Annotated in this window: 49 protein-coding genes, 3 tRNA genes and 1 pseudogene (1 of these 53 running past the window's edge); 17 read left to right on the forward strand and 36 right to left on the reverse strand. The window is 56.9% G+C overall.

The annotated features are described in order from the left end of the window. The coding region (locus tag KP702_RS12810) for a hypothetical protein (protein WP_215768686.1) at window positions 1-228 on the forward strand (228 nt) is incomplete at its 5' end. A gap of 108 nt (window positions 229-336) precedes the next feature. Here the strand turns inward: KP702_RS12810 and KP702_RS12815 are convergent. From KP702_RS12815 to KP702_RS12845, 7 genes are all read right to left on the reverse strand, one after another. Continuing rightward, window positions 337-6,348 carry a DUF4011 domain-containing protein gene (locus tag KP702_RS12815; RefSeq protein WP_215769136.1) on the reverse strand — a complete coding sequence of 2,004 codons (6,012 nt, stop codon included), beginning with the start codon at window positions 6,346-6,348 and terminating at the stop codon, window positions 337-339. Between the two features lie 125 nt (window positions 6,349-6,473). Then, on the reverse strand, window positions 6,474-6,890 hold the full coding sequence (atpC, locus tag KP702_RS12820; protein WP_046900215.1) for an ATP synthase F1 subunit epsilon: 417 nt from the start codon (window positions 6,888-6,890) through the stop codon (window positions 6,474-6,476). Window positions 6,891-6,895: 5 nt separating this feature from the next. After that, the gene (atpD, locus tag KP702_RS12825) at window positions 6,896-8,359 is read right to left on the reverse strand and encodes a F0F1 ATP synthase subunit beta (protein WP_099213283.1); all 1,464 of its coding nucleotides are present in this window, start codon (window positions 8,357-8,359) and stop codon (window positions 6,896-6,898) included. Between the two features lie 21 nt (window positions 8,360-8,380). After that, complete coding sequence (locus tag KP702_RS12830; RefSeq protein ID WP_046900217.1) at window positions 8,381-9,268, reverse strand: F0F1 ATP synthase subunit gamma; 888 nt, start codon at window positions 9,266-9,268, stop codon at window positions 8,381-8,383. 9 nt (window positions 9,269-9,277) lie between these two features. Beyond that, on the reverse strand, window positions 9,278-10,813 hold the full coding sequence (gene atpA / locus KP702_RS12835; protein WP_046900218.1) for a F0F1 ATP synthase subunit alpha: 1,536 nt from the start codon (window positions 10,811-10,813) through the stop codon (window positions 9,278-9,280). After that, window positions 10,813-11,385 (reverse strand): ATP synthase F1 subunit delta, encoded by a 573-nt coding sequence (gene atpH / locus KP702_RS12840; RefSeq protein WP_064274294.1) that lies wholly within the window; start codon window positions 11,383-11,385, stop codon window positions 10,813-10,815. The genes atpA and atpH overlap by 1 nt, the downstream gene beginning before the upstream one ends. Window positions 11,386-11,890: 505 nt before the next feature. Next, window positions 11,891-11,964: transfer RNA gene (locus KP702_RS12845), tRNA-Gly, on the reverse strand. A gap of 174 nt (window positions 11,965-12,138) precedes the next feature. Here KP702_RS12845 and KP702_RS12850 point away from each other — a divergent pair. The 3 genes from KP702_RS12850 (at window position 12,139) to nusG (ending at window position 13,072) form a co-directional block, all read left to right on the forward strand. After that, a tRNA-Trp gene (locus KP702_RS12850) sits at window positions 12,139-12,215 on the forward strand. 62 nt (window positions 12,216-12,277) lie between these two features. Next, the gene (secE, locus tag KP702_RS12855) at window positions 12,278-12,532 is read left to right on the forward strand and encodes a preprotein translocase subunit SecE (RefSeq protein WP_232309136.1); all 255 of its coding nucleotides are present in this window, start codon (window positions 12,278-12,280) and stop codon (window positions 12,530-12,532) included. A 9-nt stretch (window positions 12,533-12,541) separates the two neighbouring features. Next, window positions 12,542-13,072, forward strand: coding sequence for a transcription termination/antitermination protein NusG (nusG, locus tag KP702_RS12860; RefSeq protein ID WP_046900219.1), 531 nt, complete (start codon window positions 12,542-12,544; stop codon window positions 13,070-13,072). Between the two features lie 79 nt (window positions 13,073-13,151). Here nusG and KP702_RS12865 read toward each other — a convergent pair whose 3' ends face one another. From KP702_RS12865 to KP702_RS12880, 4 genes are all read right to left on the reverse strand, one after another. Then, on the reverse strand, window positions 13,152-13,766 hold the full coding sequence (locus tag KP702_RS12865) for a membrane integrity-associated transporter subunit PqiC (protein WP_202208115.1): 615 nt from the start codon (window positions 13,764-13,766) through the stop codon (window positions 13,152-13,154). A gap of 4 nt (window positions 13,767-13,770) precedes the next feature. Continuing rightward, window positions 13,771-15,441, reverse strand: coding sequence for an MlaD family protein (locus tag KP702_RS12870; RefSeq protein ID WP_215751035.1), 1,671 nt, complete (start codon window positions 15,439-15,441; stop codon window positions 13,771-13,773). Further along, window positions 15,438-16,916 (reverse strand): paraquat-inducible protein A, encoded by a 1,479-nt coding sequence (locus KP702_RS12875; protein ID WP_202208113.1) that lies wholly within the window; start codon window positions 16,914-16,916, stop codon window positions 15,438-15,440. The genes KP702_RS12870 and KP702_RS12875 overlap by 4 nt, the downstream gene beginning before the upstream one ends. Before the next feature lie 231 nt (window positions 16,917-17,147). Next, window positions 17,148-17,223 (reverse strand) — tRNA-Thr (locus KP702_RS12880). A 175-nt stretch (window positions 17,224-17,398) separates the two neighbouring features. Between KP702_RS12880 and KP702_RS12885 the strand changes: the two are divergent. After that, window positions 17,399-17,566: pseudogene (locus KP702_RS12885) on the forward strand (plasmid stabilization protein); the annotation flags it as partial. Between the two features lie 49 nt (window positions 17,567-17,615). Here KP702_RS12885 and KP702_RS12890 read toward each other — a convergent pair. Beyond that, the gene (locus tag KP702_RS12890) at window positions 17,616-18,842 is read right to left on the reverse strand and encodes an alanine--glyoxylate aminotransferase family protein (protein ID WP_215769137.1); all 1,227 of its coding nucleotides are present in this window, start codon (window positions 18,840-18,842) and stop codon (window positions 17,616-17,618) included. After that, window positions 18,839-20,074, reverse strand: coding sequence for an allantoate amidohydrolase (locus tag KP702_RS12895; protein ID WP_202208110.1), 1,236 nt, complete (start codon window positions 20,072-20,074; stop codon window positions 18,839-18,841). The genes KP702_RS12890 and KP702_RS12895 overlap by 4 nt, the downstream gene beginning before the upstream one ends. 101 nt (window positions 20,075-20,175) lie before the next feature. On the opposite strand from KP702_RS12895, the gene KP702_RS12900 reads away from it, so the two are divergent. Both KP702_RS12900 and KP702_RS12905 read left to right on the forward strand, forming a co-directional pair. Next, window positions 20,176-21,057 (forward strand): LysR family transcriptional regulator, encoded by an 882-nt coding sequence (locus tag KP702_RS12900; RefSeq protein ID WP_202208109.1) that lies wholly within the window; start codon window positions 20,176-20,178, stop codon window positions 21,055-21,057. Between the two features lie 39 nt (window positions 21,058-21,096). Further along, window positions 21,097-22,662 (forward strand): gamma-glutamyltransferase family protein, encoded by a 1,566-nt coding sequence (locus KP702_RS12905; RefSeq protein WP_306795949.1) that lies wholly within the window; start codon window positions 21,097-21,099, stop codon window positions 22,660-22,662. A 46-nt stretch (window positions 22,663-22,708) separates the two neighbouring features. On the opposite strand, the gene KP702_RS12910 is transcribed toward KP702_RS12905, so the two are convergent. The 4 genes from KP702_RS12910 to KP702_RS12925 are packed head-to-tail and all read right to left on the reverse strand — an operon-like array spanning window position 22,709 to window position 25,415. After that, entirely contained in the window at window positions 22,709-24,043 is a 1,335-nt protein-coding gene (locus tag KP702_RS12910; RefSeq protein ID WP_215769139.1) for an AtzE family amidohydrolase, read from the reverse strand. After that, the gene (locus KP702_RS12915; RefSeq protein ID WP_202208106.1) at window positions 24,040-24,219 is read right to left on the reverse strand and encodes a DUF4089 domain-containing protein; all 180 of its coding nucleotides are present in this window, start codon (window positions 24,217-24,219) and stop codon (window positions 24,040-24,042) included. Before KP702_RS12915 ends, KP702_RS12910 begins: the two co-directional genes overlap by 4 nt. Before the next feature lie 31 nt (window positions 24,220-24,250). Continuing rightward, the gene (gene hpxZ, locus KP702_RS12920; protein WP_202208105.1) at window positions 24,251-24,631 is read right to left on the reverse strand and encodes an oxalurate catabolism protein HpxZ; all 381 of its coding nucleotides are present in this window, start codon (window positions 24,629-24,631) and stop codon (window positions 24,251-24,253) included. 1 nt (window position 24,632) lies between these two features. Beyond that, on the reverse strand, window positions 24,633-25,415 hold the full coding sequence (locus KP702_RS12925) for a DeoR/GlpR family DNA-binding transcription regulator (protein ID WP_202208104.1): 783 nt from the start codon (window positions 25,413-25,415) through the stop codon (window positions 24,633-24,635). Window positions 25,416-25,593: 178 nt separating this feature from the next. On the opposite strand from KP702_RS12925, the gene KP702_RS12930 reads away from it, so the two are divergent. From KP702_RS12930 to nagA, 5 genes are read left to right on the forward strand one after another with little or no spacing between them, the layout of a single operon-like run. Next, complete coding sequence (locus tag KP702_RS12930; protein WP_237390030.1) at window positions 25,594-26,553, forward strand: N-acetylglucosamine kinase; 960 nt, start codon at window positions 25,594-25,596, stop codon at window positions 26,551-26,553. Window positions 26,554-26,564: 11 nt separating this feature from the next. Then, window positions 26,565-27,518: an SIS domain-containing protein gene (locus KP702_RS12935; RefSeq protein ID WP_202208103.1), complete on the forward strand. Its 954-nt coding sequence runs from the start codon at window positions 26,565-26,567 to the stop codon at window positions 27,516-27,518. 3 nt (window positions 27,519-27,521) lie between these two features. After that, window positions 27,522-28,808, forward strand: a complete 1,287-nt coding sequence (locus tag KP702_RS12940) for a D-tagatose-bisphosphate aldolase, class II, non-catalytic subunit (RefSeq protein WP_202208102.1) — start codon at window positions 27,522-27,524, stop codon at window positions 28,806-28,808. Further along, the gene (gene gluP, locus KP702_RS12945) at window positions 28,805-30,085 is read left to right on the forward strand and encodes a glucose/galactose MFS transporter (RefSeq protein ID WP_202208101.1); all 1,281 of its coding nucleotides are present in this window, start codon (window positions 28,805-28,807) and stop codon (window positions 30,083-30,085) included. The genes KP702_RS12940 and gluP overlap by 4 nt, the downstream gene beginning before the upstream one ends. Then, window positions 30,082-31,191: an N-acetylglucosamine-6-phosphate deacetylase gene (gene nagA, locus KP702_RS12950; protein WP_215769140.1), complete on the forward strand. Its 1,110-nt coding sequence runs from the start codon at window positions 30,082-30,084 to the stop codon at window positions 31,189-31,191. Before gluP ends, nagA begins: the two co-directional genes overlap by 4 nt. A 26-nt stretch (window positions 31,192-31,217) precedes the next feature. Here the strand turns inward: nagA and KP702_RS12955 are convergent, their stop codons facing one another. Beyond that, window positions 31,218-32,963, reverse strand: a complete 1,746-nt coding sequence (locus KP702_RS12955; RefSeq protein WP_202208099.1) for an alpha-glucosidase — start codon at window positions 32,961-32,963, stop codon at window positions 31,218-31,220. Window positions 32,964-33,170: 207 nt separating this feature from the next. On the opposite strand from KP702_RS12955, the gene KP702_RS12960 reads away from it, so the two are divergent. Then, entirely contained in the window at window positions 33,171-33,815 is a 645-nt protein-coding gene (locus KP702_RS12960; RefSeq protein ID WP_202208098.1) for a D-sedoheptulose 7-phosphate isomerase, read from the forward strand. 76 nt (window positions 33,816-33,891) lie between these two features. On the opposite strand, the gene KP702_RS12965 is transcribed toward KP702_RS12960, so the two are convergent. From KP702_RS12965 to KP702_RS12975, 3 genes are all read right to left on the reverse strand, one after another. Continuing rightward, window positions 33,892-34,797 (reverse strand): NAD(P)-dependent oxidoreductase, encoded by a 906-nt coding sequence (locus tag KP702_RS12965; RefSeq protein WP_202208097.1) that lies wholly within the window; start codon window positions 34,795-34,797, stop codon window positions 33,892-33,894. Between the two features lie 205 nt (window positions 34,798-35,002). Then, window positions 35,003-35,170, reverse strand: coding sequence for a hypothetical protein (locus KP702_RS12970; RefSeq protein ID WP_167386170.1), 168 nt, complete (start codon window positions 35,168-35,170; stop codon window positions 35,003-35,005). Between the two features lie 78 nt (window positions 35,171-35,248). Continuing rightward, entirely contained in the window at window positions 35,249-36,808 is a 1,560-nt protein-coding gene (locus KP702_RS12975) for a carbohydrate porin (protein WP_237390029.1), read from the reverse strand. A gap of 246 nt (window positions 36,809-37,054) precedes the next feature. Between KP702_RS12975 and flgH the strand changes: the two genes are divergently transcribed. Further along, the gene (gene flgH / locus KP702_RS12980; protein WP_202208096.1) at window positions 37,055-37,801 is read left to right on the forward strand and encodes a flagellar basal body L-ring protein FlgH; all 747 of its coding nucleotides are present in this window, start codon (window positions 37,055-37,057) and stop codon (window positions 37,799-37,801) included. A gap of 60 nt (window positions 37,802-37,861) precedes the next feature. Here the strand turns inward: flgH and KP702_RS12985 are convergent, their stop codons facing one another. The 9 genes from KP702_RS12985 to hrcA all read right to left on the reverse strand — a co-directional run bounded on the left by KP702_RS12985 (window position 37,862) and on the right by hrcA (window position 48,235). Next, window positions 37,862-39,109: a hypothetical protein gene (locus tag KP702_RS12985; protein ID WP_215769141.1), complete on the reverse strand. Its 1,248-nt coding sequence runs from the start codon at window positions 39,107-39,109 to the stop codon at window positions 37,862-37,864. A gap of 3 nt (window positions 39,110-39,112) precedes the next feature. Further along, the gene (locus KP702_RS12990) at window positions 39,113-39,547 is read right to left on the reverse strand and encodes a biopolymer transporter ExbD (protein WP_202208094.1); all 435 of its coding nucleotides are present in this window, start codon (window positions 39,545-39,547) and stop codon (window positions 39,113-39,115) included. A 73-nt stretch (window positions 39,548-39,620) separates the two neighbouring features. Then, complete coding sequence (locus tag KP702_RS12995; protein WP_202208093.1) at window positions 39,621-40,046, reverse strand: biopolymer transporter ExbD; 426 nt, start codon at window positions 40,044-40,046, stop codon at window positions 39,621-39,623. A 4-nt stretch (window positions 40,047-40,050) separates the two neighbouring features. Then, on the reverse strand, window positions 40,051-41,130 hold the full coding sequence (locus KP702_RS13000; protein ID WP_080951457.1) for a MotA/TolQ/ExbB proton channel family protein: 1,080 nt from the start codon (window positions 41,128-41,130) through the stop codon (window positions 40,051-40,053). A 142-nt stretch (window positions 41,131-41,272) separates the two neighbouring features. Further along, a complete protein-coding gene (locus KP702_RS13005; RefSeq protein WP_046900242.1) occupies window positions 41,273-41,938 on the reverse strand; it encodes an energy transducer TonB in 666 nt (221 codons plus the stop codon). A 397-nt stretch (window positions 41,939-42,335) separates the two neighbouring features. Beyond that, a protein-coding gene (prfB, locus tag KP702_RS13010; protein WP_099213300.1) for a peptide chain release factor 2 occupies window positions 42,336-43,467 on the reverse strand; the annotation gives its coding sequence in 2 pieces (ribosomal slippage) (window positions 42,336-43,397 and window positions 43,399-43,467; 1,131 coding nt in all). 40 nt (window positions 43,468-43,507) lie between these two features. Next, the gene (locus tag KP702_RS13015; RefSeq protein ID WP_202208092.1) at window positions 43,508-46,126 is read right to left on the reverse strand and encodes a penicillin-binding protein 1A; all 2,619 of its coding nucleotides are present in this window, start codon (window positions 46,124-46,126) and stop codon (window positions 43,508-43,510) included. A gap of 85 nt (window positions 46,127-46,211) precedes the next feature. Then, window positions 46,212-47,102: an aldo/keto reductase gene (locus KP702_RS13020; RefSeq protein ID WP_202208091.1), complete on the reverse strand. Its 891-nt coding sequence runs from the start codon at window positions 47,100-47,102 to the stop codon at window positions 46,212-46,214. A gap of 62 nt (window positions 47,103-47,164) precedes the next feature. Then, on the reverse strand, window positions 47,165-48,235 hold the full coding sequence (hrcA, locus tag KP702_RS13025; protein WP_202208090.1) for a heat-inducible transcriptional repressor HrcA: 1,071 nt from the start codon (window positions 48,233-48,235) through the stop codon (window positions 47,165-47,167). An 83-nt stretch (window positions 48,236-48,318) separates the two neighbouring features. Between hrcA and rph the strand changes: the two genes are divergently transcribed. Together rph and rdgB are read left to right on the forward strand one after the other, a co-directional pair. After that, on the forward strand, window positions 48,319-49,029 hold the full coding sequence (gene rph, locus KP702_RS13030; RefSeq protein ID WP_202208089.1) for a ribonuclease PH: 711 nt from the start codon (window positions 48,319-48,321) through the stop codon (window positions 49,027-49,029). After that, entirely contained in the window at window positions 49,029-49,628 is a 600-nt protein-coding gene (rdgB, locus tag KP702_RS13035) for an RdgB/HAM1 family non-canonical purine NTP pyrophosphatase (protein ID WP_215769142.1), read from the forward strand. Before rph ends, rdgB begins: the two co-directional genes overlap by 1 nt. Here rdgB and KP702_RS13040 read toward each other — a convergent pair. From KP702_RS13040 to KP702_RS13050, 3 genes are all read right to left on the reverse strand, one after another. Then, window positions 49,606-50,067 (reverse strand): hypothetical protein, encoded by a 462-nt coding sequence (locus KP702_RS13040; protein ID WP_202208087.1) that lies wholly within the window; start codon window positions 50,065-50,067, stop codon window positions 49,606-49,608. The genes rdgB and KP702_RS13040 overlap by 23 nt on opposite strands. A gap of 237 nt (window positions 50,068-50,304) precedes the next feature. Beyond that, entirely contained in the window at window positions 50,305-51,690 is a 1,386-nt protein-coding gene (locus tag KP702_RS13045) for an amidohydrolase family protein (protein ID WP_215769143.1), read from the reverse strand. Window positions 51,691-51,790: 100 nt separating this feature from the next. Then, complete coding sequence (locus KP702_RS13050) at window positions 51,791-53,629, reverse strand: ABC transporter ATP-binding protein (protein WP_215769144.1); 1,839 nt, start codon at window positions 53,627-53,629, stop codon at window positions 51,791-51,793. 121 nt (window positions 53,630-53,750) lie between these two features. On the opposite strand from KP702_RS13050, the gene nth reads away from it, so the two are divergent. Beyond that, a complete protein-coding gene (gene nth, locus KP702_RS13055; RefSeq protein ID WP_215769145.1) occupies window positions 53,751-54,431 on the forward strand; it encodes an endonuclease III in 681 nt (226 codons plus the stop codon). A 6-nt stretch (window positions 54,432-54,437) separates the two neighbouring features. Here nth and KP702_RS13060 read toward each other — a convergent pair whose 3' ends face one another. The 3 genes from KP702_RS13060 to KP702_RS13070 form a co-directional block, all read right to left on the reverse strand. After that, window positions 54,438-56,519: a ComEC/Rec2 family competence protein gene (locus KP702_RS13060; protein ID WP_215769164.1), complete on the reverse strand. Its 2,082-nt coding sequence runs from the start codon at window positions 56,517-56,519 to the stop codon at window positions 54,438-54,440. 163 nt (window positions 56,520-56,682) lie between these two features. Beyond that, window positions 56,683-57,408: an NADPH-dependent F420 reductase gene (locus KP702_RS13065; protein ID WP_202208083.1), complete on the reverse strand. Its 726-nt coding sequence runs from the start codon at window positions 57,406-57,408 to the stop codon at window positions 56,683-56,685. Next, a protein-coding gene (locus KP702_RS13070) for a cupin (protein WP_215769146.1) crosses the window boundary here: on the reverse strand, window positions 57,405-57,671 show its 3' end. It continues 321 nt past the right edge of the window; 267 of the gene's 588 nt are visible here — the last part of the coding sequence; its start codon lies off the right edge, out of view; the stop codon is at window positions 57,405-57,407. The genes KP702_RS13065 and KP702_RS13070 overlap by 4 nt, the downstream gene beginning before the upstream one ends.

Genomic DNA, 57,671 nt, shown 5'->3' on the forward strand with positions numbered 1-57,671 from the left:
TCTAAACGTTCGACACTCAGGTCTCAGGAAAATAATCCCAAAACCAGCAGCACCAAAACGCCGCCAACATATCCCTTCCAATTCCATATTCAATTTTCAAAGATCATCATCTCAAACCGCCCCGGCCAAGCCCTCGAAGAAGGCCCCGCCGCGTCGGTGAACGGGCTTATACGGCCACCACCCAACACTGTCAAACAATCATCATACGATACTTATCCACACAACTAACCCACAGATTTCCTACACTTTCCCCCCTTACACACACTTTCCATTCACAAAACAAAACTAAAAAAATCAAAAAAAACGCCAGAAAAATCATCTGGCGTCCCTTTTTCCTTAGTTTTCTATGTTTGCCGCCGCAGAAAGCCATGCGTCGTGGAAACGCAGCCTGCTCGCCGCCCCGACACGCCCTAATCCGCAGGCTTTTCGCATCTCTCCGATACCCTCTTCTTCTCCAAGCCCTTTGTCCTGCTGCTCCTTGGCCAAGGCCATTAGAACCGACATCGGAACCTGAGCAGGATCAACACTCTCTCCAGAGTCTCGCTTCAAGACGCTCTCAGGATCGCAGACAACGTCTTCTGTTTGCCAAAAGAAGGTTCCAGCGTCTTCGGTAGTTTTTCCCACGCCATCAGGGATGGCTGTGAGAACTCGCTCCCGGATCTGTCGTCCCGCCCGCGCGAAACCATGTTGTCTCGCGATTTTCTGGATCAGGGCCGTTTCATGCAGAACCCCCTTCTCACAAAGAGCCTGCTGAATCAGAGACTGCAGAACCGGCAGATAGTCATCATCTGTGAAACGCGCCGCATCGGGCTGTGCCGATAATGCCTCTTCACTATCGTCCTCCGGAATATAGGGAGCAGGCACAGCAGCGCTCGTGTCATGAGGGACAAACCCCGCGTAGAGAGATGGCTCTTCTACGAAAGCGCTTTCAGTCTCCGGCACTTCCTGGACCTCAGTATCTGGCTCCTCGACCGGAAGACTAAGTCGGCTTTCTCGTACGGCTTCCAATCTCAGCTTTAGGACTTGATCCAGACGTTCCACCTCGCGGTTCGCATTCAGCCACCAGTCAGTCGACCAAACACGGAAAATCACCCAGCCAAGATTTTCCAGAACGGCCTGACGCAGTCTGTCGCGATCACGCGCGGTGGCACTGCGATGGTAAGTCGCGCCATCGCACTCGACGCCCGCAAGAAAGCTTCCGGGCATGTCCGGGTCCACCACGCCCAGATCAATCCGAAAGCGGGAGACACCTATCTGGGGACGAACATCCCATCCGCGCTGACGCAACAACGCCGAGACTTCGAGTTCAAAGCGGCTTTCTTCTTCTCCGACTGACCCTTGATGCAAACCAGCAAGTGCACCTGCACCGTGCTCTGCAAAAGTCAGGAACTTCCGAAGATGCAGTACACCTTCTGCAGAGCTTCTGGACGGATCGATCTGTTCAGCGCGCAGGGAACCAAAAACAACCAGTTTTTCACGCGCCCGCGTCACAGCGACGTTGAGGCGTCTTTCACCGCCCGCACGATTCAACGGCCCAAACGAAACGTAAGGCGCCCCTTTTAGCTCCGGCGCATAGGTGAGGGAAAAGAACATCACGTCCCGCTCTTCGCCCTGCACATTTTCCAAATTCCGAATCAGGACAGGTTCCGGGCACTCTTCGCTAAAGAACGGCACCAGCGAGGAATCCTCCATCTGGGCCTTTTCCAGCAGATCAGTAATCAGTGTCTGCTGCTCTCCGTTGAACGTTACGACGCCAACGGATTTCTCTCCGGCAGTCTTCAAATGCCTTACAACAGCATCCGCAACAGCTCTGGCTTCTGCGGGATTGGTTCTGCTGCCACCTCTCTGGTAGTTGCCACCCTCCACAAACTGGAAAGAAACAGCTCGATCCTGCGTCACGTTCGAGGGGAACGTGATGAGATCGCCGCCATAATACTGACTGTTGGAAAACGCGATCAGGCTCTCGTGCCTACTGCGATAGTGCCATTTCAGCGTGATTTCCGGCACACCAGCCGCACGACACTCATCGAGAATGGACTCCATATCGCAGAGTTCGCCGTCTTCGTCCTCATTCTCACTTCGTGCAAAGAAGCTGGTCGGCGGTAGCTGCTTGGGGTCTCCGACCACGATCACCTGTCGGCCACGTCCGATGGCCCCGATGGCGTCCCATGTCGGGATTTGCGAGGCTTCATCGAAAATGACCAGATCGAACGGCTCACTGTCCGGGGGGAGATATTGCGCTACGGAAAGAGGGCTCATCATGAAGCAGGGCGTAAGCGCTCTCACCGCCCGGGGTGCAGCAGCAGCCAACTGACGAATCGGCATATGCCGGGCTTTCTTCTGCGCTTCACGATGAATCATCACATACTGTGAGTCCTGCCGCCGAACGTCCTGAGCAGGAATATTACCTGAGAGCCTTGCCCGGATCAGACGCCCTGCCAGACTGGCAGCATCACCATCCCACGTCTTGAAGCGCTCGATCTGTTCTTCATGCGCTGCAGCAACAAAACCGCGCAGTCGTGGCTGCTCATCAACGGCTGCTGCCAACCACCATCGGGCATAAGCGGCAGTCAGAACGGATTGAAGCTCTTTCGGAGCCACGCGCTCTGCCACAAGCGCCTCTACTAACGGACCCAGTCCCAGACGCTCAGATGTGTGACAGGCCTTTCGCCACGCACACCAGTCCCGCAGATTCTTACCCTGCTCAAGCCAGCCAGTCAGATGTTGAGACAAACGCAGCAGCCAGTCTTCGCCATCTGGCTCGATTGCAAGAAGAGGACTTCCCGCCAGGTCAGCCAAAAGGCTCAGGCTTTCCTCAGCAGCCAAAAGTGCCTTCCTGAACCCCGCAATTTTCAGACCTACCGGACCACTCTCTGCAAGAAGATCACGCCCTTCTGTCAGCAGCTCCCGGATTTGCCGTCTCACAGAGAGCAATCCTGCGAGATCCGGGACGCAGCTTGCCAATGCGGCGCGAATCTCAGCTCCCCAGAGCAGAGCGGCTTCGATCTTGCCAAAATCGGTCGTCACATCACTCCAGAGAGAACCGACAAACTCCCTATGAGGGGCTCCCTTCAGGTCGCGTTCCAGCGCAGACAGCTCCAGAAGCCGGGACAGCTCATCACTCAAGTCGTCCGGCAAGACGCCTTTCGCACTCGCTTCAAGTCGGCGGCGTACAGCTTTCTGAGCACTCCTGCGCGAAAGAAGCCATTTGTCTTCGGAGTCCTTCCACTCACGATGCAAGTCTTCCAACGGGAGTGTTTTCGCATCACTCCAACGCACAGCCAGCCCCTGCTCCAGAGTGTAATGACGTGCAATCCGTTCTTTTTCTGCAAGAACAACCTGAGCCTTGTCCTGCGCATCTTCGGAAAGGGACCATGCTCCCCAGGCCGCTTCCGGTCGATACAACAGAGCACAGAACGACTGGAGTCGATGGAGCTGGGCCAATGATCGGTCAGTTCCAGTCAAACCCAGTACGCGGCACAGATCATCCGTTGCTTGAGACAGCACATCGATCTGCCCTCTCAAGGCCTGACTCTGCTGAAGGATCTGATCCTGCCAGCGAGACGTCCACTCTTCCTGCTCTATTCCCGACAACTGAGGCGACAGGGCATCCCGCCCGAAGCGCTCATAGAGTCCCGCCAACAGACTGGCCGCATTCTTAAGCGACTCCCAGTCTGCTTCAGCATGGGCGTCTGCAGCTGACCATTTCAGAGCAAGCGGATAAGTGCCGTTACGATCAGCCTCCAGAACCACGCCTATGGCCTGATAGGGAGTCCATCCGTTGCTCCACCGCTTATGCAGATCCTGCACATAGGCATTCAGATCCTGGCGGACTGCCATCAGACGGCTTTGGGCCGAGGTCCATTCTGCTGTTGAAAACTCTTCCCTGACCAGTTGAACCTGCTGAAACTGTTCCAGCACTGCGCCGCGCCCAGCCTGAGGCGAAAACAGATCCAGGCAGAACTCACTCAGCCCTACAGAACGCAGACGATTCCGTACGACTTCCAGCGCAGTTCTTTTTTCTGCGACGAACAGGACCGTCTTACCCCGTCCCAGCGTATCAGCGATGATATTGGCAATCGTCTGGCTTTTGCCGGTTCCCGGCGGACCGATCAGGACAAAGTTTTCACCCGCCGCCGCCCGGGCAACGGCGGTCAATTGGGACGAGTCAGCTTCCATGGGACAAAGCAGGGAAGCCTCATCCAGAGCGTTATCCAGCGATTTTTGCTCCTCGAACAAGGCCGTGGAGAAGCCAGTTCCGGTGCTATCAGCTTCTAAAACCCCATCCAGCAGACGACTGGCAACCGGGTTAATACGCAACGCGTCCCGTCTTTCCTGCAAATCCTTCCACATGAGGAACTTGGCGAAAGAGAGGGTGGTCAGGCTGACACGTTCCTGCACTTCCCATTGCGGGAGCTGGCGGATTTTTGCACGGAAAATGTCAAAGATGCGCGCAACGTCCAAGCCAGCCTCATCCTGAGGAAGCTCTCCTTCCAGTTCAGGAAACCGCATGGCGAAATCCTGCCGAAGAACTTCCAGAAGACTGCCATTCACCCGACTTTCGTCTGTATGGGCGCGCAAGCGGAATGGAGCGTTAATGCTGCTACGTTCCAGAATAACGGGGACCAGAATCAATGGGGCTCTCGTCTTGCGATCCCGCCCACGAGGTTCCCACACAAGTTCTCCCAGAGTCAGGAAAAGTGTGTTTGCCCCTCCTTCCTGCGCAGCCGCACGCGCCTTGCGATAGATTTCTGTAAGAGCGGACTGTAAGCCAGCTTCATCCCGGGCAACCAGCAGTTCACCGTGCTCCAGAGCCTCTGCGGCAATAGCCCTGTGCTGATCGTCATGATGACGCTGCTGATGGAGCACAGCACTCCTCGGGTCAGACCCATCCATCAGTTCGGGACGAGCTCGAAGCCTGAGCGCTGGTTTCCGTTCCCCTCCCCGCATTTCTGCCAGACGGTCTTCCAACCTTCCCGGATCTGCACAGCAGATCTCGATGATCTGCTTTTCAGAGCGTGGCAGGTTCAGAAGGCGGCTTCGGCCTGAAATATCCAGTAGCCGCTTACACCAGCGATCCAAACGGGATTCCGGTGTCTCTTCGTTTTCATGGTCTCCGAGTTCTTCCCGGAGATCAGGCGCTGCTTTCAACTGAGGCGTGGCAGAAGTCTCTACATCATCGCTCTCGGCCGGATCAGTATTAGGCAAAAGCGATGACAACGGCCGAATGCGGCGCAGTCGGGCACGGTGGACGTCTATGACCTCTTCAAATTTCGAGGCTTCACCATCATCCTGAAGCTGGGCAAGCCCACGCTCACATGCCTTTGCGAAATCCGGGCAAGACGCTGCCGTTACAAGCGTTGTCTCGAACACACAGACATCATCAAGGGCTACCCTGTTCCGCAGTCCAGGCAGATCCTGAATGACTGAGGTTCCAGACTGCTCTCGAGATAGCCATAGACCAGCAAACGCGTGGCCTTTGAGCATGATCAGTAATGGCCGCAAGCCAACGGCTTCTAGGCAGGACGCAAACAGTAAGGCTGTATCCAGACAAGTCGCCAGTCGGTCTTCCACAATCTGAGTGGGAAGACGCACCCTTTGGCCAGCCTCCACAAAAGAGGCCGGGGGACTGACATACGTAATGTTTAAGCCAGCGATTGCGCACCAGATCGCCTGTGCCTGTTCCCACGCCCGCTTTCGACCGCCTTGGTATCCTTCCAATGAGCCACTGTGGCCGGCCTGCTGTAGAAGAAGAGAAGCTGAACGGAGAATTTTTGCGACAGCAGGATCATTCGGTAGAACGAAGGCAGCAAGCAGATCGGGCAGCCCCTGTAATCCGCCCCATTCGCTCCGGCAGCGGACAGTCAGAGGAAGAACGCGTTCGAGAAGCGTTGCCCGCGCACCATGGGGCTGTACCTCCGAGACTGTAAAATGAACTTCAGCGCGCGCTGCTTCACTCAGCGAGGCGAGATAGGCGCCATCCAGTTCCACATCGAGGCGCTCTAACGCCCGAAACTGTCCCATTCCGAGAGACTGAATTCGCCAGGAGGTTGTTCGGAGCACACTGGGCTTGGAATGCAGCGTAATCTCAACATCTGAGAGATCCCGATCTGCAAGATTACGAACCGCAAGCTCAAGCAAAACTGGGACGCTGTTTTCCCAGAGAGCACTACTGACGCTCTCCCGGACGACAACCGTCAGCTCGACGATATCTTCTGCAATTGGTTCAGATGTCGCGCCTTCTTCCCGCTCTGCATCTATTACATCCCCTGCACATTCGATTGCCTCTACAGGGGCGAGATCAACGCCCTCGGACATAATTTCTGTGTCAGGAGAAGAGTCCGTCATTACGCGCCACCATCACTTGGTAAAGTCTGGACGGCAGCATACAGGAAGCTTGCGGACAAAGAAAAACCCACCCAGTCAACTGACCGGGTGGGTTCTTCCTGTTTTCATAGATGCTGCGTTCAGCCTCAGACTGAAGCAGGACCTTCAACAGCTTCCAGTTCAGCGCGAACGCTCTGGATTTCACGGCTGAGACGGTCATGCGCATCAGTATCGTTCGGCTCGATCTGGGCCCATGTGGTTTCCAGATCCCGCAGACGATCACGGGCATCATCCGCAGACAGCTCGCTCATGAGCTGAGCAGAATCTGCCAGAATGGTGCAGTGCTCTGCGCCCATATCTGCGAAACCACCGCCCACGAAATAACGGTCGACGATCTTGTCGCCTTCATACAGGGCCACGACGCCACCACGCAGCTGAAGCATCAGCGGTGCACGGTCCGGCATGGCTGCAATATCGCCCTCCATGCCCGGGACCACCGCCATGTCGACCTGACGGTCAACAAGGCGCTTTTCCGGGCTGACGATCTCGATGCGTAGGGGCATCAGGATCAGGCCTCCTGCTTCATCTTCTCGGCCTTGGCGATGGCCTCGTCAATGTCGCCAACCATGTAGAACGCGCCTTCTGGCAGGTGATCGTATTCACCGTTTACAACGGCCTTGAAGGAACGAATCGTGTCTTCCAGAGCAACCAGCTTGCCAGGTGCGCCCGTGAACACTTCAGCCACATGGAACGGCTGGGACAGGAAGCGCTGGATGCGACGTGCACGGCCAACGATCTTCTTGTCTTCTTCAGACAGCTCATCCATGCCCAGGATCGCGATGATGTCCTGCAGACCCTTGTAGGTCTGAAGCGTCTGCTGAACCTTACGAGCGATGTCGTAGTGTTCCTGACCGACGATCTTCGGGTCAAGCGAGCGGGACGTGGAGTCCAGCGGGTCAACAGCCGGGTAGATGCCCATTTCTGCGATCGAACGGTTCAGCACCGTCGTGGCATCAAGGTGAGCAAAGGTCGCAGCAGGCGCCGGATCGGTCAGATCGTCAGCAGGAACATACACGGCCTGAACGGACGTGATGGAGCCCTTCTTGGTGGACGTGATGCGCTCCTGAAGGGCACCCATTTCCGTTGCCAGCGTCGGCTGATAGCCCACGGCGGAAGGAATACGGCCCAGCAGAGCGGACACTTCCGAACCAGCCTGCGTGAAGCGGAAGATGTTGTCCACGAAGAACAGAACGTCCTGACCTTCTTCGTCACGGAAGTATTCTGCGAGTGACAGACCCGTCAGAGCAACGCGGGCACGTGCTCCCGGCGGCTCGTTCATCTGGCCATAGACCAGAGCAACCTTGGAGCCTTCCGTGGAACCGTCTTCAGCGATCTTGATAACGCCAGCGTCCTGCATTTCGAAATACAGGTCGTTACCTTCACGGGTACGCTCACCCACACCTGCGAACACGGACACGCCACCGTGTGCCTTCGCGATGTTATTGATGAGTTCCTGAATAATAACGGTCTTGCCAACGCCTGCGCCACCGAACAGGCCAATCTTGCCGCCCTTCAGGTACGGGCAAAGAAGGTCAACGACCTTGATGCCTGTTACGAGAATTTCGGACGCAGCAGCCTGCTCCTCGAAGGACGGAGCCTTGCGATGGATCGGGAAATACTTGTCGCTAACGATCGGACCACGTTCGTCAATGGCTTCGCCAATGACGTTCAGGATACGACCAAGTGTAGCCGGGCCAACCGGAACCATGATCTGCTTGCCAGTGTCACGGACTTCAGCGCCACGGCTCAGGCCGTCCGTCGTGTCCATGGCAATGCAGCGGACCTGACGCTCACCGATTTCCTGTGCAACTTCCAGAACAAGCGTGTGATCGCCGTTCTGAACATGAAGGGCGTTCAGGATAAACGGAAGATCGCCTTCGAACTGCACGTCAACAACCGGGCCACGCACCTGCGTGACACGGCCGACGACGTTATTTGCAGCCGGGGCAGAAGGGTTAAGAGTCTCAGACATCGGTTCGTCTCCTGCGTGATCTCAAACGGCTTCTGCGCCGGAGATGATCTCGATCAGTTCATTGGTAATGTTGGCCTGGCGCGTACGGTTGTACTTCTGGGACAGACGGTCGATTGCCTTGCTGGCATTCCGGCTCGCGTTGTCCATAGCCGTCATCCGTGCACCTTGCTCACCTGCTGCACTCTCCAGCAGGGCAGAGAAAATCTGCACCTGAAGATTGCGTGGCAGAAGATTGGCCAGGAGCGTAGCCTCATCGGGCTCGAATTCGTATTGGGCAGCCTCGGCAGGCGCCGCATTGTCATTTTCCGCGACGGACAGAGGCACCAGCGGGAGCTGGATGGCAATCTGCGTCATCGCGTTGACGAAGCGGTTGTAGATCAGCGTGCAGCGATCAATCTCGCCGGCTTCAAGCATGGCGACAATCTTCTTGCCCACATACTCAGCCTTGTCGAAACCGACGTCACGGCCTTCCGTCCCTGCCACGCGCTCAACCACCAGATCCGGATATTCCTTTGCAAGAATATCAGCACCCTTACGGCCAACCGGCAGAAGACGCACTGTCCGGCCCTCATCCCGCAGTGTGCGGATCAGCTGACGCGCACTCCGAACGATGTTGGCGTTAAAGCCACCCGCCAGACCACGATCCGAAGTCAGGACCACAACAAGATGGACCTGATCCTTACCCGTACCGCCCAGCAGCGTCGGCAGGCTGGACGCGTCAGCGCCGCGGCTTGCCGCTGCCAGTTCCGCCATCATGCGGCCCATGGCCTCGGCGTAGGGACGAGCCGCCTCAGCCTGGGACTGGGCGCGTCGCAGCTTGGATGCTGCGACCATTTTCATGGCGTTCGTGATCTTGCGCGTCGATTTGACGCCCGTGATCCGACCGCGCAGTTCCTTCAGCGAAGCCATGGACTATCCTCAGGCTGCAAAGCGCTTACCGAAAGCTTCGAGCAGCTCCTTGAGCTTGCCTTCCGTCTCCGGCTTGATCTGGCGATCGTTGCGGATGGCCGTCAGAATACCGGCGCCAGCGCCACGCATTTCCGTCAGCAGTGCAGCCTCGTAGGCCACAACCTTATCCACGGCGATCGGATCAACATATCCACGGGTACCAGCGAAAAGAACAACAACCTGTTCTTCAACCGGAAGCGGGGACGTCTCAGGCTGCTTCAGCAGCTCGACCAGACGTGCACCACGATCAAGCTGCTTGCGCGTTGCAGCATCCAGATCGGAAGCGAACTGCGAGAACGCAGCCATTTCACGATACTGAGCCAGCTCAAGCTTGATCTTGCCAGCAACCTGCTTCATCGCCTTGATCTGAGCGGCCGAGCCCACACGGGACACAGAACCACCGACGTTCACAGCCGGGCGGATACCCTTGTAGAACAGGTCCGTCTCAAGGAAGATCTGACCGTCGGTGATGGAAATCACGTTGGTTGGGATGTATGCAGCCGTGTCACCAGCCTGCGTCTCGATGACTGGCAGAGCCGTCAGAGAGCCACCGCCGTTGGCATCAGACATCTTGGCTGCACGCTCGAGAAGACGGGAGTGCAGATAGAACACGTCACCCGGGAAAGCTTCACGTGCCGGCGGACGGCGCAGCAGCAGTGACATCTGACGGTATGCAACAGCCTGCTTCGACAGGTCATCGTAGCAAGCCAGAGCATGCATGCCGTTGTCACGGAAGTACTCACCCATGGCGCAAGCCGTGTAGGGAGCCAGATACTGCATTGGTGCAGCATCAGAAGCCGTGGCGGCAACGACGATGGAATATTCCATCGCGCCCTGCTCCGTCAGCGTACGAACCAGGTTTGCAACCGTGGAGCGCTTCTGACCAACTGCAACATAAATGCAGTAAAGAGACTTCTTCGGGTCGCCTTCGGCATTGACAGGCTTCTGGGCCACAATGGTGTCAACCAGGATCGCCGTCTTACCGGTCTGACGGTCACCAATGATCAGCTCGCGCTGGCCACGCCCGATCGGCACCAGAGCGTCAATGGCCTTGATGCCCGTCTGCATCGGCTCGCTGACCGACTGACGTGGCATGATGCCCGGAGCCTTCACTTCAGCGCGGCGATATTCGACGTCCGTCAGCGGGCCACGACCGTCGATCGGGTTACCAAGGCCGTCAACAACGCGACCAAGGAGCCCCTTGCCAACCGGAACTTCAACAACGGACTTCGTGCGAAGAACCGTGTCACCTTCACGGATTTCGTCGCCATCACCGAAAATCACGATACCGACGTTGTCGGCTTCGAGGTTCAGCGCCATGCCCTTGAGGCCAGAGCCTTCAAACTCGACCATTTCGCCAGCCATGACATTCGTCAGGCCGTAAACACGAGCAATGCCGTCACCAATCGACAGGACCGTGCCCGTCTCGGAAACGGTCTCGACCTTGTCGAAAGACGCGATCTGCTGCTTGAGGATGTCCGAAATCTCAGCGGGACGGATATCCATCACGCGGCTCCCTTCATGGCGTTCTGCAGGCGAGTCAGGCGCCCGGCGATCGAAGTATCAAACAATGTAGAACCGACACGTACAGTCATGCCGCCAATCAGGGAGGCATCTGTACGTTCGATCATGGACACGCGGCTGTAACCCGCTTCGGCCAGACGGCCCTGAAGCTGGCTGCGCTGCATGTCAGTAAGAGGCTGAGCGGAGCGGATTTCTGCAACGGTTTCGCCGCGGAGGCTCGCATCAAGGGCCAGCACGCCATCTAGAATAGAAGCGAGATCAGCAAGACGGTGGTTAGCAGCAATCACGCCGACGAAGCGACGGACGGCATCTCCGAAACCGAGTTTCTCGGTCAGGGCACCAGCTACCTTGCTTGAACGATGCGCATCAAGGCGGGAGTCCGCAAGGAACGTCCGCAGGTCAGCACTCTGGGAAATCGCATCGCGAAGTCCCCGAACCTGAGCCAGCACATCAGAAAGCGCTCCCTGCTCTGAGGCATAGTCGTAAAGCGCTCGGGCATAGCGTTGAGCCAAGCCACCTGTGGGTCCCATCTGCGGCACCTGTGTCACCGTCACACGCGTGTTCCGTCTCACTTTTCCGCCGCAGGATGCGGCCGGAACCGGCTTATCCGGTCCCTTGCTTCCAAATCCGTTGGGATTCAGGCACACACGACCCTACGCAGGATTCGTCTGAACCCGGTCCTCCACTTGGCGCCGCCTCTAGCACGTCCCCATGATCCAGTGCAACCGAGGCAGAGCTACAACCTTACCGCACAACTAAATTTTTCAGCGTAACACTGCTCTTTGCAGGCAAATTCTTCATTCCCAAAAACAGTAGCGCGCATGCCAGCCTGCTGCTGTCAGGGAGAGCTCAGAATTTCTACAATTTTGCGGAAGTGCTTCACAATCATTGGGGACTGTGTTCAGGCAGAGATAAAACGCCGGGCATCGAGCAAGAGAGTTGCGGAGTATGCAATCAGCTCACAGGAACTGCGGCCAGACGCTTGGCAGAGCAGAAAAGGCACATACGAAATACCCAGCTCTGATTAGTCGCTTGGATCAGTTTTTTTGGGGAACCTGCTGGAGCGGGCGAAGGGAATCGAACCCTCCTCAGAAGCTTGGAAGGCTACTGCATTACCACTATGCTACGCCCGCCCTTAGGTTGCCGGTGTCATACTCCATTCCTCAGCATCCTCGCAAGAGGGGGAATGCCAGAAATGAAAAATATGAACCTAGATGCTTATGGGTACTTGACTTTCATCTCTGAACATTATCTTTTCCGCCCCACTGTCGTTGGTGTATCACAGTCTTTGTGGTACCCCCGATGATAGGGGCGTAGCTCAATTGGCTAGAGCGTCGGTCTCCAAAACCGAAGGTTGTGGGTTCGAGACCCTCCGCCCCTGCCACCCCGCTTTACCGGATAGCTTTTCCGGCACCGGGACGCGGATTTTCATTTGATTCGAGGACGATGGTGTCGGTCACTACCCCGAAAGACGAGTCGCGTAAGACGGCGCCTCATAAAAACGGATCCGGCTTCAATCTGGGCACGTATATCAAAGACGTGCGCAACGAAGCCAAGCGGGTTACGTGGCCTACACGTCGTAACACCCTCATTACGACGGGTGCGGTGCTTGCCATGGTTACCGTGACCTGCATCTTCTTCTTCATCGTGGATCAGGTCATTGGCCTGGGCGTCCGCGAGCTGTTTGGCGTTGGAGGCTAGGTCCGCAGCATGGCAAAACGTTGGTATGTTGTGCATGTCTATTCCGGGTTCGAGAAAAAGATCGCGAGCCACATTCAGGAGCAGGCTGCACAGAAGGGCTTATCTGACCATTTCGAGCAGATCCTTGTCCCATCTGAAGACGTGACGGAAATGCGCCGGGGCCGTAAGGTCAATTCAGAGCGCAAGTTCTTCCCGGGCTACGTTCTTGTGAAGATGGAACTGACAGATGATGCATGGCATCTCGTCAAGGACACCCCCAAGGTCACCGGCTTTCTGGGAACGCGTAATCGCCCAACCCCGATTACGGCTGCAGAAGCAGACCGGATCATGAAGCAGGCTCAGGAAGGTGTGGAACGTCCACGTTCTGCCCTCACCTTCGAGATCGGCGAGCAGATCCGCGTTGCAGACGGCCCGTTCACGTCCTTTACGGGCATGATCGAGGAAGTGGACGAAGAACGTCAGCGTCTCAAGGTCAGCGTTTCCATCTTCGGTCGTTCGACCCCGGTGGACCTGGACTTCACGCAGGTTGAGAAGCTCTAATCTCTTCTGCTGAGACGATATGAATAAAAAAAAGGCTCCCATTTGGGAGCCTTTTTTTTATTGCCTCAAGTAGTCCCTCTTACCGGCTTGTGGAGGGAAGTGATCGCAGCCGGGAAGCCGCATGATCCGCGAGAACGGACAGCCCCTGACTGAGAGATGCCACCAGCTTACCGGTATTAAGCTGCGCACTCTCAGGAGATTGCCAGGCAAACGCTTCAGTCAAAACGGGACCAATCATTTTTTGCGCAGGGTGAACAGACACTGCCCCCGTGATATAGGCCCGCCCCACTGAATCAGCTTCGAAGTTCCGAATCGTCACCTCTACGTAAGCTGTCGGGGTTGTTGTCACCGCATCTCCTTGTGACACGACCGCCGTGCCCGGAAGACGCTGCGCTAAATCAGTCGTGAGCGTCTGAGCAATCATATCGGGAAGCGCTTCACTCCAGCTATCACCCGTAGCCAGCTTGGTCTGGTAATCCCGATTTTGCCGGACGATCGTATCCCGATCGAGACGCAAAGGGACAACAGGCGTCCGGACCTCTACGACGACTGGTCCACCGCCCTGAGCCGCTCCAGATATGGGTGACAGCGTATAAAGGGTGGGGTCACTGCTACAGGCTGCCAGAGCAGCCGATAAACCAACCATGCATCCCACGGACAAAAGGCGCATACGAAAAGACGAATATTTTGCCATGGGGTCAGTTCCTGCGGCCTGTAATGAGTGCTGATGGGTGATGTCCCAGATAATCCGTCAGAAAGCGCAGCGAGCGCGCCATCTGCGTCATCTGTGTAATCATACCCTGAAGGCTACGATGGAAATCCGTATCTCCACCGTAGGCCCCCAGAAGAGTCTGGGCGTTGGTCAGAGTTCCTTGCAGCGCAGTCATAAGCTCTGGAAGATGCTGATTTGCGTTTTTGCTCAAGGCGTCCAGATTTTGGAGAGAATTACGCAGGGCAACCAGAGACTGCGTCACCTCACGGCTGTTCAAACGACCATCCGCATGAGCGATCAGGTCATTAACGTGCTCACCAATCTGCGTAAGCGGCATCGCGGCAATTTTGTCTGTGATGGTGGAAACAGATTCCATGATCCCATCCATGCCACCTGGCTGACTGGGCAGCACTGCTATGTCACCCTCATACGTCATGGTGACAGGTGGCGTGTTCTTCACGAATTGTAGTCCGATCAGAGACTCACCCGTCAGGAAGCTGGCACTTTGCACAGAAGCGCGCAGACCATTGGCCACAAACGCCGCAAGGTATTCCTTGGCGCGCGCAAGCTGGCTTTCATTCCATTCCGGCATCATGCGCTCAGGCTCGATCTGCATTTCCACACGCACTTTCGGGTGCGCCTGCGGAGAGGGCATCTGCAGCTTTACGGACGTAACCGTACCAACCTGCAAGCCAAACAGGCTGACCTGACTTCCGGCAGCCAGCCCCTTCACGGACGTGTCGATATACGTCACGACACGAAGACGTTGATGATACCGGGCACTCTCTGCGTCAGCCTGACTGGTATAGAGCTTGAAAACCGAGTTTGCAGGCGCGACCGGAGCATTAATGGCATTTCGGTTATCCGGCAGGCCAAACGCCACGCCGCCGGAAAACAGCGCTTGCAGCGACTGCATCTGAACCTTCAGACCACCCGCACCAAGACCAACCTGAATACCCGAGACATTCCAGAAGCGGCTGTCGGTCCGCAGGTAGTGGTCATATGGAGCCTTGATGAAGACCTGCACAACGATCGGCCCCTCGCCGCCTGGCGGCATGGTATAACCGAGCACATCACCAACAGGCACATCCCGGAAGAAGACAGGAGCTCCCTCGCCCAGGGAGCCCAGAGCTGGCGACACAAGCCAGAATGTTGTTCCAGGCTGATCAGAACGAACGCCAGGAGCAGCTTCAAGGCCGCGGAATTCGGTTTGATAGTGCTGTCCGGATGTTCCAGGATCAATGGCAATATAGGCACCGGAAATCAGTGTATCGAGCCCGGTAATGCTTGCACCGTTAATACGTGGCCGCACGACCCAGAAGCGTGTGCTGTCCGTCAGGATATGAGCACTATTCGCATTCATCTGAACCTTGACGCTCACATGGCGCATGTCACGGCTCAGGGTAATTTCCTGAACAGTACCCAACGTCACGGCCTTGTTCTTGACCTGCGTCTGGCCGGGAGTCAGGCCATCCGCTGTATCAAAGGTAATCGTGATTTCAGGTCCACGCGTGGCAAAATGCTTCCAGGCCAGCCAGCCAGAAATCAGAATGGCCAGAACCGGAATTAGCAGGATCAGGGAGAAGCGGGTCCGGCGTACCGGAGCTTCCTCCGGAAAGGCCGGCTGCTGCCCGCGATCATTTCGGGAATCGCTCACGCGCTTTCAGGCTCCATATGAGAGGTATCAGAAGAAGGAACGGGGCCATCGGGTGCCCGCTTGTCAGGAAGAGTACGGCCCGCCGCATCCGTGGGGACGGAGCTGTTCAGACCGGCCGCATCCCACATTGACCGAGGGTCAAACAGTTCCACGGCAAAAATGGTCAGGATCACGACCAGTGCAAAGCAAATCATTCCGGGATCGGCAGCAACATTGGCCAGAAAGGCAAAATGTACGACCGCACAGAGAATAGAGATCATAAAAACGTCGATCATCGACCAACGTCCAATAATGTCCACCATGCGATAAAGCTTCCCAAGCAGTGGCAACTGCCACCGGGATCGCAGCTTTGTGCTGATGATCATAAAGCTCAGGGCCAGAATTTTCAGCACCGGAACGGTAATGCTGGCGAACAGAACCAGCAGGGCCAGAGGCACCATCCCAGCCTGCCACAGCTCGATAACACCACTGATAATTGTACTGGGCGCCCCCGAGCCTACCTTTGTGTAGGTCATGACCGGCAACATGTTGGCCGGGATGTAGAAAATAACGCCTGCAATCAGGAGACAGGTTGCCGATGCGAGGCTCTGCCTTTTACGCCGCCGCAGAATCTGGTCACACCTCGGACAATCTCCCATATCAGCCTCCTGCAAGACAGGGTGATCGAAGGCGACCACCAGTCCGCATGCGTGACAGGAGAGCATGTGCTCAACAGGAGGAAGCGCGTCTTCATGGGCATCCAGATGGGTGACATCCAGAACACGCCCGCGATGACCATCCACCCTCTTCCGCAAATCGCGGTTATTCCAAATGAGGTCATCATCGAAGGTGGAATCCATGGCAGCCATCGTCAGCATCAGGCCACCCAGCAGGTATACCCCTGGCTGCAAATCAACGAGAGCAAGATCAACCAGCTTGGTATAGGCAACCAGAACGCCCAGGACATAGACTTCCACCATGGACCAGCCCCGAAGGCGGTCATACCAGGTCAAAAGTCTTGGGGTCCAATCCGGCATATGGGGACGAGATGCGCCGTACAGCACAGCTCCCATCAGAGCAATGACAATCCCCGGCATGGCCAGAGTTGTCAGTCCAACCAAGAAAGACATGGTGTTGTAGCCCTGATGCGCCAGCTCGATAGGACCAGACATCAGGGCAACCGTGTTCTCACGCCCATAGACATTTAGCGTCATGAGGGGGCTGATCAAAAGAGCAATATAGAGCGCTGCTGAAGCCACACAGAAAGCAGCGGGCGCTCCGATGACAGAGGTCTTGCGCCGCCGCACAATCTGCGCACCACATCGCTCGCACTCAGCCAGGAAACCCGGCTTGAGTTCCGGAACTCTCTGGAACAACCCACAGACAGAGCATTCGTGCAGACCTTCCACGACATGCAACGCCGCACGTGGGCGCTGCGGGCTCCGGGAAAGATTGACGGCATTCTGCCAAAGACGTTTATGAAAACGGTCAGTCATGACGCTCCTAACCTAACGCATGGAGCCGCCATAAGACAGTGCAGCCAGCACGAAGTGGCCCACGCATCAGGATCTGATGCCGGATGGTAGACCCATTTTAGAGCATTTGCCCAGAGCCAGAAAATTTTCCGGCAATATTTTGACAAAAAACCAGGCGCTGCAGTTTGCAACAACACTGAATGTGTTTGCCTACATGCTTATCTATTCTGATTCTGAGGGGGAATGCCTCGATGGTGCCGGAGAAGAGATTCGAACTCCCGACCCCATCATTACGAATGACGTGCTCTACCAGCTGAGCTACACCGGCGCATCCATCGAGGTGGGCGCGTTTTAACTAACGCTTTTGAACTTGGCAAGCCCTTAATGAAAGAAAACCATCTTACATTCTATGAAAACGTCACATCTGACAGCACAATCAGGCAAAACTCCAACCACGCTAACGCGTAAAGGCATCATACACCTTGTTTTCAGGAGGACAGACCATGCCGCGTGGAGACAAATCAGCCTACACGGACAAACAAAAACGTCAGGCTAAACATATTGAAGAAAACTACGAAAAGCACGGCGTCTCAAAGAAAGAAGCCGAAAGCCGTGCTTGGGCGACCGTCAACAAAGAAAGTGGCGGCGGCAAGAAAAGTGGGTCAGGCCGGAAAAAACACCCGAAAGATTAAATCCGGCCCAATCTGGGTAATAAATGTTTCAGGCGGCATCCCAAGCGGCACGGGCAGCATCAACTCCAGCGCCACGCGGCAGACTGACACCCTCGCCTGCAAGAACAGCCTCAAACGCGGCCAGCGTTAGCAGAACCTTGTGCTTCTGCGCATTTACACCCATAGCGCCAATACGCCAGATCTTGCCGGTCAGTGGGCCGAAAGACGAGACGATCTCGATTTCAAAGTCCTTGCGCATCAACTCGCGAACACGGGCATTATCAACCCCTTCCGGAACCCATACGCCAGTCACATTGGTCATCCGCGTAGCATCGTCGCCATAGACGCGCAGCCCCATCGCCCGCAGACCGGCCACCATGGCCCGTCCAGCACGCGTATGACGTGCGACACGAGCATCCACACCTTCCTCAACCACGATCCGAGCAGCCTCGCGGGACGCATAAAGCATGGACGTCGCTTCGGTGTGGTGATTCATCCGTGCTGGAGACCAGTAATTCATGAGCATCGCCAGATCGAAGTAATTCGACTGAATTACCGGCCCCTCGCCCTGCGGCTGGCCCGTAGCAATACCCGCCTCATCATGGCGCCGACGCAGAATAGCCTCCACGGCACGATCCGACAGCGTGATCGGTGCAGATCCCGGCGGTCCGCCCAGGCATTTCTGAAGCCCGGCAGTTGCGACATCAATGTTCCAGGCGTCCGTCTTGAACTCCATTCCGCCCAGCGTGGCAGTCGCATCGACATACAGAAGGACATTATGACGGCGGCAAATAGCACCGATTTCTGCGAGTGGCTGGGCCGTTGTGGTGGACGTATCGCCATGAACGGTCGCCACAAGGCCAGGCTTGTGTTCGATGATGGCAGCTTCGATGGCGGCGGGGTCAACGACCTGTCCCCACTCCACATCCACAGTGCAGGGAATGCCACCACACCGGTGAACAATCTCTGTCAGCAGAAGACCAAAGCGCCCGATCCGCGGAATAAGCACCTTCATGCCCGGAGAAACCAGCGAAACCAGAGCAGCCTCAATGGCCGAGCGGGCGGAACCGTTGATCAGCAGCGTCCAATGGTTTTTTGTCTGAAAGACTTCCCGGTACAGCGCCATGGTCTCGTCCATGTAAGCCGTCATTTCCGGGTCCATCTGGCCAATAACGTCCGTTGCCATGGCTCGTAGAATGCGTGGGTGCACATTGGCAGGCCCTGCACCCATCAGCAGGCGCGACGGCGGATCAATTTGAGCAAAAGACGAAGTCATGACTGATATTCCTTGACGAAAGCGAGCAGGGCGCGATGGGCGAGTTCAACATCTTCCACAAGCACCGTCTCATCTGGATGATGGCTCAGGCCACCCGGACTGCGAATAAACAGCATACCCATCGGGCAGAAGCCTGCCATAGCCATGCTGTCATGCCCGGCGCCACTGAGAAGCCGTGGGGCGGAACGCCCTGTCACCGTTTCAACAGCCGAAGCGAACCGTTCAATGATTCGCGGGGAGCAAGCAGCCGCTGCCAATTTCTGTGGAGCTGAAAAGGAAACCTCTAGTCCGCGCCGGTTCGCAATGTCCCGAATATCGGACCTGATGCCCTCCGCCAGTGCGTCACGGAGTTCATTGGAGCCTGCACGCATATCCAGTGAAAACCAGACATCTCCGGGAATGACGTTAGAAGTGTTGGGCGTCACTTCCATCTCTCCAACCGTTGCCACGAGATTTCCGGCCCCGTTCAACCCACGCTTTTCTACTGCCAGCATCATCTCCGCAGCCCCGGCTAGTGCATCGCGGCGCAGAGTCATCGGCGTAGTACCAGCATGATCGGCCTGCCCTTTGACCATGACGCGCTGGCGGGTCTGGGCAGCGATCGCGGTCACGACGCCCAAAGGCTCATCCGCAGCTTCCAGACAAGGGCCCTGTTCAATATGCGGTTCGATAAAGGCCAGAATATCCTCTGCTCGGCGCGTTGCATTCTTTAGCTGCGACGGGTCCAGGCCATATGACAGCATCGCTTCAGCAACCGTCATGCCTTGAGAATCCGTTACGCCCTGAGGAACGGCACTGATCTCCCCCGTCATCGTTCGGGAGCAGATCATGGGAACAGGAAACCGGGATCCTTCCTCGTCACCAAACCCAACCACCTCGATCGGGAATGGAAGGCGTGTGTCCTGTTCCTTCAAGGCTGCAACCAGCTCGATTCCCAGCATCACCCCGAGGTTGCCGTCAAAAGCTCCCCCATTCCGCACCGTATCAAGATGCGAACCAATCAGGAGAACCGGGGCCTTTGGGTTCGTGCCCTCATAGCGACCAACCAGATTACCCACGGCATCCGTTCGCACATCCATACCCGCTTCTTCCATCCAGATCTGGACCTGAGCGAGGGTATGCCGATAAGATGTTCCGAGCCAGTAACGGAAAAGGCTACCAGCCGTCTCGCTGAATGGAGGTTCAACGAGAATGCGGCACCGTTGAACGGCACGGGCTCCGTGGGCTGTCATTTTGTCTCCACCAGAAGGACGTACAATCTTGGATAAAGTTTGCGCTCATAACGGGACCAGATCAAGTTGATCTCGTGATAAAACTCACCCCACATATTCGCATGAAAGATCAAACCCACCTTGATCCCATGCATCTTCAGTCGTTTTTGGCGGTCGCAGAAACTCTGCATTTCACGTCTGCCGCTCAGATGCTGGGTGTCAGTCAGTCGACCATCAGCCAGCATGTCAGCCGACTGGAAGAGCAACTGGGCACCCGTCTCCTGGCACGCAGCACCAAGACCGTCCGCCTCACGGAAAACGGCACGGCCCTCGTCTCATTAGGGCAACGCCTTCTGCAGGTTGAAGACAGTCTGTTTGCCTATTTTCGGGATGGTACACCGCGCGGCACCATACGGCTGGGGGTAACGGAAGACCTGCTCTTAACGCGTTTCCCGGAAATTCTGGGTGTCTTTCGCGCTGCCCATCCGTCTCTTCAGATCACAATGACAGTCGGGCTCAGTGCGTCCCTGACGCGCCTTCTGGACAATGACGAAATTGATCTGCTCTGCGGTATGCGGCGCTCTTCCGAAACGCATGGTCAAAAGCTCTGGACCGAAGAGTTACGGTGGTTTGGCCCAGCGCAAACGCCATTCACAGAAGGCCAGTCCATTCCACTGGTGACTTTCCCTGAAGGCAGCGTGACCCGGCGCCTTGCGATCGAAGCCCTGAACCGTGCCGAACAGCCGTGGCACATCGCGTTCACCAGCGGCAATCTGAGCGCGATTCTGGCTGCCGTCCGGGCAGGATACGGCATTACGGCACAACCCGGGTTTCTGCGAGAGACTGAGGGGCTTTCCCTCTACGAGACGCCCTCGCTCCCGCTTGTCCCGAATGTCGATTTCATTGCGGCCACACGTCATCAGACGGCTCAGGGGCCAGAAGAGCTGCTGATCCAGACTTTGTGTGACCATATCTCCCGCCTCCAATCTTCCTCTCCTTCCTGACGGGTATTTTCCATGCAGACGCCCAATTCTCTCCGCGGGATGGTGACATCCCCCCATCACCTCGCAAGTCAGGCTGGACTGGACGTCCTGAAGGATGGCGGAACAGCTATTGAAGCCATTGTAGCAACGGCCGCCGCACTGGCTGCGGTCTACCCCCACATGACAGGCCTCGGCGGGGACTCGTTCTGGCTGATTTCCTATCCGAACGGACAGACCATCGCGATTGATGCCTGCGGACGGCTGGCCAGAAATGCCACGCTGGATCTGTATGCTCAGGCTGGTCACAGCGTCATCCCTTGGCGGGGCGGTCTGGCGGCCAATACCGTCGCGGGAACGGTCTCTGGATGGGAAGCAGCCCTGAAAGAAAGTGCCAAAGAACAGCCCTCCCTCCCGCTAGATCGCCTCCTGCGCGATGCCATCCATTATGCCAGCACCGGACGCGTCGTTTCGGAGAGCGAAGCCGCACTTCTGAAGGAAAAGCAGGCAGAGCTTTGTGGAAACGAGGCTTTTCGGTCTTTCTGCATCCCTGACGATATTCCCTGGCAGGAAGGAGAAATTCAGACCTCCCCTATTCTGGCGGCTACACTCCGAAGCCTCGCGCATCACGGTCTGCGGAGTTTTTATGAGGGCGATCTGGCAAAAGGCATGGCGGCCGATCTTGAGGCCGCTGGCAGCCCCCTGCGTCTGGACGACTTCCTGTCTCATCGCGCTGAAGTCAAAGCGCCGCTGGATGTTCAGACGTCGATGGGGACGCTCTATAATATGGCACCCCCAACACAGGGGGCAGCCTCTCTATTGATACTCGCGCTGGAAGATCGTCTTCCACAATGCGACGCACCGGAAAGCTATGAACACCTTCACGGACTGATCGAGGCCACGAAGCAGGCTTTTCGTTACCGAAATCGCGAAATCGATGGTCGCTCAACTGCGGAAGACGATATTCGCGCCCTTCTGCAAGACCCGTCAGCGCTGGACGAAATGGCCGCCCGCATTTCCATGACAGAAGCATTCCCCTGGACGGAAGAAACCCAGTGGGGCGACACGACATGGATGGGCGCCATTGATAGCAATGGTATAGCCGTCAGCATGATCCAGAGCCTTTATTTCGAGTTTGGGTCCGGTGTGATGCTGCCGCAAAGTGGTCTGTTCTGGCAGAACCGTGGATCTTCATTCCGTCTGAAACCCTCTGGCTGGAACTGCCTGCTTCCCGGCTCAAAGCCTTTCCACACCCTGAACCCCGCTGCTGCGCGTCTCAATGACGGACGCGTCATGGTTTACGGAACCATGGGGGGTGAAGGCCAACCCCAAACACAAGCCGCCGTTTTCAGCCGCTATGCCCGACATGGCGTCCCACTACAGGAGGCAATTTTCCGTCCCCGCTGGCTCCTGGGGCGCACATGGGGGCAGGAAAGCACGTCGCTAAAACTGGAGCCTGGATTTGATCCGACCGTAGTTCAGGCCCTTCAGGATGCAGGACATGTGATTGAGCAGCTTCCTGGCATGTCATCCATCATGGGACATGCCGGAGCCATCGTAAGGCATGCGAATGGTCGCCTCGAAGGGGCTACCGACCCACGCAGCGATGGGTCCGTGGCGGCCTGGTAACTTAAAGAAAAGGAGGCGCTCCTGGAAAAGCGCCTCCTTTTCATGTTCAGACCAATCGAGTTTCGGCAGTTCCATCCCGCTCAAGGGATTCCCCTAGAGCCAGCAGCAGATCTTCCCTGCCCGGGCGCGCAATAAGCTGAGCTCCCAGAGGTAGTCCTGCCGTTTTCATCGGGATCGTCAAAACCGGGAAGCCTGCCAACGTCAGCGGTTGCGTATAAAGCCCCAGATTGGCACGCGCAGAGACCATTTTACCCCCTACTTCAATCAATGGCTGATCAAAGCGTGGTGCCTCACCCACCACAGCAGGCGCCAGCAGAATATCTGCATCAGCAAACGCCTCATGCATCCGTGCGCGGAACCAGTTTCTCAGACGATGCGCCTGAAAAATCAGGGAAGCCGGCAAAAGGGCGCCTGCAAGCAGACGGTCACGCACCGACGGATCGTAATCTTTCGCCTGTGTGCGCAGCCGATGCAGATGCAATGCTGCTCCTTCCGAGGCGCTGATCACGAAAGCAGACGCTCTCGCCCGCGCGACTTCAGGGAGTTCCACCGTGTTTTTGGCACCAAGCCGGGCCGCCAGTGCGTCTACTGCCTCCTGCATGGAAGCGGACATGTTCTCCGCAAACCATCCACCCAGGCGCGCCACTTTCAAGCCACCAACATCAACAGGTGCGTTTTCCGTCCGTACCAATGCCTCAAAACATGCTCTCAAGCCGCCCGCACTGTCCGCAAAAGGCCCAACTGTGTCGAGGCTGGCAACAAACGGGTAGCTACCCTCAATTGGAAAACGCCCCTGCGTTCCCCGAAGCCCCCAAACGCCACACAAAGAGGCTGGAACACGGATGGACCCGTTGGTATCGGACCCCAGACCAAGCGAAAACAGGCGCGCTGCCACCCCAGCCGCCGATCCACCAGACGAACCACCCGCCAGATGATCCGACGCATGAGGGTTGCGCGTGACGCCATGGTGGGCATTGTCCGTCGCAAAGCCGTAAGCAAATTCGTCCATGTTGGTCAGAGCTACAGGAATAGCTCCAGCTTCGATCAGACGTGCCACGAGTGCGGCATCCCGCGTCGCAGGCGGATCATTTGCCAGCACCTTCGAACCCGCTGTCGTAACCTGACCGGCCACATCAAACAGATCCTTGATCCCAAATGGAACACCCGCCAAAGCGCCAGGATCACGGCCTTCCGCAACAGCAGAATCAACCGCAGCGGCAGCGGCAAATGCACGATCCGTAAGGGGACGCGTGACGCAATTCAATGCTCCATCCCGCTCGGCGATGTCTGCAAAAACCGCTTTGGTTACGTCTGTTGCAGATAACTCGCCGCTTCGAACACGCGCAGCAATGTCCAGCGTGCGAAATTCAAGCCCGCTCATGGTTCGTACTCGAACGCAGGTTCAAGCCTGTCGGACAGTTCCAATCCCTCAATCAGGGTTGCGTAGGAACGCAGAAGGTCGAGGTTCATCCGAACCCCCTTATGAAATTCAGCGGGTATCACAAGGCCATTTGCCTTTGCGAGCACCTCGATCTCGTTATCTTCCAAAAGATTCATGCTGCTGCCGTTGCCTCTTCAGAGTCAGTCTTCAGGATATGTCGGCCATCAGGGAAACATGCGCAGCCAGAATCTTCCAGCCATTCTGTGTACGAAACCATGTCTGACTCTGCCGACCGATCTTCGAACCGCCCCGGCGTTGAAACTCCAGATCAACCACGGCGGCATGCTGGCCGATAACCGTGATGACGCGTTTCAGCACATCCCGTGGGGGAGAACCACCTGGACGCTGCTTCCGGAACGCCCTGATTTCTTCGATGCCGTAGAGATTTTCACCAACCCCGTACCGGACCGTCTCTGGCCCCGCATAGAAGAGATCATCCAGTATCTGAAGATCATTTTCACCCAACGCTTTTTCATAAAGATCAGCCAGGCCTGAAACCTCAGCCAGAATTTTGGGGTCATTCAGCATCCTATATTTTTCCTTCTGCATGCCCTGCGAGCACGACGTCATGCCCCTCGTCTCGCAGAGACTGAACCTGTCGGGCATCAAGATCGGTGTCTGTAAATATACAGGAAACCTGATCCAGGAACCCAACACTGTAAGTGGAGTGGCGCGCAAATTTTGTGCTATCCACAAGAAGAAAGCACGTCTCCGTCCGCTTCATCATAAGCGCGTTGAGCCTGGCCTCTTCCTCATCAGGCGTCGAAATCGTCGCATCTGGTTGCACAGCACTGGCGCCGAGAAATACCTGATCGAACCAGAGTTTCTCCAGTGCCTGCTCTGCCAAAAGTCCGACCAGACTGCGATTGGTATGCCTCACTCTGCCACCCAGAAGAATCGTCTCGACACCTTCAACACCGCTCAGCATTTCCGAAACCATGATATTGTTGGAAAAGACCGTCAGTGGCATGGGAGAAATGCGCAGACGCCGCGCGAGCTGCAGAACGGTTGTCCCGGCATCAAAGAAAACCTTTGATCCTCGCTCGATACGGCAAAAAGCCAGATCCGCAATGGCTCGCTTATGTTCAAGTGCGTGATTTTCCCGCGCCTCAAACGCGACCTCTCGATCGATGGAAGCAGTCAAGGAAGCACAGCCGCGTGTCCGGATGACAATGCCCTGCTCTTCAAGTAACTGAAGATCCCGCCGGATCGTCGCAAGAGAGGCATCCACCTGTCGGGCCAGTTCGTGGACACCACTCATTCCGTTCAGGTAAAGGTAATGCCGGATCTGAGCCAGCCGGTCAGAAGCCAAAAGACGCTCTCCCTACTGAGCCATGACACGGTGCGCCGAAGCATACCCATATTTTTCAAAAAGCACGCATAAAATGATCGAAATCGGAACGTTTCGCTCAGAAAGATGACTTGACATGACTGGCCTCTGACTAGTCTGATCAGATGAGGATCCTACTACCCGCAAAGAAAGCCTGGCCGTGACTGAACCCTGTATCGCAGCGATTGATGGCGGGGGCAGCAAGACTCTCCTTGTTGTCCTTCGTCAGGATGGAACAGTCGCCGTGAGCCGGCAGACAGGTGGAACCAACCCTTTTGACCAACCCTTCTGGCGCGAGAGGCTGACAGGCCTCCTTCAGGCACTCCCAGCCGAGACCCAGTCTGTCGGACTTGGACTAGCCGGATACGGCGAAAGTGAAACGCTTTGCGCCCGGCAAAAAAATGCTGTCTCCGAAAACCTTAAAGACATTCCATACTCCCTCACAAATGACGTGGATATGGCCTGCTCAGCCGCATTTGGGGGACAGCCCGGCATTCTTCTCCTCTCTGGAACAGGCTCCATGGCCTGGGCTTCCGATGCTGCTGGAAAACATTGCAGGGTCGGTGGATGGGGGAGCCTATTTGGCGATGAAGGCAGCGCCTACCAGATTGGCCGAAACGCCCTGGCACTTCTGACGCACATTCTCGATGGTCGAAACACGCAGGACGCCTGCTTCCTGGCCCCCTTCACTGCGGCCATGGGCCTGCCATCCAGCCCGGAACTCTGCACGCCTGCTCTTCTGGAGTGGTATGGCACCCTTGAGCATCCTCGCTCTGCCGTTGCAGCTCTCGCCCGTCACGTATCTGTTCTGGCCGAAGACGGTTGTGTCCCGGCCATGGCTCTTCTGGATCAGGCTGCATCTGATCTGGCCACGCATATCATTGCGGCGCGTAGAAAAATGCCGGGATTAGACCTTCCCTGGAGCTATGCGGGCGGTACGCTTCAAAGCGCGTACCTGCGAAATGCCATCGCAAAACAATGCGGAGCGCCTCGCCCGCCCCTTCTCCCTCCCATTGGCGGAGGCCTCATTTCTGCTGCCCGCCAGGCCGGATGGGCCGCAGATATACATTGGATTCAATCCCTCTCCCGTACCCTCGACACCGTAGGCTCAGGGGCCTGAAAGGTTTTCTTATGAACGCTACTGAGCGCGGTATTCGCGAACAGTTTCCACTCTGGAACCAGGTAGACATGCAGGATGTCCATCCGGACCCGGAGACTTTCACAGTCGTCGTGGGATGTGGAACATCTGTTCATATTGCGGATTCAATCGCGGCAAGCCTGAACGCCAATGGTATGTTTTCCCGTGCCGTCGCAGGCAATGAGTGGACACGCCGCCCGCAGGATTATGTGCCGTCCTCAATCCGCCCAAACATTCTGGCTCTTTCACGCAGCGGAGAGTCGACTGAGACAGTCGCCGCTGCCATCGAAAGCCGAAAGAGCGGGCTGCACGTTACAGCTTTCACCTGCGCGGAAGACACCAGTCTCGAGAAGAACGCAGACGAAACCGTCTTGGCCAAAACCCATGCGGAAGAAGGCATCGTCATGACGGCTTCGGCCAGTCTGATGCTGCTGATGGGCCTGCGTTATGCGGGTATTTCCGTCATGCCGGAAACAACAGAGGCTGCCGAGGAACTCCTTAACGCTGCAGATCCGCAGCTCAAGGCTCTAATCGAAGGCCGTTCCCATTTCGTGTTCCTGGGCGCTGGAGCACTTTATGGCGTTGCCCGCGAAGGCTCCCTGAAACTTCAGGAAATGAGCCTCAGCCAGACGGAGGCGCATCATCCACTGGAATACCGTCACGGCCCGATCAGCCTGATTGATAACAGCTCTCTCGTCGTCTTCCTGTACCACCCAGACACGCTGGAAGAAGAGAGCATTCTTGCCAAGGATCTGATCGGCAAGGGCGCACGCGTTCTCGGCATTGGTGGCCCCGGCACCGTCTCTCTTTCCGTTAAGGAAGGCGCAGATGTTCGCCCGCTGGTCGTTCTGCCAGTGCTTCAGCTTTTCGGCGAATATATCGCGCGCTCAAAGGGATTGGATACTCTGGCCCCTCGTCATCTGACCAAAGTTGTGACGATCGCCTGATTCATGAGCCTTTCTCCGTTCCTGAACCTCGTTCGCCAGACGCACGATCCAGACGTTCCGAAAGCCCAACGTCAAGGCCTGACCTCTGTCTGTTCCGCACACCCACTGGTGCTGGAGGCAGCACTTCAACGCGCTGCCCGGACCAAGAGACATGTTCTGATCGAGGCGACCTGCAATCAGGTCAATCAGGATGGGGGTTATACTGGCATGACCCCGGCAGATTTCCGGGATCTTGTGCTTGGAATTGCCGCTAAGGTCGGCTGCCCGGCGCATCTTGTTCTGCTGGGCGGCGACCATCTTGGGCCCAATCCATGGAAATCCCTGCCTCCGCAGAAGGCCATGGACAAAGCCCTGACCATGATCGAAACCTTTGCAAAAGCGGGCTTCGTAAAGCTGCACCTCGATGCCAGCATGGGCTGCGCGGGCGAACCGGTTGCGCTTTCCGATGAAACCGTTGCCGAGCGCGCCTGCGCCCTTGCACAGCGCGCCGAAAGCGCGGCTCCCGGTCAGGCCGTCTATATCATTGGAACGGAAGTCCCCGTTCCGGGTGGTGCGGCTGAAGCTCTGGACCATCTGGAGCCAACCTCTCCGGACGCTGCCACTGCAACACTTCAGGTTCACAAAACGCTGTTCCGCCGGGTTCTGGGCGATGATGTCTGGGGCCGTGTGATCGGGCTTGTCGTTCAGCCAGGAGTGGAATTCGGTGTGGAAGATGTGGTGATTTACGACCGGCCGCGCGCGCAGTCCCTCTCGGCCATACTGAACCAAATGCCGGGTCAGATCTTCGAGGCACATTCAACCGATTATCAGCCCCTTTCCGCCCTACGCGCCCTTGTGGAAGACGGCTTCCTGCTCCTGAAAGTCGGACCGGGCCTGACCTTTGCCCTGCGTGAAGCCCTGTATGGGCTGGACAGCATCCGCTCCGTCCTTCTGCCACAGCAGAAAAGCCTGCGGGTAGTTATGGAACGGATCATGACTGAGCAGCCCGCGCAGTGGCGTGGGCATTACGAAGGCACAGAGAGCAAGCTCGCCATTCTCCGTCACTACGCTTACAGCGACCGCATCCGCTATTACTGGCCTCAACCTGATGCGGAAGCCGCCGTTGAAACGCTTCTGCGCCAGCTTGAGGAAACAGGGCTGCCAGACCCGCTTCTGAGCCAGTTCCTGCCGGTGCAGTACGAAAAAATCCGCGATGGGCGTCTTCCACGGCATCCGCGCAACATCATTCTTTCCGCAATCGACACAGTTCTTGGCCTGTACGATCAGGCCTGTGGAGCCGAAGTGACATGAATCGTTCCCCGGACAGCCTGACTGGCTCATACGGCCTTGGTCCACTTGGTGTTGCCGCCGCCATCTTCTTCATGATGGGTTTTGTGACCTGGCTGAACGGGCCGCTAATCTCGTTCGTCCGGGTTGCGTTCTCACTGGGAGACGTCAGCGCTTTTCTGGTGCCTCTGGTCTTCTACCTGTCGTATTTCCTGTTCTCCATCCCCGCATCCTTTGTTGCCCGTTCACTGGGTCTGCGTCGCGGTCTGTCTGGAGCACTGGTTTTATGTGCGGCAGGCGTGGCCCTCTTCGGGCAATTCGTCTCCATGCGCATTTATGGCGGCGCACTGGCCGGGCTTCTGGTGCTGGGTTCTGGCCTTGCACTGATGCAGGTCGTCATCAACCCGCTGGTCAGCTTGCTGGGCCCTTCGGAACGCGCCGCCCAGCGTATTGCCATCATGGGTGTCTGCAATAAATTTGCCGGCATTCTGGCGCCTATCGTCCTGGCCACAGTCGTCATGGGCGATATCGGGAATGTCGCTGAGAAAGCGCAGCTTGCTGCAACACCAGAAGCACGAGACGCCATTCTAAACAGCTTCGTCCATGCCATTTATGCGCCCTATATGAGCATGGCTGTTGTTCTTGTAGTCGCTGCCGTGGGCGTGATCTTTTTCCCCCTGCCGGAACTTCAGGCTCCGCCACTTCCAAGCGTGAGCGGAAGCAGTGAGAAGATTTTCCGGCCGCATCTCGTCTTCGGCATTGCGGCCATGTTCATCTATGTCGGCATCGAAGTCATGGCGGGTGATGCCATCGGCACATATGGGCAGGGCTTTGGTCTTCCCCTAAGCGAGACCAAGTTCTTCACCTCCCTGACCCTAGCCGGAATGCTGGCGGGTTATGTCGCCGGGTTCGTCGTTGTTCCACGCATCATCACGCAGGAGCGCTTTCTTGAGTTCTCCTGCATTGGCGGCTGCATCCTGACCATTGCGGCCTTCCTGACGCATGGTTACGCGTCAGTACTTTGCGTCGCTCTGCTGGGCGCCACAAATGCTATGATCATGCCGACGATCTTCCCAATTGCCATTCGGGGTGCCGGCCCTTGGACCCCGTTGGCATCGGCCTTGATTGTCATGGCGTATAGCGGCGGTGCGATCATTCCGCAGATCTATGTCCTGCTGAAGCCTTATGTCGGGTTTCAGGCAATGTTCGCCCTCCTCGTTCTGCCATCCTATCTCGCAGTTCTTTTCTACGCTCGCCGCTACGGACAGACGGGCCTTCTCCCACTGGACCAGAAACAATGACGTCTCATCTCGATGGAAATCTCGTACTCCGGGACCGGATCGTCCCCGGTCGCGTGACCTTCGGCACCCATATCCACGATCTTAAGCCGCTGAAAAACGCTGGCAACCGTTACATTCTTCCGGGCTTCATTGATGGACATGTTCACGGTGGCGGTGGGGCCGACACCATGGACGGTGTGGAAGCCATTGAAACACTGTCCCGGTTCCACATGTCTCACGGCACTACGACCATTCTCCCAACAACCATTACGGCACCCTGGAATGACGTAATGAATGCCCTGAGAGCCGTCGCGGAAGTCTGTGAACGTGGGGTGGAAAACGGTCCGCGCATTCATGGAGCCCATTTGGAAGGGCCGTTTGTGAGTCCCCACAAGCTGGGTGCGCAGCCTCCCTTTGCCATTCCGCCCTCCCCTGACCGGGTTCAGGAAGCTGTCGAAACCGGGTGTGTCCGCGTGGTCACGCTTGCTCCCGAATTAGACCATGCAGAAAGTGCCATGCGCAGTTTTGCAGCGGCTGGCGTAAGAGTCAGTCTTGGCCATACCACCACAGATCATGAAGGAGCCGAACGCGCCATCTGCCTTGTCTGTGGAGCTGGCGGCACCGTCGGTGCGACCCATCTTTTCAATGCCATGTCTGCAATTGAGGGGCGCAAGCCCGGCCCTGTGACGGCACTCATGTGCAGCGACACCGCGTATGCAGAGATGATCTTCGATACCTACCACGTGCACCCCGCCAGCTTTCGTCTGGCCTCACGCGTTATGGGAGACCGCCTCCTGTTCGTGACAGATGCCATGCGGGGAACAGGTGAACCGGAAGGCCCCAGCAGTCTGGGCGGCCAGGACGTCCTGATCCAGGACGGCGTTGTCCGCCTTCCCGGCGGCTCTCTGGCAGGAAGTGTCCTGACTCTTGATCAGGCTGTGCGCAACGCCGTGCAGGCCGGGAAATCACTTCCGGAGGCTGCACGGCTCGTTAGCACCAATGCAGCGACTTATCTTGGCCTTCATGATCGGGGCACCATTACTCCCGACCTCCTAGCCGATTTCACCGTTCTGGATGACGCGCTGCAAATCGCGGAAGTCTGGGTTGGTGGGCAAAGAACTTTTTGAGGCTGCCTAACTGAGCAGACGTCTCTTCAGATATCCGCGGGTGGTGCCAGCCGATAAACGCCTGCCTGCCAAGGCTTCAGCTCAGGTAGCACGTCCGCTGCCTGAGTAAATGCGCTGTCGATCAGAACCTCAGATATTTTCAGACCATGCGGCAGAATATAGTGTTCCTTTTCCCCGCACATATTGATCAGAACAAGAAACTGCTCGTCCTCTAGCGTACGCGTAAACGCAATGACCGAAGGATGGTCTGGATCAACATCTTCAAATGTACCGTAAATCAGCGCCTGATGCGTAGCGCGAAGCTCAATCAAGCAGCGGTAATAATTCAGAATGGACCCGGGGTCAGCTTCCTGCTGGGCCACATTGATTTCCGTATGATTTGGATTGATCCGAAACCACGGCACACCAGTCGTAAACCCGGCACGCGACGTTCCATCCCATTGCATGGGTGTTCGTGCATTATCCCGACTGATCTTTGACAGGCTGGACAACACCTCTTTTGCGGACATTTTTCCAATACCGACAGTATTGTCCCAAATGCCCCTGGCATTGATGTCCTCGAAATCCTCGATCCCATCGAACCGGATATTCGTCATGCCAATTTCCTGCCCCTGATAAATATAGGGCGTCCCACGTCGCATCAGGAGCATTGTTGCCAGTGCCTTGGCTGATGGGCCGTGCCCTTTGGGCGAAGGATCTCCGAACCATGAGACAGATCGTGGGTTATCATGGTTTTCCAGAAAGGATGTCAGCCAGCCCTCTGGGCCAGAAGATGTATCTTCCCCGCTTAAAACTGCTTTGAGATCCTTGATCGTCCAATCCTGAACCTGCCAGTCATGGCGACCAAGGCGGACAATTTCGAAATGGAAAACCATCGTCATTTCCCGTCGGCTTTCCGCAACAAAAGCCGGGGTCTCATCGAAGGGCACACCAAAAGCTTCCCCAACTGTCAGAAGATCTCGGCCTGCGAAAACCTCCCGGTGCATTTCCTGGAGATAGTCATGCACCTTGGGGCCTGTGACATAAACATGCTCCAGACTTTCCATTTCGGCGAGCGTAAGGTCTCTGAGGCCTGATAACTTGGACAGAAAGCAGATTGCGTCCAGCCGAAAGCCAGACACGCCACGGTCGAGCCAGAAACGCATCATGCTATATATTTCTTCCCGGACATGGGGGTTTTCCCAGTTCAAATCGGGCTGCTCCCGGGCAAAATAGTGCAAATAATATTGCCCTGTCGCTTCATCCCTCTCCCATGCACTCCCGCCAAAAATGGACAGATAGTTGTTGGGCGGACCGCTGTCCCGGCCATCCCTCCAGATATAGAAATCACGGTAGGGATTATCCCGCCCGGCTCGGCTCTGTCGAAACCATGCATGCTGATCACTCGTGTGGTTGGCGACAATATCCACAATGAGCTTCATACCCCGGGCATTTAATCCTGCTACCAGACGGTCAAAGTCTTCCATGGTCCCCTGAAGGGGATCGACTTTGCGGTAATCCCGGATGTCGTACCCGTTATCAACATTCGGGCTGTCATAGTGCGGGGCCAGCCAGATCACCTGTACGCCGAGCGATTGCAGATAATCCAACCGGCTGATGAGACCCGGAAGATCTCCTATTCCATCCCCGTCGCTATCACAGAATGACCGTGTATAGACCTGATAAACCACAGCTTCCTTCCACCAGCGCCTCTTGTCGGGCGTATTGGCTTCACTGGCACGAAGGGCTGTCAGGAATGGTGCGTTGGAATCGTTGGGGGAAGGCTGTGACATCCGGGCTATCTCCTCGCGGATATAAGCCTTCAACGACGCACCAGGAAAAAGCGTTTCAATCTTTAACGTACAAGTTAACGAGACTGCTTTATCAGTCAGTCGCTTGACAGATGCGCCTCGAAACAGTCTGTGTCTCTGGCATGTCGGTGAGCCTGAAGGAGCTACGCCACCGCCCTTTCTATTGCGCTCCAGGAGTTCTTGACCCTGATGTCCACGAACCAGACATCCACCCTGCTGAATGATCTTTCTGCTTCCGAACGGAATTATATGCAGGATTATCTTACCCAGTCAGCCGAGACGATGGTGGCCTTCTCGAAAGATGAAGCCTGTTCAGAAATGATGGCAGGCATTGCATTGACCATCACATCCGCGCTGCAGGACGATGGAAAGCTGCTGGTTGCCGGAAATGGCGGAAGCGCGGCGGATGCCCAGCACATTGCTGGCGAATTCACGGCCCGCCTGATGTATGACCGTCGCCCACTGGCCGCTATTGCCCTAACAACGGACACATCCAGCCTGACGGCCATCGGCAACGACTATGGCTTCGACCACGTCTTTTCCCGACAGGTGCTTGCGCTGGGTCGCAAGGGCGACGTTTTCCTTGGCATCACCACATCCGGGCGTTCGCCGAATATCGTGGAAGCACTCAAGGCTGCTCGCTCGCAAGGGGTCACAACCATCGTCTTTACAGGCCAGACGTCGGTCGAAATTCCGGAAGCGGATTTCGTACTCCGCGTTCCTTCTGCATGGACGCCACTGATCCAGCAGATGCATATTACAGCTGCACACATTGTCTGCGCACTGGTTGAGCGGGCGCTGTGCCCACAATCCTCCATTCACGAACAGCACTGAGCAGGCACCACTGAACTGAGCATGGACCCAGCAGACAGATCCTGGTCACTGTCCGCCGGATCCATGCCCTGAATTATCAGGACCTGATGCGCCAGCGCCAGTCGTTCAGAACTTCCTCAAGAGTGTTTTTCCAGGAGATCTGCGCCGTCCAGCCCAGAATGCGTTGTGCTTCAGACGGATCACCCCGCATATTCTGCAGTCCTGACGGTGTCTGACGCGTAGAATCCAGGCAGATGTCTGCTTTGACGCCCGCCATCTCCATCAGGTCATTCAACATGGCACGAACCGTTCTGGTCTCACCGCTGCAAATATTCAGGATCGTGCCATCCGCAGGAGCCTCGGGTAGCGTCAGGGCATCGATATAAGCATCACAGGCATCCCGAACATTTGTGATGTCATACCCAACATCCGGATGGTTTATCGTAATGGTCGTCTGCTGGTGCGCCTCAACCCGAGCGACCTGAGCGGCCAGAAAGGGTAGGATGGCATTCGGATCCTGATCGCTTCCAGCTTGCGTGAAGGGCCGCATCCGTACAGCGTGCAGACCCTCTTTCGCCATCATTCCTACCGCCATATCAGCCGCCGCCTTACTGGCCGCATAAGAATTCAACGGTGCTACCGTCGCAGTTTCGTTTAAGGGAACGCCTTCCGCAAAAGAGGCACCATAAATTTCAGCTGAAGACACATAGACAAAACGGATGTGGCGGGCGTGTTTCTGAAACGTCTCCGCCAGATTCATCGTTCCGTCCAGATTGACTTGCCAGGCACGCTGCGTGTCCTGACTGGCCTCCAGAACCGATGACACGGCAGCAAGGTGAATGCAGGCATCGGGCCGTGTGTCCTGTACCACACGCTCTACGGCCTCACGGTCCAGAATATTCAGTTGCCCTTCGATCAGAACATGATCGGGCATCCGGTCCTTAAGGCGTGTTTTCAAATGGGTTCCAACAAACCCAAGACCACCCGTAAGAAGAATTCGCATTGCCTGCCCTCACACCGACCACCATAAAGAGCCGAGAGGGTCAGAGGACGTAAGAAGCGAATTTTCCGAAACAGGCAGCATTGATCATTCTCCCATGCTGACGGGTCTGAGCACCGAACGAAGGCACGGCCATTCCGCCATCCCTTCGTTCTCGACCACATTCAGCCACGGGGCAAGAGAGAGACTCTCCTGCAGGGTGCGGGACTCAGTTCCCCAGAGAACGATCCACAGAGCGGCCGGCACGTTCGATAGGCCCCTTCGGCGGATCGACGGTGTCGCGCACCTTTTCACCAAACGTCCGGTGGTGTTCACAGGCTGTCAGCGTCACGCAGGACACGGAAAGGGCCAGAAGAAGCAATATCGATTTACGCACGTGGAGTAATCCTCCGAAAAGACGGTGAAGCCATCAGAAACGGTCTGCGCCGTTCTCGGTTCCCTGCACGTAACGAAGTTAGAAAATTTCGATATGACTCTTGAAGCCCATCATGACAGCATCCCGTAAGTTCACCTGCCCGTTCGGGTTATGGTAATATTGGAGATCAGGCTCAAACGTCATCGCACGGCCGATTGCGAACGTGTAGTTCAGCTCTGCAACTTCCTGATGCGTCTGCAATCCCGTCGCCCGATAAGGCAGAGACTTGCCAGCAGCCAGAAGAATCCGTTCAGTTCTCTGCACACCTGACGCGATATGAACATACGAGACCGCCAGTCCAATCGTGTCTGATGGCCGGGCGGCCCAGAAGCCTTTCCAGGTTGCCCCCAGATAGATCTGCCGATCCCTGAGTGCCGTTCGAGGCTCGTTTAGCACGACACCCCCCATGAGCGTCACACCGCCCTGCGGGTTGATTCTGGAGCCTTTGATTCGTTGATCCGCCATCAACCACGTGGACCATGAACCGCTATGTCGGGCAGCGGAATATCCGCTATCCGCATAGGGATTTCCCAGCGTATCCAAAAAGTTCTCAGACCGCCCCATCGTTTCCACGGCAATGCCCAGCTTATAATGGCCTGGATACGCGAGCTCTCCGGAGGGGCGACGGAAGATAGGCTGCCATCCGATTTCTACGGGAAAGATTTCACCAACAATATTCGAGCCGTTCAGCTTGAACCCTGTTCTGTGTTGCGCGACCGAATAAATGCCCTCTTCCGCAAAATAGACACCCGTTTCGACATAAACATCCCGCCGCCAGGGACGCCCCCTCACACGCAACGCCCAAACAGACGCCGGATAAGAGCTGTAATAGGCGCTGTCAGAAGCACCTTTGGGGCGACCACAGAAGCTGTTGTTAACGAAGGAGCAGAACACCGTACCGGCTGCGAAATCCGAAAGCTGGGACATACGCCCCGCTGCGATTGCCAGTCGGTTCTGGAACAGGTGCTGCTCCCCATATGCCATCACAAGATGCACCACGACGTTTCCGCCACCACCATAGGTTTCCTGACTGTGAGCCAGCCAGTCTCCAAACATGCGGTTAGCCGTTGTGCCGTAGCGCCCTATAAAAATCACATGAGTCGCAAAGCCCTGAAGCTTCGCCAGACGGTTCCAATCCGTCACAATGTTCAGAGCATACTGTCCGGCATTAGACGCGCCCTGCTTGTAACCATACCCTTTGGTCGGAGCCGTCACAGCGCCCATCATCTCGTTCATATTATCGAACTGAGCAATGGTTCCATGACGCCTGAGCCAACCATGAGCATCGTTCACAAAGGAAAAGAGCGACGGCGGGGCAGACAGATTCCCGGCCAGATCTTCATACGCCGAAGCCTTTGGCAGGAGTTCCGCCGCTCCAGCTGAAAGCGGTGCAGCCTCTGTTTCCCCGTTGGCCTGATCAGAAGCGGTACGCCCTTCAGACGAAGACGAGTCAGACGCTGGTTCGGCAGCCACCGCAACGCTGGTCAAAGACAATACACATGCGGAAACGGCGACGCACATTATACGCTGCACCACAGCCATGCGAGCCTTTTCCATGCCATTTTTAATGTAGTCGCTTATCGAACTATCAACGCTCAAAAATGAATTTTCCTTGATGTCGCCCTCAACCCGTCCTGTTTATGCACACCACGACATTAGCTTCCATCCTGCAAATGCTGACCCTCCCACTGCATGAGCGTTGGAGCGAAGACAATATGGATACTTCGACTTTCATAAACCGGAGAAAAGTGCGCTAAACACCCCACTTAGGCACAGAGTTAACCCGTTTTTTACGAAACATATGTTTGGGTCGTTTTGTTCAGAACAAACGGAATTGCCCCATACATGTTGCTTCCATCTCGTCATGCTATGTGCTGTCTGGGGCTGATCGGGCTAATACCTGCCCTCTCCGCTTGTAATTCGCTGGCCCAGCTCTCTGAAGTTGGGCGTCCGCCACGCATGACGTCCATTACCGACCCAACATTAGCAGCAAGCTATCGCCCTGTCACAATGCCCATGCCCCCCCTGCGTCCCCCTCCGCAGGAAGCCTCCAGCCTGTGGCGAAGTGGTAGCCGTGCGTTCTTCAAGGACCAGCGTGCCTCTCAGGTTGGGGATCTGGTCACGATCATTGTGGACATCACCGATAACGCTGCTTTCAATAACGGCACGACAGCCAATCGTGCTGCCAACGAAAAATTTGGAATCCCAAATCTGTTTGGAATCAAAGGACGAGTCATCAGCGCTGTAACGGGTGCTGACAGTCTGAACACAACCAGCAGTAGCGATAGCAGCGCAACAGGAAAGATCATCCGGAATGAAACGGTAACCCTCCGTCTGGCAGGAACCATCACACAGGTTCTTCCAAACGGAAATTTCGTCGTAATGGGGAAGCAGGAAGTCCGGGTCAACAGTGAACTACGTGAGCTCGGTGTCAGCGGCATTGTCAGGCCACAGGACATAACGGCGGACAATACCGTTACCCACGATCGGATGGCGGAAGCCCGTATTTCTTATGGCGGCAGAGGGACCATCACCCAGATCCAGACCCCTCGTTACGGACAGCAGGTCATGGACTCGATTTTACCATTCTAAACAAAAAAAAACGCCGGGAATGACCCGGCGTTTTTCTTAAAATCTTAGCTCTTATCCAGCTCAGTGAGCGGCAGGACGAGACAGCAGAAGAGCCCAAAGTTCGGCAACGTCCTTTGCGGGACTATTCCCGGTGATGGTTTCAAAGGTCTTGATGGCATCAGCCTTATGACCAGCGTCCATCTGCGCCATACCAAATTCAATCTGGGCCAGATCCGGATAGTGCGGCTTCTTCCCAAGGCCGGTTTTCATCAGGGCAAGGCCCTGATCAGCCTGACCATTCAGAACAAGATTATAACCCGTTGTCAGAGCAGGACCTGCAGAGGGATCCGTAGCAGCAGACGCAGCAGCCTGAGCAAGTTGTGCACGGTCAGCAGCGGCACGCTGTGCAACAAATGCGTGGAATTTCGCATCGCCAGCGGCTGTCGGACCGTTACCCAGAGACTTGTTGGCATAGCCCTGATTGAGCAGGTTCAGCGCCAATTGGGGCAGACCCAGCTGAACAGCGCGCTCACCCATGTCCTGGTAGTCGGACGGATCCTTCAGGACACCCGTCGCCAGACGCAGACGCTCGACATAGAATACAAGCGGTGGTGCCAGGTTCGGGTTAGCGACCAGATCATGGATCAGCATCGCCCAATAATCAGGCTTGGAATAATACTTGGCCAGCAGGACGTAGGCGTGCGTCTTGGCGTCCGCGTCCTTCAGGTTCGTATAAGCGGTGGCGAGCATCTGAAGCTGATTTTCAGCAGGAATCTTGCCTGCCTTGATCGTTGCGTCCACCTGCTCCTGAGCAGCCTTGGCTGTCCCTTTCCAGTCACCCTGAAGATAGTAACACTGGATCAGCATGGTCTGCATGCGCGGATCGGGCCCGTGCTCATGCAGATAGCGCTCGGTCGGTGGAATGGCAGCCGCATAGTTCTTGGCACCATAAGCCATGGTAGCCTGAGCCATCAGCATCTGACCCTTCGCAGCCTTCGGCGTGCGGGAGCTGTTGATGAGAACGTCATAAGCTTTGGTTGCCGCAGCCACGTTGCCGGACTGAGCAGCGACCGCTGCACGCATCTGGGCAATGGTATAGGATTCGTAATCCGTCTTGCCCTTGACCGCATCCGCGGCATCCACCGCAGCCATGGCTTTTTCGTAGCTCTTCGCGGCAAGAGCACTCTGCGCCTGCTGAAGATCCTTGCCGACAGCTTGGCCTAGCACATCATCAGCATGGGCGGCAGGCCCAGCAATAAGAGCTGCACCAATAGCACCAGCCAGCAGAAGGGAGCGGGCGCTCAGACGGCGGTTAAGGGACAAAGACACGAATTACTGTCCTTCCATGAACTGATCCAGACCGACGATACCCAGCTTGGTCACACCGAGACGCTGAGCGTCAGCCATGACGTGGGCAACCGTTTTATAATCGGCAAGACGGTCAGGATGAATATGGACCTCGGGCTGATCGCCTTCAGCAGCAGCGGCCTCAAAATGAGCCTGAAGTGCTGCTTCCGAGCTGACCGGCTCGCTGTTCCACGAAATGCTGTTGTCGTAATTGATGCTGACAGTCACTAGCTTAGGCTGCTCGGTAGACGGCGGAGGATTGCCCTGAGGCAGATCGATCGCCACCGAATGTGTCTGCAGCGGGATGGTGATGATCAGCATGATCAGCAGCACCAGCATCACGTCGATCAACGGCGTGGTGTTGATATCGACGATACCTTCGTCTTCGTGCGTGCTGTCCGATCCGACGCTCATGCCCATGACGGCGGTTCTCCAAAAGGGTGACGTGAAAGAGGTTGCCGGACCGTTCTTTCTATAACGGCCCGGCAGACCTTCAGTTCGAGTGGGGCTGCTCGGTGATGAAGTCCACGTGAGCGATACCAGCTTCCTGAGCTGTAGCGACCACCTGGCCAACTGCCAGATACTTGGCAGCACCGTCACCACGGATCTGGACCTGCGGCTGAGGCTTCTGCTTAGCCACCTCTACAAGGCGGTTCAGCAGATCCTGATGCGTTGGGACCGGTGTGGTGTTCCAGAAAACCTGGCCATTCGCAGTCACTGCCAGAACAACATTATTCGGCTTAGTCTGGGTCGGCTGATTTGCATCAACCGGCAGCTTCAGCTTCACAGTATGCGTGGCGACTGGGATGGTGATCAAGAAGATGATCAGCAGCACCAGCATGACGTCGACGAGGGGAGTGGTGTTGATTGCCGACACCACCTCGTCGTCACCGCCGCCTCCTCCGACGTTCATTCCCATAGTATCAGACCCGCTGGCTGGTGGTGATGGTGGTCGGAGCTGACATGCCGCCGTCTTCCGGAGACACGCCGTGACGGAAGCCACCGATCAGGACAGACTGAACGTCTGCAGCGAAGTTGCGAACGCGATCCATAGCGCCCTTGTTACGGCGAACGAGCAGGTTGTAACCCAGAACGGCCGGAACAGCGGTTGCAAGACCAATTGCCGTCATGATGAGGGATTCACCCACCGGACCAGCAACCTTGTCGATGGACGCCTGACCTGCAATGCCGATGGCGGTCAGAGCGTGGTAAATACCCCAAACCGTGCCGAACAGACCGACGAACGGAGAGGTGGAACCCACCGTACCGAGGAACGCGAGGCCGCCCTGAAGACGCGTGTTGATGGTGTCAACGGAGCGCCCGATGGACATTTCCGTCCAGGAGTGCAGGTCGATCGCATCACGCATGGAACCTTCGTGGTGCTCTGCAGCAACAATACCGGTTTCAGCGATGTAACGGAACGGAGAAGAAGCCTTCAGGGACGCAGCGCCAGCCTGAACGGACGGCTTCGTCCAGAATTCACGGGAAGCTTCCTTGGAAGCAGCGAACACACGGCCCTGCTCCAGGAACTTCATGACCATGATGATCCAGGTACCAGCGGACATGATAACCATGATGATCAGAACGCCACGAGCGATCACGTCACCATTGGCCCACAGAGCGCCAAGACCGTACGGGTTGCCCTGCGGAGCCGGAGCTTCAGGAGCGGCCGTTGCGCTTTCACCCGGGGTGGCAGCAGCAGCAGGCGTCTGGTCAGCAGGAGCAGCTGCATCACCGGCGGCAGGTGCCGGAGCGCCAGCATCATTCGGTGCAGAAGCAGCAGGTGCAGCAGACGGGTCCGAGGACGGAGCCGGCGGCACTGCCGACGGGTCGGCCGGAGCGGCAGCCGGAGCACTCTGATCAGCCGGTGCAGGCTGAGCGAAAGCGACGGCCGGTGCGATTGCACCCGAAGCCAGGGCCAGCGTCAGAGCCATGGCGCTGGCCCGGACGGCGCGCGCCTTCGTCGGAACGTCAAGAGCAGGAAGGCGGAACAGTCTGGTCATGAACTCCATATCCTCGTTAGAGATGCCCGTTTTAGGAGCTGTCTGGGGTGCCGGCCATATGGGGACCGGCCCTTTTCCTTGAACCTCTCCGAACCACCTGATCCGAAGAGGCAATCTTATTGGACTACTGGCTGACGGACACTTAGTCGCCCATCGTGAAGTCAACGTGCAGAATGTGGTGATGCTCGGTAACCGGAGCGCCGTTAACGACGGCGGGCTGGTACCGGGCTCGACGAAGGAAGTCGAGCGCACTTTCCACAAACTCGTGACCACCGGTGGAGCTGACAATCGCGCAGTTTGCCGTGTGACCGTTCGGAAGAATGTCGCAGGAAGCCGTAACTTTACCTTCACGGTTCTCTTCCTGGGCTTCCTCCGGATACTCCGGCTTGGCGCCGTTGATCGGAGACGCGCCAGCCGTGTGATCAGGCACTGCCGGAGCTGGCGGACCCTGCGGAGGAGCCGGAACAGGCTCAGGTGCAGGCGTCGGGCTCGGCGGAACCGGATGCGGCGGCTTGGCGTGTGTGACCCGCTGGATCGCCTTGGGTGGCGGCGGAACACTGATCTTCGGCGGCGGAATATACGGCGGCGGCGGCTGTTCCATCTGCGGCGGCGGCGGAGGTGGTGGTGGCGGAGGCGGCTTAGGCTGCTCCTTGATCACTTCCGTCTTGATGGGCGGCTTTTCGTGGACGAGTTTGCCCACAGCACCGCTCATGAGCGCATAGATTACCGCGCCCATAGCCAGCACGGCCACGACGATCGCGACAATATAGTCCGTCGGCTTGCGCTGCTGTGCGGCGTAGCTCTTCATGTCGAAACCTTCTTACCCCTCACTGACACCGACAATGGATCCACACCTGTACGGTGCGAGATCTCGACCTTGTGTTTGCATCGAGTTCCCTCACCTCACGGACGTGTGATTCGTCTCATGTCGTGAGAACATACCCGATATGCTGATTGGGCAGCCTTCAGGCCATGGTGTCAAGCTGATTATTGCCTGTCCCGAAACGAAAAATTCTCATCTTTCGATCGTCTGGCGCCAATATTCGCAGGAGAGTGGGCGAAAAAGTACACTTTTCCGCTTTTTTTCTGCCTTCAGAAAATCAAATTTCCAAAAACTGTAACAGAATTATAACAAGAAGGCCGGGACAGCGTATTAATTACGCCGCCCCGGCCTTCCGGTTTCGTTTTAATGCGTCAGCTCGCTCTTACTGAGCGGAGGCGCTGGCTTCGGATCGCGTTGCTCCGACGCGCTGGGCAAGAGAAGCCGACATGAAGTCGTCCAGGGCGCCGTCCAGAACAGCGTCCGGATTTCCCTTTTCCACGCCTGTCCGCAGATCCTTGACCAACTGATAGGGTGCCAGGACGTAAGAGCGGATCTGATGGCCCCATCCGATATCCGTTTTGGCGGCTTCCGTCTGGGCGGCGGCGGCTTCCCGCTTCTGAAGCTCGGCCTCGTACATCCGGGCCTTCAGCATTTCCATCGCCTTGGCACGGTTGCGGTGCTGTGAGCGGTCCGTCTGACAGGCAACAACGATGCCGGTCGGGATATGGGTAATACGAATGGCCGAATCGGTCTTGTTAACGTGCTGACCGCCTGCGCCTGAAGCACGGAAAGTATCCACACGCAGATCCGAATCGTTGATCTCCACTTCAATGGAATCATCGACCACCGGATACACCCAGACAGACGCGAAGGACGTTTGACGACGGGCAGCGGCATCGAAGGGCGAGATGCGGACGAGACGATGCACGCCAGCTTCCGTTTTCATCCAGCCATAAGCGTTGAGGCCACTGATCTGGATGGTGGCAGACTTGATGCCCGCCTGCTCACCTTCACTGCTTTCAATGAAGGTCACCTTGTAGCCGTGCTGTTCTGCCCAGCGGGTGTACATGCGCAGGATCATCTCGGCCCAATCCTGGGCTTCCGTTCCACCTGCACCGGCATTCACTTCAACGTAGCAGTCATTGCTGTCAGCTTCGCCGGACAACAGGCTTTCGATTTCGCGCTTGTGCACGTCGGCTGCCAGCCCACGCAACGTCGCGATGGCTTCCTGCACCAGATCCGTGTCGTTCTCCATTTCTGCGAGCTCGACAAGTTCCAGCGTGCCTTCAACGTCCTGTTCGATCTGTTCAACGCCCTCGATCTGATTGGCGAGCATGGTTCGCTCGCGCATCAGCTTCTGGGCAGCGTCAGAATCATTCCAAAGGTCTGGGTCTTCCGCGCGGTGGTTCAGTTCCGCGAGGCGTGTTGTGGCGACATCCCAGTTAAAGATGCCTCCTCAGCAGTGCCACCGACTGCTTGATCTGTTCGGAGAGGGCTTCGGTCTCAGCCGACATTATAAATACTCCACTTATATATAAGGTGGTTTGGCTGCCCTCAGTACAGGCCGCCTACACCAATGTCACCATCCGATGCCGCAGGTTTCTGGGCCTGAGGCTTGGCATTCGGAGAAGACCCAACACTCGGCGCGCTGGTGTCTGTCATATCGCTCTCGGAATCCGAAATAACGGCATCTGCCCCGGTATCTGCCGCTGTCAGGGCTTCCGTACCAGCACCGAAGCCATGCAGAGCCACCGACGCACCCGGAACCTGATCAGCCTTGAATCCGTCAGTCGCAGTGATACGGCCGGTGTTGTAGGACGCCAGCGTGATATCGGCCGGAACACGGAAATCCAGCTTCGGCCGGTTGGCGAGCGCCACCTTCATGATCTTGTTCCAGATGGGGCCGGCAATGCGGGCACCATCAGCGTTCCGCCCGAGCGTTTGCGGCGTATCGAAACCGACCCAGACGATCGTGACGATATCCGGCGAAAAGCCAGCAAACCAGGCATCATGGAAATCCTGACTGGTGCCGGTCTTCCCCGCGATGGGACGGTCAATCCCTACCCCTGCCATGCGGCCCGTTCCATGAGCGATGACATCCTTCAGCATGGCCACGATCTGATAGGAACTGGCCTCGCTGGCGAGAACAGGACGACTATCTGCAATGGAGGGAACAGAGATACTTCCGGGAACCGGCGCCGATGGCTGCACTGGCGCCCCAGCAGCTTCGGTCGATGCCGGTGTAATTGTTGGAGATGACGGATCAGCAGTTGGAGGCGCAGGTGGCGCCTGCAAGGTGGTCCCTAATGCCAAGCCAGGTGCACGCCAGACGATATTGCCAAGGCGATCCTGAATGTCATCCATGAGGGTGGGAGAAACAACATGGCCGCCGTTCGCAATCGTTGCATAGGCCGCGGCTTCCTTGAGAACGGTCGTTTCAACGGCACCAAGTGCTGCGGGCAGCACATGCGGCATATCATCTACAAGGCCGGCCTTGATGGCTGTGTCTGCGACCGCCTTCATACCCAGATGCGCGGCCACCCGGATCGTCACGAGGTTCCGGCTTTCACGCAGGGCATCATGCAGGGTGGTTGGACCCCAGTTATCGTGCTCGTAGTTCTTGGGATGCCAGTCGCCGTAAGAGACAGGGGAATCATCAAACTTCTCGGACGGAGAAATACCCTGTTCCATGGCCGCCAGATACACAAACGGCTTGAAGGAAGAGCCCGGCTGACGCAGAGCCTGCGTTGCGCGGTTGAACTGACTTTCGTGAAACGACCATCCACCCACCATCGCCAGAACACGGCCTGTATGGACATCCATCGTCACGACAGCGCCTTCGACCTGCGGAATCTGACGCAGGGCAACGGAGCCACTTTCCTGCGGTTCAATCATGATGACATCCCCGGCACGAAGCGGGTGCATCCGACGTGCCCATGCGATGTCTGTTGCCAGAAGAGGACCAGTCTTCGCTTGGCCTTCCTCATTCCAGCCCACGTGAGTTCCACCGGGAAGAATGACGCCCAGACGCCACTCCCTTAGCATTCCAGCTGGACCGGAGACCTTATCGAGACTTTCTTCCCAGCCTTCTGCGTCAATGCCATCAAGATGGATGACCGGGCCACGCCAACCTCCGCGGCTCCGATCGTAATCCATCAGACCTTCATGCAGCAGCTTCGTCGCTGATACCTGAAGGGGCTGATCCAGACTGGTATGAACTTCAAGGCCGCCTTGAAGAGCGCGATCCTGACCATACAAGCTGATGAGCTGACGCCGGACCTCGGCCCCGAACCATTCTGAATCCGGCAAAGGTCCAAACCGCTGTTTTTTCTGCGGGACCAGTGGCTCCTTCTTGTCTTCCTGAGCCTGCTCGCGGGAAATGACGCCGTTATCGGCCATCAGATCCAGAACAAGATTCCGGCGCATCAAGGCTGCGTCAGGATGAAGGAACGGATTGTAATGTGTAGGGGACTTCGGAAGGGCCGCCAGTGACGCGGCTTCTGCATCATTCAGCTGGTCGAGAGGCTTGTTGAAATAGGTCTGGGCCGCGGCGGCGACACCAAAAGAGCCGTTCCCCAGATCCGCCCAGTTCAGATAGATCTCAAGAATCTTGTCCTTGGACAGCACCTGCTCCATTTTGACGGCAAGCAGGGCTTCCTTGATTTTACGATCGAGCGTGCGGGCATTGCTGTTAAGCAGCATCCCACGCGCAACCTGCTGCGTAATGGTGGACGCACCGACAGCACGGCGCCCATGGCGGGCAAAAACGTCCGTTACGCCTGCACGGGCAATGGCCATCACATCAACACCACCATGGGTGTAGAAATTGTGATCTTCCGTTGCGAGGAAGGCGCGCTTTACCCGATCCGGAATCGCTTCAAGCGGAACGAAAATACGCCGCTCGTTGGCAAGTTGAGCCATCAGGCGATCATCAGATGCATAGATGCGACTGACGGTCGGGGGCTGATAGGCCCTCAGGCTGTCCACACTTGGCAGATCAGCCACGAGTTTGGCGTAGGTGGTCCAACCCAAGATACCCGCACCCGCAACACCGACCAGCCCGACACCAGCGACGATGGCAAGAGACTGACGGAAACGGCGGAAACGGGGCCCGCGGGGCACACTGGCCCTGGGGTCCTGCGGATTACGGGAGCGAATGGAACGGCGCGTCATACAAACTGCATAGCACTGAAACGAGCCGTTCGTCGCCCCCACTGAAAAGGGTCATTTTGTGACAGTTTACGGCGGCCCGTGATCGTTATGATCCGGCGGCGGATTTCTTCCACACCTCTTCACCCTGCCGATTCAGAGTAGCAAACTCTTCATCGTTGAGATTCAGGGATGCTGACCGAACATTAGAGGCCAGATGGGCTCTGCTTCCGGTCCCCGGAATGGGCAACATGACCGGTGATCTTTTCAGAAGCCACGCCAGAGCAATCTGCCCTGCATCTGCATGATGCCGATGCGCGATCTTGTCCATGTCCGTACCGGGTTTGGCCAGTTCTCCGGCAGCTAGAGGTGCCCAGGGAATGAAGCCGATGTTTTCCTTGGTACAGAAATCCAGTACGTCTTCGGACTTGCGATCCACAAGGTTGAAACGGTTCTGAACGGTCGAGACCGGGAAGTATTTCTGCGCGAGCTTGATATCTTTCACACTCACTTCCGATAGACCCACGTGCCGGATCAAACCTTCTTCGCGGAACTTGGCGATCGCCTCGAATTGTTTTTCGGCAGGACAGTCAGGCCCGATCCGATGAAGCTGCCACAGATCTATGCGCTCAACGCCCAACCGTCGCATGGACATCAGCACGCACTGCCTCAGATAGTCCGGGTTTCCGACCGGCTTCCAGATATCTGGACCATGGCGTGTCAGGCCGCCCTTCGTTGCAATGACCATCTTTTTGTAGGGATAAAGCACTTCACGGATCAGATTTTCCGAGACGAACGGACCGTAAGAATCCGCTGTATCAATAAAATCCACCCCGAACTTCGGGAGGCTTTCAAGGGTCTGGACCACTTCTTCGTGGTCTGGAGGTTCATCCCAGATGCCCTTGCCGGTAATGCGCATCGCGCCAAACCCGAGGCGGTGGACCTTGAGATCACCACCAATGAGGAACGTACCGGATTTCTTTGCGTCAATCGTAGCCATGGACTCTTTCCTTTCCGATGGACGCAGGATTCAACAGCGCAAAGGCGGAAGGGTTGCAGTCACTATCCCAGCAGGCGTCCGACCATCCGGGCCGTGTAATCCACGACGGGTACAATTCGCCCGTAATTCAAGCGCGTTGGCCCGATGACACCAATGGCGCCCACGATTTTCTGGGCTTCATTACGGGCTGGCGCGACGATCATGGACACGCCCGACATTCCAAACATTCCGCTCTCACTGCCGATATAGATTCGCACACCTTCCGAAGCGTCTGCCAGTTGCAGGAGCTGAAGCATGGTCTCCTGCGTTTCGAGGTGATCGAACAACATACGGATCGTGGTCAGTCGTTCGATCTCGGTAATATCCGCCAACAGCTTGCCCTGCCCCCGAACGAACAGCGTTCCGCCATCAGCGTCCCATGTGGCCAGACCACTTTCGATGACGCTGGCCGTCAGAGCATCAAGTTCATGGCGGTTGACGTCCATTTCCTTGCTGACACGCTCTTTCAAAGTGCCAAGCGTCAGATCCCCCAAATGGGCGTTAAGATAGTTCCCAGCCTCGACAAGCGCGGAATGCGGCAGTCCTGCCGGGGTTTCGATGATGCGATTTTCCACCTGTCCGTCTGAACTGACGAGGACCACGAGAACACGTCCCGGACCGAGGGCAACAAACTCAATATGTTTGAGCGTCGCGTCGGATTTAGGGGCCAGCACCAGACCTGCTGCGGATGACAGGCCCGACAGCATGGACGATGCTTCAGCCAGGGTCTCCTGATAGGACCGGCCATGAATTTCCAGCCGGCTGTCGATACTGGCACGGTCTTCGTCGCTCAGGGTGCCAAACTGGAGGAGCCCTTCCACGAAGAGCTTAACGCCCTTCTCCGTCGGGAGACGCCCTGCGGACACATGAGGGCTGAACAACAGCCCGGCCCTGCCAAGATCTGCCATGACGTTGCGGATCGTCGCGGGAGACAGAGACAGATTCAAGCGCTGCGCCAGAGTGCGACTGCCGATCGGCTCCCCGGTCTCGACGTATTCCTCAACGATTTCCCGAAGGATCGCAGCTTCCCGTTCTCCGAGCCCGGAAGCAAAGGAGTTCGGCATACGGAAGAAGGAAGGGTCAGATCTCATCATGGTAAAACTGTATGTCGGGGCTGGAAGGCTTCTCGTCAAACGCGGTAGAGGCAGGGCTCGGTTCTGAGAGAGGATTTTTTCGCATGACAAAGCGCCCATCCGGACGCGCCTGTGACGAAGGTCGCGCTATTTCCATTGAAACAGGCTTTGCCCGACATGCGGAAGGTTCAGCACTTATCCGGGTGGGTGGAACGGAAGTTCTGTGCACGGCGTCTCTCGAAAATCGTGTCCCGCCATTTTTGCGCAACAAGGGTCAGGGCTGGATTACGGCCGAGTATGGCATGCTTCCGCGCGCCACCCATCAGCGTGGCAATCGTGAAGCGTCCAAGGGCAAGCAGTCTGGCCGGACGCAGGAAATCCAGCGCCTGATTGCCAGATCCCTGCGAGCCTGCGTCAATCTGAAGAAGCTGGGAGAACGGACCATCACGCTGGACTGTGATGTCCTGAACGCTGATGGCGGGACACGCTGCGCTTCCATTACCGGCGCCTGGGTTGCTCTCTCCATGGCTCTGAAAAAAGCCAATCTGTCCTCAGTCATGACAGCACAAATTGCGGCAGTCTCCTGCGGCCTGACTTCTGCTGGCGCCGTGCTGGACCTGGATTACGTTGAGGACAGTGCCGCTCAGGCAGACACAAACTTTGTTCTTACCGCGGAGGGTGGCATCGTCGAAATTCAGGGCACGGCGGAAACGTCCCCCTTTCAGGAAGCCGAGTTTTTCGAGCTGCTGCGTCTGGCCAAGCTGGGCACAGTCCCCCTATTTGAAGCACAGAATGCCGCACTGGAGACTTTGTAATGCGCCGCCTGTCCCGTGGGTCAAAAATTGTTCTGGCAAGCCACAATGCCGGGAAACTGCGTGAATTCTCCAGCCTGCTTGCAGAAAGCGGCATCACTGTTGTGTCTGCAGGGGAGCTGAATCTGCCAGAACCGGACGAAACGGCAGACACATTTACTGGCAACGCTGAAATCAAGGCTCTGGCGGCGGCCCGTGCATCGGGCCTACCCGCACTGGCGGATGATTCCGGCTTTTGCGTCTCGGCACTCGGCGGCCAGCCCGGCGTTTATTCGGCGCGATGGGGCGGCCCTGCAAAAGACATGACCGTTGCCATGGAGCGTGTGCAGCGCGAAATGGATGAAACGTCAGACCACGCAGCATCATTTGTGGCGGCGCTCTGCCTGGCATGGCCAGACGGCGAAACACATTCCGTAGTTGGGGAATGTCATGGACAGATAGTCTGGCCACCGCGTGGGGAGCATGGTCACGGCTATGACCCAATGTTTACACCAGAGGGTCATAGCCGAAGCTTCGCAGAAATGAGCGAGCACGAGAAGAACGCGATCAGTCACCGCGGCCGCGCGCTCGCACTTTTCCTTACTGAATGTGTGGAAGGCTGAGCTCGGCTTCAGGCATCCGGGAGAGCTGTGAACTCTCCCGCTCCAAATGATAGGGGCCTGTTGAACAGACTTCTATGGACAGCATACCAGTCCCCTTCCGGAGAGCATCTTCAAGTTCCAGATGCGCACGGCCCTCTGTCCAGCGCGCATCATCGCCTTCGCTGGAAGCCCAACCTGTGATTTCGGGAAATGTCAGATGGGACGTGAGGCGATGGGCGCCTCTTACCGCGTAAAAAGTGATGTCCCCGATGAGGACGCCACGTTCCTCACAAGGCGAAGACTGGCTATGTCTTCGTGAGAGAAGCCAGAACGACTTTGTGGGGCTGGAGAGTATGAAAAGGGCATGACTTCCCTGCCAGCGGGCTGGATGAATGAGAGATCCATCATCGCAGGCAAGGTGGAGGCCAGGATCATTTGTAAGGTAATTAAAAGAGGACATGCGTTTTTCCTGCCATATGCAGTGATTTTATTGTCCATCGCCGAGCACGCACTTTCCCGACCATGGACAGCTCCATGAAGCAGACTGCAGTCTCTCATCCGAACCACATTCCTGTCTGCTTCATGGAAATATTATGTCGTGATATGGTTAGGGAACAGTACAAAATCAGGCTTCTGACAGGAAAAACGGTTCCGTAGCCGTTCTGTCAGAACAGCAAACTTCAGGTCTGCACCTCGATCAATGTGCCAGGTGCCTAACGACCGGTCCGTGACTGACGAGAACACCGCGCTGCCATACCTGATCCACCTGATCGATATCGGCGATGCTTTGGTCTGGAGCACCACGAACGATTAGAAGGTCTGCCCGCTTCCCTGTTTTCAGAACACCGCGATCTTCAAGCTCAAGCAGTTCAGCGGCATTTCCAGTCGCTAGATGAATGGCTTCAAGCGGTGTCAGGCCAGCTTCTACGGTCAAGGCAAGTTCGCGATGTTCCGCAAACCCCGGCAAACGCGTTGGAGCAGCCCCTGAGTCTGTACCAAAACCCACTTTCACGCCTGCCCGATAAAGCGTCAGAAGGTTCTTCTGATTAATCGCAAGCGCGGTGTGCGAAGCCGCGACAAGCGGCTTGGAAAGTGTCTGTTTACGCCAGTCTGCATCTGAGAGCTGCGCCATCAGGGCAGGATCGATGGCGGCCGCAACGAAAGGAACATTCAGAAGCTCCGGATGCTCTGCAAAAAGGTAATTTGCCTCGTCCAGCCCCAGCGTAGCGATGTACCAGACGCCATGGGCCTTCACGGCCTCAATCAGAGCCTGATCAACGGGCTGGTCTCGCACGCCATGCGCGAGGATATTGGCCCCTGCATCCACGACAGCTTTGGCAATATCCAGATCATGAATATGGACCGCCACGCGCGTATTGTGCTGATGGGCTTCGTCTATGACTGCCCGGTAAATATCTGGGGACATTTTGGGAAGCGTCTTGCCATTCGGCACGCCGTTCCGGAAATCATCCACCCAGAGTTTTACGAGATCCGTGTGCTCTGCGACCATACGGTCTACGTCCTGACGCGCTTCCTGCGGAGTGGTCGGACGATAGACCTGATCCTGCCCTAACGCTTTCACCATCGCAGCGGGCGGCGCTCCTTCCGGAACACCAATGCCCTGATCAACGCCAAACAAATCTGCACCTGGATTTTTACCTGCGTGCTGCTCCCGCCGCAGATCATCGAAGAGAGGCGAACGGTTCAGGCCAAGAGACGTGACGGTGAGAACACCATAATCACTATACTGTTTCAGGGCCGCGAGAATATTGGCTCGGGTATAGTTCTCACTACTGCCAGACGTTCCCTTAATGATACCGACGTGGCTGTGATCGCTGATCAGAGCAGGCAAGAGGGTTTTGCCGCTGAGATCGATGTGCTCGGCTCCTGAAGGGGCCGGATCGCCTATGGAGACAATTCGTCCGTCATTAATGACGACTGTAATGTTTTCACGAACTGGATCTCCGGTTCCATCGATCAGGCGGGCATGATCGAATGCAACAGGTTCTGCCTGCGCGGTGCAGGCCATCAAGGTCGCCGGCGCGGCCAGCAAAAACCCCGCGAAAGCAGAACGAAGTGTCATGATGGAATTTCCCCTCAGCAGCATTCAGGCTGAGGAGAAACGTTCTGTCATGCAGAAAAGACCAATACCGTCTCGCGATTGTGAAAAGACGCTTGGAACTTTAGCCTTCGAGAGACTGAAGCTCGAACAAACGACGGTAGATGCCACCGTCCTGAGCCACCAGTTCGGCGTGGGTGCCGTCTTCTTTCAACTCACCCCGACTGAAGACAAGAATTCGATCCAACTCCATCACCGTGGAAAGGCGATGGGCCACCACGATGACGGTGCGGTTCTGCATCAGGCGGCGCATCGCCTCCTGCACCAGGGATTCAGATTCTGAATCCAGACTGGATGTTGCTTCATCGAAAATAAGGATGGGCGCATCTGCAAGGAACGCCCGGGCAATCGCGACGCGCTGACGCTCACCGCCCGAGAGCTTGACCCCGCGTTCACCGACCATCGTGTTGTAGCCTTCCGGCAGACGCTCAATGAAGGCTGCTGCGTTGGCCTGACGCGCTGCTTCCTTGATGTCTTCGATGGATGCCGAAGGCCGGGCATAGGCGATATTCTCAGCCAGTGTGCGGTGGAACAGCACCGGTTCCTGTGGAACAATAGCAATGTGCGACCGCAGGGAATCCCGCGTGACATGCGCGATGTCCTGCCCGTCAACCGTGATGCGCCCACTGTTCACATCATACAGGCGTTGCAGAAGCTTCGTGAGGGTCGTCTTTCCAGATCCACTCGGCCCCACGAGGGCCACACGTGATCCCGGCGCGATATCGATTGTGAGGTCCTGATAAAGAGGTTTGTCCTGACCCGGATACTGGAAGGTCACGTGCTCGAAGTGGACTTCGCCCTTCGTAAAGCGTGCAGGCTGAGCGTCTGGTGCATCCTGAATAGCCGAATCCCGGCGGAAGATGGCGATCAGCTCTTCCATCTCATTGACGGAACGCTGCACCTGACTGACCTGCTGACCCAGGTCTCGAAGATATCCCTGCACAAGAAACATCATTGTCAGAACATATGCGACGTCACCCGGCCCCGCCTTGCCCTGCCACCACAGCATGACGGCAAGCCCGATCATGAGCATCCGCATCACGAGAGAGGCGAGCGCCTGAATATTGGCGCTATTGGTGCCGCGCAGCCATGTCCTCAGGGTACGTCCGCGCCAGCCTTCGACGATGGTGTCCAGCCGCTGCTCTTCCCGCTTTTCAGAGCCGAACGCTTTGACAACCGGATTGCAGGTGACGGAATCCGCGATGGCTGCACCCATTTTCGTGTCCCATTCATTGGATGCACGGGCACTGGGCGCAACGTAACGAAGCGTCAGGATAATTGAGAGCCAGGCAAACAGCACCACCGAAACCGCAAGGACCGATCCCATCAGAGGAGAACGGAACATGAGGACGGCCGTAGTGCCACCGAGCACCAGAACCTCTGGCCCGATCATCAGCAGCAGGGTGTCGTCCAGTGTGTCGATAGCCCACATGCCTCGGGTCAGACGGCGAACCGTCGACCCGGCAAAGGTATTGGCATGCCAGTCCGTTGAGAATCGCTGCACGCGGGCAAAGGCCTGATTGAGGACCTTATGCATGATTGCCAGCGTCAGATGTGAAATCCCGACAAAAGACGACCGACGACCGAACAGCCCAATCAAGCCAAGCGCAATCAATCCCCCCACCATGAGGAACGCATCATTACGCAGGCTCAGAAGCTCATCGGTTTTCGGGATGGTTGGCCCGGCAGCGTGCTTGGAAATATCCGAAACAAGGCGACCAGCCAGAATCGGTGTGACGACGTCTGCCAGTGTGGCGAGCGCCACACCAGAGAGTGTCCAGGCCAGCAGCGCTGGATGTGCCAGCCAGCGGCGGCAGACAAAGGACAGGACTTCTGTAAAGGAAACGTCGATTTTCCGGCCTTCCTGTTTCTGGCCGGTGAGTTGCGTAGAAGTATCGGACACGAAGAGCTCCGCCGTCTTGTCCCTCAAGGACAACGGCCTGATGGCATGAAATTTTCAGATGTTTCGCGTATCTTGCCGGACAGTCCGGATCAGACGCAACAGCCCGCGCGGAGTTTCAGCCATGACAGACGCCCCTAAACCCATGAGCAAGGCCGCGGCCAAGGCTTTCATTACCGCTCTGGCCGAAGCCAATCCGGATGCGGAAAGTGAGCTGATCTTCCGCAATACGTTTGAGCTTCTGGTGAGCGTGGTTCTGTCGGCTCAGGCCACGGACAAGTCCGTCAACAAAGCCACCAAGGGGCTGTTTGAACACGCGCCCGATCCGAAAAGCATGGCGAAACTCGGAGAGGCCGGGATCGCACAGTACATCAAGACGATCGGCTTATGGCGCGCGAAGGCGCATAACGTGGCCCTGCTGTGCGAGCAGCTTCTGGAGCGACATGGTGGGGAAGTCCCCGCTGACCGCAAGTCTCTTGAGGCGCTGGCGGGCGTCGGGCGGAAGACGGCCAACGTGGTGATGAATGTCGCGTTTGGTGCCGATACCATGGCGGTTGATACGCATATTTTTCGCATCGGGAACCGGACCGGGCTGGCTCCGGGGAAAACAACCCGGCAGGTTGAGGATGGTCTGGTAGCGCGCATTCCCAAGGATATGCTGCGGCCAGCCCATCACTGGCTGATCCTGCATGGGCGTTATGTCTGTAAAGCCCGGGCCCCTGAATGCTGGCGCTGCCCGGCGACACAATGGTGTCTGTATCCGGACAAGCGTCTCACGCCACCCCGCACAAAAGAAGCTGCCTGATCGAAGCTACTCTGCCTCAGCCAAGGGCAGATTGGGCATTCCGTGGGAGCCTATGGCAGGCACCCAGGGTCGACTCCCACGCCAGCTCCGATCCGAGACAAGCTCTGCACCGCCTTGATGGAGAAAGACCGCATAGGCGCCATTTCTCCAGACCGAAAAGCGATCAATAAACGGAACTCCGGGGCAGGCATTACGGGCCGGAGATGCACTCACAAACAGGCTAATTCCCTGACAGTTCTGCTCAGACGGCAAACGAACACCATCTAGACTATCTTTAGCCCGCAGCAGCACCGTCTGGCCTTTGAGTGAGACACGGCAGAGACCCGTCATGCAGTCAGGTGGCAGGGAGCCTGTTGGCAGAGCCAGCGCCCGTTCCCAGTCCTGAAGCGCCAGATTTTCGAGACTGCCATGAGGACCAACCATCAGAACGTCCTCGCCCCTCAAGGCAAGCAACCCTGCATCAGCGGAAACCAGAAGGTCCGGATGAGGTGCCAGCCAGATGGAGAGAATTCCCACACCAATAGGCCCTAATCCAACGAGACGAGGCCAGCCCTTCCAGAGGCACAACCAGCACAGCCCAAGAAGCAAGGCAGCAAGCCCCCAGCCTGGCGTGGCTGGAACAGGTTCGTAAGCAAACGGGAACATCGCCACTGTGTGCGCGATAATCTGAATAATCCGGATGCCCCACCCCATGACGATGAGCGGAAGACCCGCGGCATGTAATGGCATCAGGAGCAGGGACAGGAGACCTGCGGGCATGATCCAGACGGCGGCCAAGGGAACGGCCAGCATGTTGGCGAGCACGAACCACGGCTGGAAGATGCCAAAATGCGCCATGCTGACCGGCAGCGTCGCTAGCCCCGCAAGAAGGCTGGTGAGTGACAAGGCAGCCAGATAGGACAGGATGACGCGCACTGACCCACCTTCGCCTCGAAGTCTTGCAAGCGGTTCACGCAGAACTTCGTACCCGGCGATCAGCCCCATCACGGCGGCAAAAGACATCTGAAAAGAAACGTCCAGAACGGAAACCGGAGAAACCAGCAGGATAACGAGCGCAATTAGGGCAAGTGACCGTATGGACAGTGCGCGCCGCCCTGTAACAAGAGCCAGCGTGACCAGTGTCGCCATACCGAGTGCGCGGACGCTGGGCAGATGGGCACCGGTCAACAGGACATATCCGATACCAGCAAAAAATCCTGAAACTGCTGCGATTTCCCGGCAGGGCCAATACAGAGCCAGACGCTCGAAGGCGGTCAGAAACGCGCGAACAGAGACCGTGACAACAGCCATAACCAACCCAAGATGCAGCCCGGCGACAGCCAAAAGATGCGCCAGCCCGGAGGCAGCGAATTCCTGACGGGTGGAGGCATCAATCCCGCCCGCTTCTCCTGCGAGCAGCGTCGCGGCGATGGCGCCGGTCTGGCCGGGGAGCACGCTTTCGATGCGCGCTTCTATGGCTTCTCTCAGTCCCTCCAGGCCTGCCGTCGCGTCTGCACTGTCCACGTGGAGTGTGCCCAAAGCATACCCACTCCCTGCTGAGCCAGAGAACCAGGCTTCCCGTTGCAGATCGCGGCCACCCGGCCATGACGGAGCCGAAGGAGAGCGCAACATTGCCCTGATCTGGACGGTACTGCCCGGTAATGGGGATGCCGGATCATCATCACGGAGTTTCAAACGTAACGTACGTTTGAGAGGCGCCATCCCTGCGTCGACGGGCGTATCGAACGTCGCGTGCGCCAGAATAATCCGTCTCCCGCCTTCATCGCTGCCTGGCCTGGGAGGCAGTGTCTCTAGCGCGATAACCTGCCCTGTTACGACAGAGGCTCGCGTTGGCAGAGACGGCATGGGCGGTTGTCGGCGTGTCTGCCATGAGGCGTCCAGAAAGCCGACCAGAAGTCCTAAAAATACCAGGAATAAAAACAGTAAGGCCGGATGCTTCCGCCAGAACCATACGGCCACCGCTACGCAGCCCGAAATACCGGATGCAGGCCAAAGAGGAGGTTCGAAGCGGAGTGTCAGATACGTGAGGGCCCCCAACGCAACCGCGACAGGGAGCCAGCAGAACAGCCGCCGCCCCTGCTCCACCATGATCCTCTCCATCCATGATGGATGGAATCCCATCCCGGCGGAGGTCTCCGGAGAGTTATCGAACTCATCAAGCAACAGGGTATTGGCAGAAGGCGTCGTGCGGGTCACGGCCTGAGCGTAACGGATTTTCGTCCATCCCGCGCGACCGTAATTCCAGTGAGCTTTAGTTATGAAGATGCAGCGCGCTTCTGAGACCCGCAGAGTCCCGTTCCAGTTCAAAGCCCGCGCTTCCCGGCTGAAAGAGTCGGGCACTGGCGAGGCCTCCCGTCACAACCGGGTCCAGCCCAGCGGCCTCGACCAAATCCTTGACCTTAAGCACCGCCGCCGTGTCATCGCCTGCGATCGGCAAGGCCAGACGTGGATCTGGCCGGTGTGCTTCGGCACGCAGGCTGGTCATGTCGATGGAGTTGAAGGCCCGCACGACATGCGCGGAAGGGAAATATCGCTGTGTCGTGATGCCGGCTCCGTCTCTGAGCGCAACATCAGCAATCCATCCGTCGCGGCCCACATAGGGATTGGCGGGATCAATCACGACCTTATCAGTCAGTGTCCGGTTCAGATCACGTCCGAGAGCAGGTATCGCGCCATACGGTACGGCAAGAACCACAACTTTTCCAAAAGCAGCAGCCTGAAGCGGCGTGCCGGCAGACGCCAGGGGCCCCAGGGTCTGAGCCAAAGCCTGAGCATCCTCGATATTGCGGGCAGAAACCATGACGCGATAGCCCGCCTGCACCCAGAGGGCCGCAAGTGTCCGTCCAACCTGACCGGACCCAATAATGCCGATGCCAGGAAGCTCGCGAGGCGAATCGGCCATTGCCGCGCTACCGACGGCAGCCAATCCAGCAACAGCCGCAAGAAAGGGGCGTCTACGGAGAGGAAAATTTTTCATGAAGGGTGCCATTCTCGGGACAGAGAACCGCCCTTACCCTGGACGGGGTCGATCGAAGGAAATGTCAGCGCGTTGATCCGGGCCAACTGCTCTGCCGATGGAGCGCTTCGCAGGATGTCAAAGGACTGGTTCGGCGGGTAAGCCCCAATGACCGTGAAATCTTCTGTAGACCCAAGATTACAGTGACCGGTTCCTGCGGGGAGCAAGGCGACATCACCGCCGCGAACCTCCACATCCCGCCCTTCAGGGCCACCAAGGACCAA

This window comes from Gluconobacter sp. P5B12 (assembly GCF_018812035.1).
In the GTDB taxonomy this organism is placed as follows: Bacteria; Pseudomonadota; Alphaproteobacteria; order Acetobacterales; family Acetobacteraceae; genus Gluconobacter.

Excerpts from the sequence above, each read along its gene's own strand:
- KP702_RS12815 (WP_215769136.1), bottom strand. The coding sequence starts at position 6,348 with ATGACGGACTCTTCTCCTGACACAGAAATTATGTCCGAGGGCGTTGAT.
- atpC (WP_046900215.1), bottom strand. The coding sequence starts at position 6,890 with ATGCCCCTACGCATCGAGATCGTCAGCCCGGAAAAGCGCCTTGTTGAC.
- atpD (WP_099213283.1), bottom strand. The coding sequence starts at position 8,359 with ATGTCTGAGACTCTTAACCCTTCTGCCCCGGCTGCAAATAACGTCGTC.
- KP702_RS12830 (WP_046900217.1), bottom strand. The coding sequence starts at position 9,268 with ATGGCTTCGCTGAAGGAACTGCGCGGTCGGATCACGGGCGTCAAATCG.
- atpA (WP_046900218.1), bottom strand. The coding sequence starts at position 10,813 with ATGGATATCCGTCCCGCTGAGATTTCGGACATCCTCAAGCAGCAGATC.
- secE (WP_232309136.1), top strand. The coding sequence starts at position 12,278 with ATGGTGTCGGTCACTACCCCGAAAGACGAGTCGCGTAAGACGGCGCCT.
- nusG (WP_046900219.1), top strand. The coding sequence starts at position 12,542 with ATGGCAAAACGTTGGTATGTTGTGCATGTCTATTCCGGGTTCGAGAAA.
- KP702_RS12865 (WP_202208115.1), bottom strand. The coding sequence starts at position 13,766 with ATGGCAAAATATTCGTCTTTTCGTATGCGCCTTTTGTCCGTGGGATGC.
- KP702_RS12875 (WP_202208113.1), bottom strand. The coding sequence starts at position 16,916 with ATGACTGACCGTTTTCATAAACGTCTTTGGCAGAATGCCGTCAATCTT.
- KP702_RS12890 (WP_215769137.1), bottom strand. The coding sequence starts at position 18,842 with ATGACTTCGTCTTTTGCTCAAATTGATCCGCCGTCGCGCCTGCTGATG.
- KP702_RS12895 (WP_202208110.1), bottom strand. The coding sequence starts at position 20,074 with ATGACAGCCCACGGAGCCCGTGCCGTTCAACGGTGCCGCATTCTCGTT.
- KP702_RS12900 (WP_202208109.1), top strand. The coding sequence starts at position 20,176 with ATGAAAGATCAAACCCACCTTGATCCCATGCATCTTCAGTCGTTTTTG.
- KP702_RS12905 (WP_306795949.1), top strand. The coding sequence starts at position 21,097 with ATGGTGACATCCCCCCATCACCTCGCAAGTCAGGCTGGACTGGACGTC.
- KP702_RS12910 (WP_215769139.1), bottom strand. The coding sequence starts at position 24,043 with ATGAGCGGGCTTGAATTTCGCACGCTGGACATTGCTGCGCGTGTTCGA.
- KP702_RS12915 (WP_202208106.1), bottom strand. The coding sequence starts at position 24,219 with ATGAATCTTTTGGAAGATAACGAGATCGAGGTGCTCGCAAAGGCAAAT.
- hpxZ (WP_202208105.1), bottom strand. The coding sequence starts at position 24,631 with ATGCTGAATGACCCCAAAATTCTGGCTGAGGTTTCAGGCCTGGCTGAT.
- KP702_RS12935 (WP_202208103.1), top strand. The coding sequence starts at position 26,565 with ATGAACGCTACTGAGCGCGGTATTCGCGAACAGTTTCCACTCTGGAAC.
- KP702_RS12940 (WP_202208102.1), top strand. The coding sequence starts at position 27,522 with ATGAGCCTTTCTCCGTTCCTGAACCTCGTTCGCCAGACGCACGATCCA.
- gluP (WP_202208101.1), top strand. The coding sequence starts at position 28,805 with ATGAATCGTTCCCCGGACAGCCTGACTGGCTCATACGGCCTTGGTCCA.
- nagA (WP_215769140.1), top strand. The coding sequence starts at position 30,082 with ATGACGTCTCATCTCGATGGAAATCTCGTACTCCGGGACCGGATCGTC.
- KP702_RS12955 (WP_202208099.1), bottom strand. The coding sequence starts at position 32,963 with ATGTCACAGCCTTCCCCCAACGATTCCAACGCACCATTCCTGACAGCC.
- KP702_RS12960 (WP_202208098.1), top strand. The coding sequence starts at position 33,171 with ATGTCCACGAACCAGACATCCACCCTGCTGAATGATCTTTCTGCTTCC.
- KP702_RS12965 (WP_202208097.1), bottom strand. The coding sequence starts at position 34,797 with ATGCGAATTCTTCTTACGGGTGGTCTTGGGTTTGTTGGAACCCATTTG.
- flgH (WP_202208096.1), top strand. The coding sequence starts at position 37,055 with ATGTTGCTTCCATCTCGTCATGCTATGTGCTGTCTGGGGCTGATCGGG.
- KP702_RS12990 (WP_202208094.1), bottom strand. The coding sequence starts at position 39,547 with ATGGGCATGAGCGTCGGATCGGACAGCACGCACGAAGACGAAGGTATC.
- KP702_RS12995 (WP_202208093.1), bottom strand. The coding sequence starts at position 40,046 with ATGGGAATGAACGTCGGAGGAGGCGGCGGTGACGACGAGGTGGTGTCG.
- KP702_RS13000 (WP_080951457.1), bottom strand. The coding sequence starts at position 41,130 with ATGACCAGACTGTTCCGCCTTCCTGCTCTTGACGTTCCGACGAAGGCG.
- KP702_RS13005 (WP_046900242.1), bottom strand. The coding sequence starts at position 41,938 with ATGAAGAGCTACGCCGCACAGCAGCGCAAGCCGACGGACTATATTGTC.
- KP702_RS13015 (WP_202208092.1), bottom strand. The coding sequence starts at position 46,126 with ATGACGCGCCGTTCCATTCGCTCCCGTAATCCGCAGGACCCCAGGGCC.
- KP702_RS13020 (WP_202208091.1), bottom strand. The coding sequence starts at position 47,102 with ATGGCTACGATTGACGCAAAGAAATCCGGTACGTTCCTCATTGGTGGT.
- hrcA (WP_202208090.1), bottom strand. The coding sequence starts at position 48,235 with ATGATGAGATCTGACCCTTCCTTCTTCCGTATGCCGAACTCCTTTGCT.
- rph (WP_202208089.1), top strand. The coding sequence starts at position 48,319 with ATGACAAAGCGCCCATCCGGACGCGCCTGTGACGAAGGTCGCGCTATT.
- rdgB (WP_215769142.1), top strand. The coding sequence starts at position 49,029 with ATGCGCCGCCTGTCCCGTGGGTCAAAAATTGTTCTGGCAAGCCACAAT.
- KP702_RS13040 (WP_202208087.1), bottom strand. The coding sequence starts at position 50,067 with ATGTCCTCTTTTAATTACCTTACAAATGATCCTGGCCTCCACCTTGCC.
- KP702_RS13045 (WP_215769143.1), bottom strand. The coding sequence starts at position 51,690 with ATGACACTTCGTTCTGCTTTCGCGGGGTTTTTGCTGGCCGCGCCGGCG.
- nth (WP_215769145.1), top strand. The coding sequence starts at position 53,751 with ATGACAGACGCCCCTAAACCCATGAGCAAGGCCGCGGCCAAGGCTTTC.
- KP702_RS13060 (WP_215769164.1), bottom strand. The coding sequence starts at position 56,519 with ATGGTGGAGCAGGGGCGGCGGCTGTTCTGCTGGCTCCCTGTCGCGGTT.
- KP702_RS13065 (WP_202208083.1), bottom strand. The coding sequence starts at position 57,408 with ATGAAAAATTTTCCTCTCCGTAGACGCCCCTTTCTTGCGGCTGTTGCT.